This window comes from Burkholderia sp. AU4i (genome assembly GCF_000466765.1).
In the GTDB taxonomy this organism is placed as follows: domain Bacteria; phylum Pseudomonadota; class Gammaproteobacteria; order Burkholderiales; family Burkholderiaceae; genus Burkholderia; species Burkholderia cepacia.
Map to the genome: position 1 here is coordinate 55,275 of NZ_ASSI01000035.1, position 51,120 is coordinate 106,394.

42 protein-coding genes and 3 pseudogenes (1 of these 45 cut by a window edge) are annotated in these 51,120 nt (G+C 65.7%); 23 read left to right on the forward strand and 22 right to left on the reverse strand.

The window, feature by feature from the left end; translation table 11 throughout:
- Positions 1–1,032 carry the 5' portion of a DNA-3-methyladenine glycosylase 2 family protein gene (locus L810_RS06510; RefSeq protein ID WP_021157556.1) on the reverse strand. The gene continues 480 nt to the left of window position 1, outside the view, so 1,032 of the gene's 1,512 nt are visible here — the first part of the coding sequence; it begins with the start codon at positions 1,030–1,032; its stop codon lies beyond the left edge, outside the window.
- A gap of 1,080 nt (positions 1,033–2,112) precedes the next feature.
- On the opposite strand from L810_RS06510, the gene L810_RS06515 reads away from it, so the two are divergent.
- The 3 genes and pseudogenes from L810_RS06515 (at position 2,113) to ansP (ending at position 7,890) form a co-directional block, all read left to right on the forward strand.
- Positions 2,113–3,114 carry an FHA domain-containing protein gene (locus L810_RS06515; protein WP_042973533.1) on the forward strand — a complete coding sequence of 334 codons (1,002 nt, stop codon included), beginning with the start codon at positions 2,113–2,115 and terminating at the stop codon, positions 3,112–3,114.
- Positions 3,111–5,963 (forward strand): annotated as a pseudogene (locus tag L810_RS06520) (TOMM system kinase/cyclase fusion protein); the annotation flags it as partial. The gene L810_RS06515 and the pseudogene L810_RS06520, both read left to right, overlap by 4 nt.
- Positions 5,964–6,399: 436 nt before the next feature.
- A complete protein-coding gene (gene ansP, locus L810_RS06525) occupies positions 6,400–7,890 on the forward strand; it encodes an L-asparagine permease (RefSeq protein WP_021157561.1) in 1,491 nt (496 codons plus the stop codon).
- A gap of 49 nt (positions 7,891–7,939) precedes the next feature.
- Here the strand turns inward: ansP and L810_RS06530 are convergent, their stop codons facing one another.
- The 6 genes from L810_RS06530 to L810_RS06560 form a co-directional block, all read right to left on the reverse strand.
- Complete coding sequence (locus tag L810_RS06530) at positions 7,940–8,479, reverse strand: cytochrome b (RefSeq protein ID WP_021157562.1); 540 nt, start codon at positions 8,477–8,479, stop codon at positions 7,940–7,942.
- 387 nt (positions 8,480–8,866) lie between these two features.
- Positions 8,867–9,958: a porin gene (locus tag L810_RS06540; protein WP_021157564.1), complete on the reverse strand. Its 1,092-nt coding sequence runs from the start codon at positions 9,956–9,958 to the stop codon at positions 8,867–8,869.
- Positions 9,959–10,142: 184 nt separating this feature from the next.
- The gene (locus L810_RS06545) at positions 10,143–10,865 is read right to left on the reverse strand and encodes an SDR family NAD(P)-dependent oxidoreductase (protein ID WP_021157565.1); all 723 of its coding nucleotides are present in this window, start codon (positions 10,863–10,865) and stop codon (positions 10,143–10,145) included.
- Complete coding sequence (locus L810_RS06550; RefSeq protein WP_021157566.1) at positions 10,843–11,964, reverse strand: 2,3-butanediol dehydrogenase; 1,122 nt, start codon at positions 11,962–11,964, stop codon at positions 10,843–10,845. Before L810_RS06550 ends, L810_RS06545 begins: the two co-directional genes overlap by 23 nt.
- A 1-nt stretch (position 11,965) precedes the next feature.
- The gene (locus tag L810_RS06555; protein ID WP_021157567.1) at positions 11,966–13,270 is read right to left on the reverse strand and encodes an MFS transporter; all 1,305 of its coding nucleotides are present in this window, start codon (positions 13,268–13,270) and stop codon (positions 11,966–11,968) included.
- A gap of 18 nt (positions 13,271–13,288) precedes the next feature.
- Positions 13,289–13,822, reverse strand: coding sequence for a 2,4'-dihydroxyacetophenone dioxygenase family protein (locus L810_RS06560; protein ID WP_021157568.1), 534 nt, complete (start codon positions 13,820–13,822; stop codon positions 13,289–13,291).
- 184 nt (positions 13,823–14,006) lie between these two features.
- On the opposite strand from L810_RS06560, the gene L810_RS06565 reads away from it, so the two are divergent.
- Complete coding sequence (locus L810_RS06565) at positions 14,007–14,987, forward strand: helix-turn-helix domain-containing protein (protein ID WP_021157569.1); 981 nt, start codon at positions 14,007–14,009, stop codon at positions 14,985–14,987.
- A 93-nt stretch (positions 14,988–15,080) separates the two neighbouring features.
- On the opposite strand, the gene L810_RS06570 is transcribed toward L810_RS06565, so the two are convergent.
- The 4 genes from L810_RS06570 to L810_RS06585 form a co-directional block, all read right to left on the reverse strand.
- A complete protein-coding gene (locus L810_RS06570) occupies positions 15,081–16,646 on the reverse strand; it encodes a GMC family oxidoreductase (RefSeq protein ID WP_042973538.1) in 1,566 nt (521 codons plus the stop codon).
- A gap of 145 nt (positions 16,647–16,791) precedes the next feature.
- Positions 16,792–17,772, reverse strand: a complete 981-nt coding sequence (locus L810_RS06575) for a helix-turn-helix domain-containing protein (RefSeq protein WP_042973540.1) — start codon at positions 17,770–17,772, stop codon at positions 16,792–16,794.
- A 203-nt stretch (positions 17,773–17,975) separates the two neighbouring features.
- Positions 17,976–18,764, reverse strand: a complete 789-nt coding sequence (locus tag L810_RS06580) for a hypothetical protein (RefSeq protein ID WP_042973544.1) — start codon at positions 18,762–18,764, stop codon at positions 17,976–17,978.
- A 220-nt stretch (positions 18,765–18,984) separates the two neighbouring features.
- Positions 18,985–19,932 (reverse strand): aldo/keto reductase, encoded by a 948-nt coding sequence (locus tag L810_RS06585; protein ID WP_021157571.1) that lies wholly within the window; start codon positions 19,930–19,932, stop codon positions 18,985–18,987.
- Between the two features lie 355 nt (positions 19,933–20,287).
- On the opposite strand from L810_RS06585, the gene L810_RS06590 reads away from it, so the two are divergent.
- Genes L810_RS06590 through L810_RS06605 form a run of 4 tightly spaced genes read left to right on the forward strand, consistent with a single transcriptional unit; the run spans position 20,288 to position 26,206 of the window.
- Positions 20,288–22,792, forward strand: a complete 2,505-nt coding sequence (locus L810_RS06590) for a type VI secretion system Vgr family protein (protein ID WP_021157573.1) — start codon at positions 20,288–20,290, stop codon at positions 22,790–22,792.
- Between the two features lie 13 nt (positions 22,793–22,805).
- A complete protein-coding gene (locus tag L810_RS06595; RefSeq protein WP_021157574.1) occupies positions 22,806–23,711 on the forward strand; it encodes a DUF4123 domain-containing protein in 906 nt (301 codons plus the stop codon).
- A gap of 56 nt (positions 23,712–23,767) precedes the next feature.
- On the forward strand, positions 23,768–24,445 hold the full coding sequence (locus L810_RS06600; RefSeq protein WP_042973547.1) for a DUF3304 domain-containing protein: 678 nt from the start codon (positions 23,768–23,770) through the stop codon (positions 24,443–24,445).
- Positions 24,446–24,481: 36 nt separating this feature from the next.
- Positions 24,482–26,206 carry a T6SS phospholipase effector Tle1-like catalytic domain-containing protein gene (locus L810_RS06605; protein WP_021157576.1) on the forward strand — a complete coding sequence of 575 codons (1,725 nt, stop codon included), beginning with the start codon at positions 24,482–24,484 and terminating at the stop codon, positions 26,204–26,206.
- A gap of 63 nt (positions 26,207–26,269) precedes the next feature.
- Here the strand turns inward: L810_RS06605 and L810_RS06610 are convergent, their stop codons facing one another.
- The gene (locus tag L810_RS06610; RefSeq protein WP_021157577.1) at positions 26,270–26,890 is read right to left on the reverse strand and encodes a LysE/ArgO family amino acid transporter; all 621 of its coding nucleotides are present in this window, start codon (positions 26,888–26,890) and stop codon (positions 26,270–26,272) included.
- A 110-nt stretch (positions 26,891–27,000) separates the two neighbouring features.
- On the opposite strand from L810_RS06610, the gene L810_RS06615 reads away from it, so the two are divergent.
- Positions 27,001–27,894 (forward strand): LysR family transcriptional regulator ArgP, encoded by an 894-nt coding sequence (locus L810_RS06615; protein ID WP_039344521.1) that lies wholly within the window; start codon positions 27,001–27,003, stop codon positions 27,892–27,894.
- Between the two features lie 56 nt (positions 27,895–27,950).
- Here L810_RS06615 and fnr read toward each other — a convergent pair whose 3' ends face one another.
- The 3 genes and pseudogenes from fnr to L810_RS06630 form a co-directional block, all read right to left on the reverse strand.
- Entirely contained in the window at positions 27,951–28,697 is a 747-nt protein-coding gene (gene fnr, locus L810_RS06620; protein ID WP_042973551.1) for a fumarate/nitrate reduction transcriptional regulator Fnr, read from the reverse strand.
- Positions 28,698–28,800: 103 nt separating this feature from the next.
- Positions 28,801–29,268, reverse strand: a complete 468-nt coding sequence (locus L810_RS06625) for a universal stress protein (protein ID WP_021157579.1) — start codon at positions 29,266–29,268, stop codon at positions 28,801–28,803.
- A 583-nt stretch (positions 29,269–29,851) separates the two neighbouring features.
- A pseudogene (locus L810_RS06630) lies at positions 29,852–30,261 on the reverse strand (DUF3005 domain-containing protein).
- Positions 30,262–30,539: 278 nt separating this feature from the next.
- Here L810_RS06630 and L810_RS06635 point away from each other — a divergent pair.
- Positions 30,540–30,773, forward strand: a complete 234-nt coding sequence (locus L810_RS06635) for a hypothetical protein (RefSeq protein ID WP_011356723.1) — start codon at positions 30,540–30,542, stop codon at positions 30,771–30,773.
- 137 nt (positions 30,774–30,910) lie between these two features.
- A complete protein-coding gene (epsC, locus tag L810_RS06640) occupies positions 30,911–31,831 on the forward strand; it encodes a serine O-acetyltransferase EpsC (protein WP_021157582.1) in 921 nt (306 codons plus the stop codon).
- Between the two features lie 41 nt (positions 31,832–31,872).
- Here the strand turns inward: epsC and L810_RS06645 are convergent, their stop codons facing one another.
- The 3 genes from L810_RS06645 to L810_RS06655 all read right to left on the reverse strand — a co-directional run bounded on the left by L810_RS06645 (position 31,873) and on the right by L810_RS06655 (position 34,324).
- On the reverse strand, positions 31,873–32,676 hold the full coding sequence (locus L810_RS06645; RefSeq protein WP_021157583.1) for an SDR family oxidoreductase: 804 nt from the start codon (positions 32,674–32,676) through the stop codon (positions 31,873–31,875).
- A complete protein-coding gene (folE, locus tag L810_RS06650) occupies positions 32,676–33,308 on the reverse strand; it encodes a GTP cyclohydrolase I FolE (protein ID WP_021157584.1) in 633 nt (210 codons plus the stop codon). The genes L810_RS06645 and folE overlap by 1 nt, the downstream gene beginning before the upstream one ends.
- An 89-nt stretch (positions 33,309–33,397) precedes the next feature.
- Positions 33,398–34,324: a LysR family transcriptional regulator gene (locus L810_RS06655; RefSeq protein WP_021157585.1), complete on the reverse strand. Its 927-nt coding sequence runs from the start codon at positions 34,322–34,324 to the stop codon at positions 33,398–33,400.
- 116 nt (positions 34,325–34,440) lie between these two features.
- On the opposite strand from L810_RS06655, the gene pobA reads away from it, so the two are divergent.
- The 7 genes from pobA to L810_RS06690 all read left to right on the forward strand — a co-directional run bounded on the left by pobA (position 34,441) and on the right by L810_RS06690 (position 41,507).
- Positions 34,441–35,673 carry a 4-hydroxybenzoate 3-monooxygenase gene (pobA, locus tag L810_RS06660; protein WP_021157586.1) on the forward strand — a complete coding sequence of 411 codons (1,233 nt, stop codon included), beginning with the start codon at positions 34,441–34,443 and terminating at the stop codon, positions 35,671–35,673.
- 143 nt (positions 35,674–35,816) lie between these two features.
- Positions 35,817–36,533 carry a 3-oxoacid CoA-transferase subunit A gene (locus L810_RS06665; protein ID WP_021157587.1) on the forward strand — a complete coding sequence of 239 codons (717 nt, stop codon included), beginning with the start codon at positions 35,817–35,819 and terminating at the stop codon, positions 36,531–36,533.
- 13 nt (positions 36,534–36,546) lie between these two features.
- Entirely contained in the window at positions 36,547–37,203 is a 657-nt protein-coding gene (locus tag L810_RS06670; RefSeq protein ID WP_006482308.1) for a CoA transferase subunit B, read from the forward strand.
- Positions 37,204–37,291: 88 nt separating this feature from the next.
- A complete protein-coding gene (locus tag L810_RS06675; protein ID WP_021157588.1) occupies positions 37,292–38,650 on the forward strand; it encodes a 3-carboxy-cis,cis-muconate cycloisomerase in 1,359 nt (452 codons plus the stop codon).
- A gap of 16 nt (positions 38,651–38,666) precedes the next feature.
- Positions 38,667–39,452 (forward strand): 3-oxoadipate enol-lactonase, encoded by a 786-nt coding sequence (gene pcaD / locus L810_RS06680; RefSeq protein ID WP_021157589.1) that lies wholly within the window; start codon positions 38,667–38,669, stop codon positions 39,450–39,452.
- 10 nt (positions 39,453–39,462) lie between these two features.
- A complete protein-coding gene (gene pcaC, locus L810_RS06685; RefSeq protein ID WP_021157590.1) occupies positions 39,463–39,849 on the forward strand; it encodes a 4-carboxymuconolactone decarboxylase in 387 nt (128 codons plus the stop codon).
- A gap of 299 nt (positions 39,850–40,148) precedes the next feature.
- Complete coding sequence (locus L810_RS06690) at positions 40,149–41,507, forward strand: MFS transporter (protein ID WP_021157591.1); 1,359 nt, start codon at positions 40,149–40,151, stop codon at positions 41,505–41,507.
- A 60-nt stretch (positions 41,508–41,567) separates the two neighbouring features.
- Here L810_RS06690 and L810_RS06695 read toward each other — a convergent pair whose 3' ends face one another.
- The 3 genes and pseudogenes from L810_RS06695 to L810_RS06705 form a co-directional block, all read right to left on the reverse strand.
- On the reverse strand, positions 41,568–41,816 hold the full coding sequence (locus L810_RS06695) for a hypothetical protein (RefSeq protein ID WP_027790093.1): 249 nt from the start codon (positions 41,814–41,816) through the stop codon (positions 41,568–41,570).
- 107 nt (positions 41,817–41,923) lie between these two features.
- On the reverse strand, positions 41,924–42,541 hold the full coding sequence (locus L810_RS06700) for a LysE family translocator (protein ID WP_021157593.1): 618 nt from the start codon (positions 42,539–42,541) through the stop codon (positions 41,924–41,926).
- Between the two features lie 163 nt (positions 42,542–42,704).
- Positions 42,705–43,616, reverse strand: a pseudogene (locus L810_RS06705) (IS256 family transposase); the annotation flags it as partial.
- A gap of 21 nt (positions 43,617–43,637) precedes the next feature.
- Between L810_RS06705 and L810_RS48910 the strand changes: the two are divergent.
- The 5 genes from L810_RS48910 to L810_RS06725 all read left to right on the forward strand — a co-directional run bounded on the left by L810_RS48910 (position 43,638) and on the right by L810_RS06725 (position 50,076).
- Positions 43,638–44,243: a BPSL0761 family protein gene (locus L810_RS48910; RefSeq protein ID WP_257008805.1), complete on the forward strand. Its 606-nt coding sequence runs from the start codon at positions 43,638–43,640 to the stop codon at positions 44,241–44,243.
- A 565-nt stretch (positions 44,244–44,808) separates the two neighbouring features.
- Positions 44,809–45,930 (forward strand): hypothetical protein, encoded by a 1,122-nt coding sequence (locus L810_RS06715; RefSeq protein WP_021157596.1) that lies wholly within the window; start codon positions 44,809–44,811, stop codon positions 45,928–45,930.
- A 2-nt stretch (positions 45,931–45,932) separates the two neighbouring features.
- Positions 45,933–46,289, forward strand: coding sequence for a hypothetical protein (locus L810_RS46920; protein WP_155836128.1), 357 nt, complete (start codon positions 45,933–45,935; stop codon positions 46,287–46,289).
- 92 nt (positions 46,290–46,381) lie between these two features.
- Positions 46,382–46,801, forward strand: coding sequence for a hypothetical protein (locus L810_RS06720; RefSeq protein WP_042973556.1), 420 nt, complete (start codon positions 46,382–46,384; stop codon positions 46,799–46,801).
- Between the two features lie 650 nt (positions 46,802–47,451).
- Positions 47,452–50,076 (forward strand): ATP-binding protein, encoded by a 2,625-nt coding sequence (locus L810_RS06725; protein ID WP_021157598.1) that lies wholly within the window; start codon positions 47,452–47,454, stop codon positions 50,074–50,076.
- Between the two features lie 13 nt (positions 50,077–50,089).
- On the opposite strand, the gene L810_RS48060 is transcribed toward L810_RS06725, so the two are convergent.
- A partial coding sequence (locus L810_RS48060; RefSeq protein WP_441294012.1) for a PIN domain-containing protein occupies positions 50,090–51,120 on the reverse strand: 1,031 nt, incomplete at its 5' end.

Below are 51,120 nucleotides of genomic sequence, written 5' to 3' on the forward strand. Positions count from 1 at the left end.
CTGGCCCAGCACGGCGCGCACCGCCAGCTCGAAGCCGTCGAGTGTGCCCGGCACGCGCAAGCCTTCGCCCGACGGGAACGCGGCGTGCAGAGCCGCGTGGATGGCGATCGGGTCGGCGTCCAGATCGAACGCGGCGCGCACACGGTTGATCAGCGCCGGCAGGGCGGCGGCCAATGAATCGCTGATCGTCAGCACGGCCTGCGCGCGATCTTCGTCGAAGCGAGCGCGCAACCAGCCGCTACGCGCCTGCGCACCTTGCACAAGCCGCAGCGTTCGCGTGTATTCCAGGCCCGCGACCTGCTCCACGCCGGGCAACGCGCGCAGGCGCAAGAAGCCCACCATTGCCTGTACGTCATAGGGCGGTCGCCAGCCGAGTCGCACGGTCACGCCTTGTCCATCGGACGTGGATCTGGCCCGGCGCAAGGCGCTGGGATTCAGGCCGTAGTGGCGCGAGAAGGCATCGTTGAAGCGTCGGACGCTGGAAAAGCCGCTGGACGCCGCGACCTGGCTCATCGGCAATCGGGTGTCGGCAATCAGCTGCTTGGCTGCCAACAGCCGGCGTGTTTGAAGGTACTGAAGCGGCGATACGCCGAAGTGTGCGTCGAAAATGCGGCGCAGATGGCGGTCGGTCACGCCCAGCCGTTGCGCAATGCGCGGCATCAAGCCGCCGCTCGACTGCCCGAAGATCGGGCGCGCGGAGGTCATGTGCCGCCATGCGTCGGGTTCATCCATCAATCTTGCGGCCTGCAGGGCCAGGATGCGCGAAGCGTCCTCCGTGCTCCAGGATGCTGCGCGCGGGGCCAATTCGGGGCGGCAACGCAAGCAGGGCCTGAAACCGGCCGCTTCTGCTTCTGCCGCGTGACGGTAGAAGCGGAGGTTCTCGCGACGTGGCGTTTTCACGCGACACACCGGACGGCAGTAGATGCCGGTGCTGGTGACGGCCGCGAAAAAGGAGCCGTCGAAGCGCGCGTCGTGCGCCTTCAGCGCCAGGTAGCAGGCGTCGCTGTCGGGGGTGTCGATGGGGGTAGGCATGGGTGACATCGTATATCCCGGGCGCCCGCGACGTGCGCCATTTTCGGACATGTGGTCTGTCGGCTTTGCGCCGCCGAACACCGGGCATCTCGAGCATCCGGGACGGCGGGGAATGATTGCGCGGTTCGGCCCCGCCAACCTTCACGGAACGCGGTATGCGCTTGACTTCAAGGTGATCGGGAAGCTGGATCGTGCGTGAGGCAGTGCGGTGCGCTCATAAAACGGACCGGCCCTCACGATGGCGCATTCCCGTTCCATCGCAAGATTCGGAGTTGCCGCGCGACTTCTTCCCGACAAAGTGTCGCTACGCGCAGGCCGGATGATCAACCCGTGAGTTGCATGGGCGATAGCGGCCCCGTTTTTTGCGAGCCTGCCGCTTGCAGCGTTGGTTGTTGCCGATGCGTTCCATCGACCTCCTGGCGGGGCGATCACGGCGATCGAATCGTCGACGTCTTGCCTGCTTCCAGCCGTTGCCGGCAATCGATCGTGACGCGGCGGCGTGCCGGTACCCGCTTGCCCGCCGACACCCTCCGAAATATCGGATGCGACACCTTAACCCCGCAGTAACTCTTTTAATGCAATCCGCCAAAACATCGGATGGAATTATTTAAATGGAAGAAACTATTTAATTTATTTCCTTTTAATCAAACAAAACATCCGCGCCGGCAAAGGTATTTTAGTTAGCCTCGTCATTCAATGTGACTGCTTCCGCTCCGCATAAGCCTGGCGGGGCTATGCGGGTGATTCAAATTTACGACCCTTTATATGCGACCTGAAAATCGGTCGAAAATGTAAAGCATTGCAATATCAAGGAATAATTTGAGTGTTTTGATTGCGATGCATGATTTTATTTGGCAGGATTTTCATCAGGTTGCTCGATTTCAAGACAACAATACAGCCGGCCATTCAATCAGTCGAAACAACGCGTGCCGGATGAGCAACGATCCGAAAAGAAGCTGACGAAGAAACGGATAACGAGGCGGCGAACGGGCGACATCGTTCGCGTTCATTGAAGCAATCGTTTGCCTGGGCGTCGATGCGTCACTCGAGCGACCCGGGCGGATTCGATACGGGGCAGCCATGGCGATACTCATGAACGATTCTTCCGGGGAAGCGTGCCTGCTCCGCGCGTATCACGTGTTCGGCCGGGATGCCGCGCGTTGCGATACGGTCATCCGGGATGCGTCGGTGTCCCGTGTTCACGCCCATATCCGCTGGGTGGGCGGGCTGTGGGAACTCCACGATCACAGCAGCAACGGCACGTCGCTGTCCGGCGTGCCGTTGCGCCACGGCGATCACGCGGTGCTGCAGCCGGGTGACGTGATCCGGTTCGGCAGGGCCGGCGTCGCGCCGTGGCGCGTTGAAGCGCTCGACGATCCGGCCGATACGCTGTGGCCGATACGAGGCGCTGCGCATCCGATCGTGCTCGCGCCGCGCCAGATCCTGGCCGCACGCGCCGCGCAGCCGGTCACGATCGTCCGGTCGCCGGCCGGCGAATGGTTGTGCGACGACACGTTGCCGCCGCGCGCGCTCCATGACGGCGACGAAGTATCGACCGGCGACGCCACGTGGCGCCTGGCACTCGCGCGCAATGGTTCGACGATGAGGCTCGCCGCGCCCGCCGATCCGGCCGTGCCGGCGCAACTGCTCGAATTCCTCGTCAGCCGGGACGAAGAGCATGTGCGCATGCTGCTGCATGTTCGCGGCGGCGTGGTCGATCTCGGCGAGCGCGCGCATCACTACAGTCTCGTCACGCTTGCCCGCGCACGTTCGGCCGACATGCAGGCCGGCTACGACGCCGCCACGCAAGGCTGGATCGAACTCGACCGGCTGGCGCGCATGCTCGGCATCGATACGTCCCATGTCAACGTGCAGATTCACCGCGCGCGGAGCCAGTTCGCGGCCCTGCCGGGACTGGGCGCGAGCCAGCTCGTCGAGCGCCGGCGCGGCAGCGTCAGGTTCGGCGATTTCCCGTTCCGCGTCATGCGCGGCGCGCATCTCGAATGCGAGTCGGTGCCGCCCGCTCAGCCGCGTATCGGCGTGCATCGTCCGGCGCCTGCCCCGGCAGTCCATTGCTCATGAACTCGAGGGAACCGGTCTCGGCGCCGGCGGTGCCCCGTGCGCCCCTCGCGCCGTTTGCGGAACTGGCCGGCAAGCGGCGTTACCGGCTCGGTTCGTTGCTCGGTGAAGGCGGCAATGGCGTGGTGTTTCGTGCGACCTGCTGCGAAACGGGACAAGCCGTCGCGATCAAGCTGATGCGGGATCACGCCGCGCGGACCGCGACGGAGCGCGCACGCCAGCGTGCGCGTTTCCAGCGCGAGACGAGCCTGTGCGAGGCGCTGCGGCACCCGAACATCGTGGCATTGCTGGACAAGGGGGAAGCGCCCGACGGCCGGCTGTTCGCCGTATTCGAGCTGGTGCAGGGCCGGACCTTGCGCGACCGGCTCGCGGCACAGGGGCCGCTGTCGGCCGTCGACACGGGCCGGCTGATGGCGGAGGTGCTCGACGCGCTCGCGGCCGCGCATCGCCGGGGCATCGTGCATCGGGACCTGAAGCCGCAGAACATCGTGATCGCGATGGCCGACGACGGGCCGCACGCGAAGCTCCTCGATTTCGGCATCGGTGCGTTGCTGCCCGGCGCGGAAGACATCGGGCGCCAGACCCTGACGCTGGCGACCGAGGTGCTTGGCTCGGCGTCCTATTGCGCGCCCGAGCAATTGCGCAACGAGCCGCCGACGCCAGGAAGCGACCTGTATGCGTGGGGCCTGGTCGTGATCGAATGCCTGACGGGCGAGGTCGTCATGCGCGGTGCGAGCGTGGCCGACATTCTCTATCAGCAGCTCAGCCCGGTGAATGTCGTGTTCCCTCCGCCGATCGCGTCGCATCCGCTCGGCGCGGTATTGCGGCGCGCGTTGAGCAAGAATCCGGAGCAGCGCGCCGCGTCGGCCGACGAACTCGCGGAACCGTTTCGCGCGCTCAACTTCGCGGCGCTCGTCGGCCAGTTCGATGCCGGCCGCGCAAGCGGACCGACGCATCCGCGCCCGTTCGCGCCGGACGGCGAGCCGATCGCAACGGCGGGCGGGTACCGTCAGATCACCACGCTGTGCTGTTGTGTGACGATCACCGGGGAAGGCCGGCGACGCCGCGCCGAAGTCGATCACGACGCCTTGCTCGACGGCTACGAGGCGCAATGGCAGACGAAGTGTGTGGATATCGCGGTCGGTTACGGCGCGCAGGTCGATGCACAGCTCGGCGACACGCTGCTGTTCCACTTCGGCTTGCAAGGCGACATCGATCGGCCGGCGCGTCGCGCGGCGCGCGCGGCACTCGACATGGTGCGGGTGGCCGGGCGCGCCCGGCTGCCGGTGCCCGCGGTGGCCGGCGGCGACGCCGATGGCGCGAGCTGGCGCGTCGAAGTGGCCGCCGCGATTCACGTCGGGCAGGTTCTCGCCCACGCGTCGCATATGTCGGGCGTATCGACGCCTGCCGCGGCCGCGCGGCTGCTGCGGCTTGCCGGGCCCGGACAGATTCTGATCAGCGACGATGCGCGGCTGGTGCTCGAACGGCATGCGGACTGTCGGCCGACGCCGTTGCGGCTCGCGCGGGCGGGCCTCGTGCCGCAGCCGGTTCACGAATTGCTCGGCGAGCGGCGCGCCGATACGCCGTTCGATTCGCTCGACGCCGGCATGCGGGCACCGATGATCGGCCGCGCGCGCGAACTCGACGTGCTGTTGCGCGCATGGCATGAAACGCTCGCACGACATCGTCGCGTGGTGCGCGGCGAGCCTGTGCCGAGCGGTGTGCCGCGGCTGGTCGTAGGCGACGCGGGGCTCGGCAAATCGCGCCTCGTACACGAGTTGTGCGAGGCCGTCCGGGGCGAGGGTTCTGCGTGCGCGTATTGCGGGTGCCTGCCCGAGCGGGAGAACCACGCACTGTTTCCGGTCCTGCGATTCATCGCCGCGCATTGGCATATCGACGCCGACGACCCGGCGGGTCTCGCGCTCGCGGCGATCGACCCCATGATCGCGCCGCTCGAATGCGATCACGCGGCGGCCCGTGTCGCGCTCGCGACCTGGCTGGGGGTGCCCTGCGACGGGACGAGGGCCCCATGGTCGAGTGCGCGCGAACAACACGCATTGTTCGACGTCCTCGAGCAGCTGATCGTGTCGCTCGGCAATGGCGCGCCGGTGTTGTTCGTCGTCGAGGATGTCCAGTGGATCGACCGCACGACCGAGGATTTTCTTGCGTACCTGCGGCGCTCGCCGCGCGCGGTGGCGCTCGGCATCGTGCTCACGTCGCGCCCCGACAAGCTCGCGCGCTGGCGCGGCGCGACGAAGCGCATGGTGTTGCGCCGCCTGCCGCGCGACGACGCGCAGCGCCTGATGTCGGCATGCCTGGGCCCGGGCGAGCTCGATCCGCTCTGGCTCGACCCGCTCGCCCGGCGCACGGCGGGCATTCCGCTGTTCATCGAGGCCGTCGCGCGCGAGCTGACGATGGGCGGCGCGGACGACACGCTCGCCGGGCTGCTGACGACGGAACCCCGCCCGCTTCCGCTCAGTCTCGGCGCGATGCTCGGTCGAGCGTTCGACCGGATCGACGACGCGCGCGACACCGCGCAGCTCGCCGCGACGATCGGGCTCGAGGTCGATGCGCAACTGCTCGTCGCGGCTTCGCCGCATGATCGCGCGACGCTCGACGCGCACCTGCAGTTGCTGCTCGAGGAACGGATCCTGTACGCGCAACATCGGCGCGATCGCGTGGTCTATTCGTTCCGCCATGCGTTGATTCGTGATGCGGTGTATGCGTCGATGCCGCCCGACCTGCGGCGCGGCAATCATGCGCGCGTCGGCCGCGCGCTGGTTGCATGAGCCGCTCGCGGCGCCGGTGCACATGCGTTTGGCGTCGCTCATTTCTGGCTGCGTTTTGGTGCACGACGGCTTTACCCGGTGCCGGTGGAACCTGGGTGGTGCACCCGGCCACGCAGCGAAGCGAAGTTGAATCCGGCACGGCTGTTTCCGTGACCTGACCGGTCGTCCGCCAGTGGCGCCGGGTTCCGGGCGCGACGTCGGGCGTGGCGTAGTTTCATCTCGTGCTCCCGCTTTCGTCTTTCGAAATCCTGACGTATTTCAAAATGCTTTCCATCCATGCCGCATGCGCGATTCGATGCCGGGACAGTCGAAATTTGCATAGCGTTTGTGAACGGAATTACGGCTGCATACGTTCGCGGTTGACGGTGCCGCGCGCCATGTCCGGCGCGCAGCGGCCTCGATGCGCGGCGTGATGGCGCGTCGCACGGCTGCGGGCGCCGACGGGCCCGGATCGCGGTACGGTCCGAACGAGATCACGCAAGCACATGAGGATGCAGTCATGGCATCGATTCCCGAACCCGCGCCGACCGGCGACACCAGCAAACGGAACTGGCTCGAATCCCACGAGGCCGGCTATCACAAGACCCTCGGCAATCGACAGGTGCAGATGATCGCGATCGGCGGCGCAATCGGTACCGGCCTGTTCCTCGGCGCGGGCGCGCGCCTGCAGGCTGCCGGGCCGTCGCTCGCGATCGTCTATCTGGTGTGCGGCGTGTTTTCCTTCCTGATCCTGCGCGCGCTCGGCGAGCTCGTGATGCATCGCCCGAGCAGCGGCAGCTTCGTGTCGTATGCGCGCGAATTCCTGGGCGAGAAAGCGTCGTTCGTCGCCGGATGGATGTATTTCCTGAACTGGGCGATGACCGGCATCGTCGACATCACCGCGGTCGCGCTCTACATGCATTACTGGGCGCCGTTTTCGGGCGTGCCGCAGTGGATCTTCGCGCTCGCCGCACTGTGCATCGTCGCGACGATGAACCTGATCGGCGTGAAGTGGTTCGCCGAGATGGAATTCTGGTTTGCGTTGATCAAGGTCGCCGCGATCGTGCTGTTTCTCGTGATCGGCAGCGCGATCCTCGGCACCGGCGGGCATGTCGCAGGCCATGACACGGGCATGCACCTGATCACCGACAACGGCGGGCTCTTCCCGCACGGGCTGATGCCGGCGCTGGTGCTGGTGCAGGGCGTGGTGTTCGCGTTCGCGGGCGTCGAACTGGTCGGCACCGCCGCCGGCGAATGCAAGGACGCGCGCAAGGTGCTGCCGCGCGCGATCAACAACGTGATCTGGCGCATCGCGATCTTCTACGTCGCGTCGGTCGTCCTGCTGGTCTGCCTGCTGCCATGGAGTGCGTACAAGGCGGGCCAGAGCCCGTTTGTCACGTTTTTCGGCGCGCTCGGCGTGCCCGGCATCGGCTCGGTGATGAACCTGGTGGTGTTGACCGCGGCACTGTCGAGTCTCAACTCGGGACTGTATTCGACCGGGCGCGTGCTGCGTTCGCTCGCAATGGGCGGCTCGGCCCCGGCGTTCCTCGGGAAGATGAGCGGGCAATCCGTGCCGTACGCGGGCATTCTCGTGACGGTCGCGATCTACGTGGTCGGCGTGCTGCTCAACTACCTGGTGCCGTCGAGCGTGTTCGAGATCGTACTGAACATCGCGTCGCTCGGCATCATCAGTACGTGGGCATTCATCGTCGTGTGCCAGATGAAGTTCCGCGCGGCGGTCGCGCGCGGCGAGGTGGACGACGTGTCGTTCAGGATGCCCGGTGCGCCCGTGACGTCATGGCTGACGCTGCTGTTCCTGCTCGGCGTGCTGGTCCTGATGGCATTCGACTACCCGAACGGCACGTGGACGATCGCGTCGATCCCGCTCGTCGCGCTGCTGCTCGTGGCCGGCTGGAAGTGGCTGAGCGGCCGTGCGCACCGCGCGTCGCTCAAGCCGACGATTCCATCGGTCGCGCTCACGCAGAACGTGCTCGAGAAGGACGGCGACTGACGGGGTGCGCGACAAGGGGCGGGCGCCGGCTCGATTGCGGCGCGCCCGCTCAAATACCCATTCGCGCGGCAACACCGTCGCGATCGACGAACTTGTGTTTCAGCGCGGCCGCGACGTGCACGGCCAGCAGCAAGCCGAGCGTGAGCACCAGTGCACGATGCAGCGCGTCGGTCAGGAGTCGCAACGGTTCGTCGCGGCCGACAAGCATCGGCAGGTCCGCGATGCCGAAGAAGCTGACCGGATGCGCCCCGGCGAGGCGGTGCACGTAGCCGGTCAGCGGCACGAGAAACAGCAGCAGGTACAGCACGCCGTGCAGCGCGCCGGCGATCCGCGCCTGCCACGCAGGAACGCTGCCAGGCAGCGGCGGCGGCGTGTGCGTCGCGCGCCACACGAGGCGCGGCACGGTCAGCATGAAGATCAGGCTGCCGATCGATGCGTGATAGAACAGGATGCCGTTGAACTGCGGCGAGCTGTGCGGGAACGTATCCATGTAGAGCCCGATCGACAGGTTCGACAGGATCAGGATCGCGATCGACCAGTGCAGGGCGATCGCGAAGCGTGCGTAGGTGGGGTGGTTGGGCTGTGACATGAGCGGTCTCGCTGTTTCGGGTGGGGTTCGCCCGACCGCACGTCCGGGGCGCGAACGGCGTGGCGACCTCCGATATACCGGAGCCGGCCCGGATTTATTCCCGTTGCATGTGTCGACCGCCGTGTCTGGCTTGCAGCCGGTATTCCCGGATCCGGTTCTGTGGCGTATGGTCGGTTGCGGCGAGTGCGCAGTAGCGCGTGCGCGTCGATGCGTTCGATGCGCTTGCCAGCCGGTCGGGCGACAGGCGCCGGGGGCGCGGTTGCGATGCGCGCGATGGCTTCTGCGTGAAGCCGACCCTCGTCGTACCGAAGTCGTTGCAGTCGAGCATGTGCCGCAACGAAAGCTTCGGGCCGGCCACGCGGGTCGAGCGGCCGGCCGCCGTGCGTGTCAGAACCGCGTACTGAATCCGACCCGCGCGATCGACTGCAGTGCGCCGCTCGACGCACCGTTCGCGTCCATCACGCCGTTGATCTGCGCGTTGCTGCCGTGGTTCGCGCGCTGATGCACGCCCGCCACGTACACCATCGTGCGCTTCGACAGCCAGTACTGGACGGCCGCCAGGAACTGGTGCGCGTGCGCATTGTCGAGTGTGTCGTTGCCTTTCATGTAGGTGTAGCTCGCGCCGACCACCCACGCAGGCGATGGATGCCACGACGCGCCGGCTTCCGCCGACCACGCGCCCGCGCCGTTCGCCGAGTTCCGTACGGTCGTCACGAGCGCTTTCCCCGTGACTGTGCCGAGCGTGTAGTGCACCCCTGCGCCCCAGTTGCGCACGCTGGTCGGCGGGAGCCCCGCCGACGCGCCGTATTTCTGGTTCGTATAGGCCGCGCCCGCGCCGAACGGGCCGTTGTCGTAGCTCGCGCCGACGCTGACCGTGTTGTTCGCACCGACCGACCCCGCGACGTTCCCGAAGCCGTACAACGCGCCGAAGGTCAGGCCCGACAGCGACGGGCTCGTGTACTTGACGGAATTCGCGACGCGATTGCTGCCTGCGACGCGATCCCAGTCGAACGCGCCGGTGGGGTTGTTCGGCAACGCGAGCCTGTCGAACGGCCCATTGCGAAAGCCGTACAGGCCGACGAGATCCTGCGCGATCTCGTTGCCGCTGGCGGCGAGCGCATCGACCATGAACTCGTACTGGTTGCCGAGCGTGAGCTTGCCGTAACGGTCGTTCTCCAGCCCGACGTAGGCCTGCCGAGCGAACAGCCCGCCGCCGATGATCGAGCCGTTGCCGAGCGAATACTGGTTCACGAGCCGGAAGATCGCGCGCGTGCCCGCGCCGAGATCCTCCTTGCCTTCGAAACCGAGCAGGTTCGGAAAGAAGATGTTGTCGTCGAACTTCGCGTTGCCGTGGCCGCCTTCGTTGCTGACGTAGCTGATGCCGGCATCCATCAGCCCGAACATCGTCACGCTGCTCTGCGCGAACGACACGGCGGGAAGGGCGCATGCCGCGAGCGCCACAAGGGTCTTTTTCGTCATCTCCAATGTGCTCCTCACATGTTTCCGGTCGGGCCGGATATTTTTGATTGGACTACTGATTGATATGAACAAACCCGAGCCGGGCGATTCCCGGTTCGGTGACAACCGGAGCGAGCCGGTGTGCGGCCGGCATCGGCTGGAACCGCGTGGCCGCCAATGCCTGCCGATGCCTGTCGAGCGCGCGCTAGACCGTCGAATACCCGCCGTCGACCGGCACGACCGCACCTGTCACGAACGACGCAGCGGGCGAGCACAGGAACAGGATCACGTCCGCGACTTCGTTGGCCGTGCCCCAGCGCCCGAGTGGCGTGCGTTCGAGGATGCGTCGTGACGCCTGCGTGTCGGCCATCAGGCTGCTGCTGAGCGGCGTGTCGATCCAGCCGGGCGCGACCGCGTTCACGCGGATGCCGCGATCGGCCCACGCCTGCGCGAGCGAGCGCGTGAGCTGTGCGATGCCGCCCTTGCTCGCGCTGTACGCGGGGCGGTCCTTGCTGCCGAAGTACGTGTACATCGATGCGACGTTGACGATGCTGCCGCCCTGTACGGACAGCGCCGGCAATGCGGCGTCGGAGGCGCGCATCACCGACGTCAGGTTCACGTTCAGCACGAGTTCGAACTGGTCCATCCGGTATTCGTCGGCGTGCCGGCTGATGCCGACGCCGTTGACGAGCACGTCGAGCCGCGGCAATGCGGCGATCGTGCGCGTCAGCTCAGCGCTGTCGGTCACGTCGAGCTCGACGCACCGGACACGTGGATGCACCGGCGCATGCGGGCCGGTAGCGTCGAGCCCGAGCGCAACGACCGATGCGCCGGCTTCCGCGAAACGCCACGCCGTGCTTGCGCCGATGCCCGATGTGCCGCCGGTTACAACGACGGTTTTCCCCTCAAATAACCACTGGCGACTCATGTTCGACACTCTCGACGGCGTGGGTGGCGCGCGCATGCCGCTGCGCGGGGGAAACCAGGATCTTGATCTGCGTACGATCGGCGAGCAGCGCGTCGAAGCCGTCGGTGACGGCGTCCTCCAGCGACACGGTGCGCGTGACGATCGACGTGAGATCGAGCGCGCCCGACGCGACGATGCGCAGCAGGTCCTCGTACGCATGCCGGTAGCCGACGCTCGCCGTGAAGGTCAGTTCGTCGTTGACCGCGCGGAACGCGTCGAAGCCCGCCTGCGGCATCAGGCCGACCATCACGACGCGGCCGCCCTTGCGCAGCGCCTGCATCGCCGCTTCGAACGTGGCCGGCAAGCCGGCCGCCTCGAAGCTCGCGTCGACGCCGAGCCCGCCCGATGCCTCGTGGATCGCATCGCGCAGCACGGACGCGTCGAGCGTGCGTGCATTGAACGTGTGCGTCGCGCCGAAGCGCGCGGCGGCCGCGAGGCGCTCGGTCGACACGTCGACCGCGACGAGGGTCGTCGCACCCTGCAGCTTTGCGAGCTGGATCAGCAGCAGGCCGATCGGCCCGAGCCCGAATACCGCGCACGTGTCGCCGAGCCGGAGCTCGGCGCGGCGCAGCGCGTGCAGCGCGACGGCCGCGGGTTCCATCACGGCGGCCTGCTCGAGACTCACGCCGTCGGGCAGCCGGTGCAGCATGTAGGCGGGCACGACCGCGAAGTCGGCCATCCCGCCGTCGCCCATCAGCCCGGCAAAGCCCATCGACACGCACAGGTTGTACGCCCCCGAGCGGCAGTACGCGCACTGGTGGCAGCGATATTCGGGCTCGACGGCGACACAATCGCCCGGATTCAGCGTCGTCACGCCTTCGCCGACTTCGACGACGGTGCCGCAGAATTCGTGGCCGAGCGTCAGCGGCGCGGTACGGCGCGACAGCGGATGCGGCGTGTCGACCGGAATCGCGTGCGGGCCGTCCGCGTATTCGTGCAGGTCGCTGCCGCAGATGCCGCAATACGCGACCGCAATGCGCACCTCGCCCGGCCCGGCGCGCGGCGTATCGATTTCCACGAGACGGACGTCGCGCGGGCCATGCCATTGAAGTGCACGCATGTCAGCGTCCTCCGAGGTTCTGTGTATCGAGACGGTTCGCGGCCGTGCCGGCGAGCGCGCGCTTGCGCAGCACGGCGGGCGCGGTTTCGACGAGGCCGAACGACAGCACGCACGCGAGGATCGCGCCGGTGGCCGATGTCCACATCGCGAACTGCAGGCCGTACTTGTCCGCGGCGAAGCCGGCGACGGTCGGCGCGACGAAGCCGCCGATCAGCTCGCCGGCGCCCATGATCAGCCCGAGCGCGCTCGCGATCGCCCGCGGCGGCACCGTTTCCGCCGGGATCGTCGCCATGAACAGCGTGAAACAGCCGAGGCCCGTGTAGGTCGCGAGCACGAGCGTGCAGAGCGCCCACAGCGAATTCGCGTGAATCATCGCGACGGGGCACGCGGCGGCGATCAGCGCGAACACGATCATCGTCGGCTTGCGGCCGATCCGGTCGGAGATCGCGGGCACCGCGAAACCCCAGAACACCCACGCGGCGCCGAGGCAGGTCATCACGACGCCCATGTCGGCTGGGGACAGGTGGCGGCTGTCGACGAGGAACACCGGCGCGAACGAGATGATCACGACGAACCACGTGAGGAAGAAGCAGCTGATCAGCACGCAAAGCAGGATGTTGCGTTCCTTCAGCAGCGCCCAGCGGCTGATCGCCGCGCCGCCCGCGGCTGGTGCGCCGACGGTGTCGGCCTGCGCATGCCGTGCGCCGCCGGGCGGCACCTCGCGCACCCAGCGCCAGATGCAGAACGCGATCAGGAAGCCGGGAATGCACGATACGAAGAACGCGTGGCGCCAGCCGTGCGCGGTCGCGATGCCGATCACGACCGGCGGGCCGATCATCGCGCCGAGCAGGCCGGCGGCGGAGCCTTGCAGCAGGCCCATGTTCAGCCCGCGGCGGCCCGGCGTCGAACTCTCGACCATCAGCGACTGCGAGAGCGGCAGCACCGGGCCTTCGGCGATGCCCATCAGCGCGCGGAACGCGATCAGGCTCGCGAAACCGCCGACGAGCCCCGACAGCGCCGAGCACACGGAAAAGCCGATCACGGCGGCGATCAGCAGCGGCTTGCGGGTGCCGCGCGCGTCGGACCATGCGCCGGTCGCGGCGCCCGACAGCGCCCACGTGAGCGCGAGTGCGGACGACACCATGCCGAGCTGCGCATTCGTCAGGTGCAGCTCGGCGGACATGAACGGGAACAGGAACGACAGCGCGAGGCGGTCGAAGAACACGAAGCCGAACGTCATGAACAGGATCAGCAGCAGCCTGTTCTCGTACGTCCAGGCGGGCCTGGAGGAGGAGGGGGATGTCATGGTGAGCCTCGCCGCGCGTCAGCGGAACAGCTTCTCGATCGCTTGCGCGCCGAGGCCGACCTTCTCGTAGTGCGCCTTGCACATCGCGATGTACGAGTGCACGTCGAAGTAGCCGTCGGGTTGGCCTTCGTCGTCGAGCCAGATCAGCGGCCCCTTGACGATGAAGAACGCGCGCATCGGCTCGGGGTGATCGAATGCGACGAGCGTGTGGCCCTCGCCCGGCGTCTCGTATACGAAATCGCCGCGCGTCGCGGTCCATTCGTGCTCCAGGTAACCCCACTTGCCCGACAGCGTGTAAGCGAACACCTCGTGCGGGTGATAGTGCCGGTTCACGAGCCCGGCTTCCTTCGCCATCAGGATGTCGCACCATTTGTTCTGCGACGGCGAGATCCACAGCGGCCGCGACGAAACCGTTTCGGTGAACGGAACGTAATAGCGCTCGTCGTCGGTGGCCGCGTTCGCGATGTAGGCTTCCGGAAGCGCATCGGGCTTGAACGGATTGGCAATCGGCGGGATGTTTTGCCAGAATTCGGCTACGGCTTGGTCGACCACGGTTCGTCTCCTTGTGTATGAGTGTCGTGGGCTCGACTTTAGCCAGCAGGTGCGCGCCGCTCTTGACTGGGCTGGACGAATTGCTTGATCGGGCCGGACATCGCACCGCACGACGTTTAAACGATCCATCCCCCAATTTCGCAATGCATGGCGCTCCGCACGACGGGCGCCAGCAGGAGGCGACGTGACGAATTCGACCGTTTTTTCACGCACGCGAGGCTCGACGGCCGACGTGCCGGTGCGCGACCGGATGGCGTACTGGGACGCGTTCAATGCAGAGACGCTGGTCGGCCTGCGCTGCTCGTCGCTGTCGCCGGCCGGGCTCGAGGTCGAGAAGACCGACATCGCGCTGCCGGGCCTCGGCATCGCCGACATCAGCGGCCAGGATCACGTGATCGAACGCAGCCCCGCGCTGGTGCGCCAGTTGCCGAAGGAGTCGTTGTTCGCGTGCCAGATCCTGAGCGGGCGTGCGTATTTCATCCAGCACGACCGGTGCCTGCTCGCGGAAGCCGGCGATGTCGTCGTCTACGACACGCGTGTGCCTTATCTATTCGGATTCCTGACACCGATGCGGCAGTTGCTGATCGATATCCCGGTCACGACGCTCGACGACCGGCTCGATGCGGAACTGGCGGCGCTGCCGCTGCGGATCGCGCCGAAGCCGGGCGCGGGCGCGATGCTCGGCGCAACGTTGCGCGCGAGCGTCGAGCGGTTCATGAAGGACCCGGTCGAGCGCGATGCCGCGCGATTCGCCGAGCACACGCGCACGCTGATCGCGGAACTCGTCGATGCGGAAGTGAACGGCGCGGGCGCGTCGCGTGCGTCGTTGTCGTACCTGCTGACCGCGAAGCAGTACGTCGCGACGCACCTGGGCGACCCGGAGCTCGGGCCGCAGGCGGTTGCCGACGCGGTCGGGCTGTCGCTGCGCCATCTGAGCCGGCTGTTTGCGGCCGAAGGCGAGTCGATCACGCAGCACATCTGGTCGGAGCGGCTGGCGCACGCGCATCGCGAGCTGACTGACGCGCGGCTGCGCAAGACGAGCATCGGCGAGATCGCGTTTCGCTGGGGTTTCTCGAGCCAGGCGCACTTCAGCCGGGCGATTCGCGAGCGCTACGGCGCGTCGCCGATGGCGTTGCGCGATGCGGCGCACGCGGCCGGCCGTTGATACCGGCGGTCGATGCGGATGGAGCGGCGGCGCGTGTCCCACGCGCCGCTTTTTTTCGTGCAGTGAACGACGGCGCAGATGCGCCGCGCCGCGTCATTCCGCCAGCATGAATTCGGCGCAGCGCTCCGCGATCATGATCGTCGGCGCGTTCGTGTTGCCGGACACGATTCGCGGCATCACCGACGCATCGCAGATCCGCAAGCCGTCGACGCCCTGCACCGAGAGGCGCGGCGTCACGACCGCGTGTTCGTCGTTGCCCATGCGGCAGGTGCCGGCCGGGTGATAGACGGTTTTCGCGCGGCGCCGCACGTAGTCGGCGAGTGCCGACTCGGTCAGCGTCTCGGCTTCGCGCACGATGCGCGCGAGCGACGGCGCGCGGATGATCCGCCGCGCGAGCGCGACGCCGCGCACGAGACCGTCGACATCGGCCGGGTCGGACAGCGCGCCGCTGTCGAACAGGATCGGCGCGGCCGGATCGTTGCCGCGCAGTTGCACCGAGCCGCGCGAGCGCGGCCTGAGCAGGCACGGATTGATCGACAGGCCGTGGCCGGGCAGCGGCTCGCGATCGACGTCGCCGACGAGCGTCGGCAGCACGTGGAACTGGATGTCCGGGCGGCCGCTGCCGGTCGTGTCGACGAACGCGCCGGATTCGACGACGTTCGACGTCAGCAGGCCCGTGCGGCACAGCATCCACTGCAGCCCGTGCCGCAATGCCTTCAGCCCGCGATCCTCGCCCAGCAGGCTCACGGGCGCGTGGCTGCGGCCGTAGATCGAGACTTCGAGATGATCCTGGTAATTCGCGCCGACGTCGCGGCTGTCGTGCCGCACGTCGATGCCGTGCGCGTGCAGGTGCGCGCCGGGCCCGATGCCCGACAGCATTAGCAGCTTCGGTGTGCTAAGCGCACCGGCTGCGAGCACGACGTCGGCGCGCGCGGCGGCCGAACCCGTCGCGCCGCTTGCCGTCCGCCATTCGACGCCGGTCGCACGCCGGCCGTCGAACAGGATGCGCGTCGCGCGGCAGCCGGTCAGCACGCGCAGGTTCGGATGCCGCTGCGCGTCGGCGAGATAGGTGGCCGCGGTACTGCCGCGCCGGCCGTCGAAGATCGTCGTGTGGTAGAACCCGACGCCATGTTGCGCGGCGCCGTTGAAATCGTCGTTGTAGGCGATGCCGGTTTCCTGAGCGGCTTTCACGAACGCGAGGCTCAGCGGATGCCTGAAGCGCGTGTCGCCGACCTTCAGCGGCCCGTCGGTGCCGTGAAACGGCTCGGAGAGCCGCAGGTGCGATTCGGCGCGCCTGAACACGGGCAGCACGTCGTCCCAGCCCCAGCCCGTGCAGCCGAGCGCGGCCCAGTCGTCGTAGTCGTCGCGCGTGCCGCGCACGTACAGCATCGCGTTGACCGAACTGCCGCCCCCGAGCGTGCGGCCCTGCGGCACGTAGGTCCTGCGTCCCGCCGCACCGGCTTGCGGCTCGCTCTCGAACGTGACCGTGCGGCGCGTGCCGAGTACGCGGATGAACGTCGCCGGTATCCGGATGAACAGGCTGTCGTCCTTCGGGCCGTCCTCGAGCAGCAGCACGCGCCTGCCGGCCTTCACCAGCCGGTGCGCGACCGTGCAGCCGGCCGAGCCGCCGCCGACGACGATATGGTCGTACGTCTCCATCCCGCTTCTTCTCCTTGCTGTCGGGCGGCGAAACGAGTGCCGCCGCGCAGGAAGCCAGCTTAGCGACCGCCATGCGGCCCCGTTTGACCGGGACGGACGGGGTGTTTGCCTCGCCGGGACACGGCGGCGGGTGGACGGTGGCGGGCTAGCGCGCGTCGGCCGGCGCCGGCGCCGACGCGCGCGACTCGCTCGGCGTCTCGCCGAAGCGCGCGCGATAGCTGCGGCTGAAGTGCGCGCTGTTGTTGAAGCCCCAGCGGAACGCGATTTCGCTGACCGTCAGGTGCTTCAGCGACCGGTCGCGCAAGTCGGCGCGGCAGCGTTCGAGCCGCCGCGCAAGGATATAGCGCGTGAGCGGCGTTCCTTCGAGCTCGAAGACGCGCGCGAGCTGGCGCGGCGACAGGTTGATCGCGCGGCTCACCGACCGGCTGTCGAGATCGTCGTCGGCGAGATGGCTGTCGATGAACGCTTTTGCGCGCGACAGCGTGTGGACGGTCGACCTGGTCGGCGACGCGTCGCCGTCGCGCAGCCGCAGCATCGACTGCACGAGATCGAGGATCGCGGCGGCGCGCCGTTCGCGCGCACCGGTCGTCGGCTCCTGCGGCGCGGCGAGCAGCGCATACACCTGCCGCACGGCCCACGATGCGACGCCGTCGTCACGGTCGATCTTGACGAGGCTGCGGTAGCGCCACGGGCCGACGCGCGCCTCGAACACGTCGCGCGGCACGTCGAGCACGGTCATCGCCATGTCGGCGGGAAAACCGTGGCCGTACGGCATCGACGTGTCGTAGAGCACGAGGTCGCCGGGCCCGTGCTGCATGCAGTCGACGTCCTGGAACGTGTAGCCTTGCCCTGCGTGCATCAGGCAGATGAACACGGCATCGCGCTGGTCCGCATGGATGTTGTGCGACGTGCGCACGACTGCGTGCCGGTTCGCGACGATGTCGCACGCGCGGAACAGCCCGAGATCGCGTTTGCGCAGCGACGCATCGATCCCTTCGGACGACTTGCCGCTGCATTCGATCCGCACGAGCGTGCGAGCGACATGGTCGACCCAGTAGTCGACGCGTTCGTGGCCGCGCACGGCGCGCGTCGAGATCGTGGCGATCTCCGTGCTGGTGTCCGGCATGACGTTCTCCCGATGACCGCCTGAGCGGCGCAGTCTCGGGCACGCCGGAGCGCGTGGTCAATCCGTGAAAGACCCGGGGCACGCGCGTGACACGCTTGCAGCGGGGCGCGGCGGGCGATTGCGCGATCGATGTCCGTTCGGATCAACGAAAGCGGCCGTGCGAGTCAAGACACGGATGCGGCTTTGGGCTAAGCGTGGCCGGCTTACTTCGACGAAGACGACGGCAGCCCGAGCGACACGTCCTGCTCGTAGCCCATCTTGCCGCCTCGGTACTCGACGCTCACGTGGCCGGCCCGCCGCGCGTCGGTGACGTTCGCGTAGATCGATGTCATCACCATCCCCGCGTCGCAGTCGAGCGCGATCGTGCGGTCGACGCGGCCCGTCGCGATGTTCACGGCCCGCAGCGACTGCATCGCCACGCCGCACTTGTCGGACAGCGCGTAGACGCCGACCAGCATCTGCGTCTTCGTGCGATACCACATCGGGATATCGACGTTGCCGTCCAGCTGCGGGTGCTGGTCGTCGGTGTCGTTCAGCCGGCCGACTTCGTCCAGCGTGATCGGCAGCGTCTTGCGGCCGTCGTCCCACGTGCCGGTTGCCGTTTTCCCGGTGACGTTCAGCGCGATCGGGCAGGGCTTCGGCCGTGACGGCGAGGCGGCCGGTACGACCGGCGAGTCGGCGTTCGATGCGGGCGACGACGCTTCGCACAGCGTCAGGCGGCCGTCGGGCTCGCGCTGGCCCCGCAACGGGATCGGCTTGCGATGCGCGTCGTAGTAATAGCTGCCGTCGACGCGCCAGCGGCCCGCGTCGTTGTGGTTGATCGCGTCGTAAGTCTGCAGCGACACGTGTACCGGCGCGTTGCCGATCGTGCCGGTGTAGTTCGCGATTTCGTACCAGCCCGCGTAAGACGCGGCCGGCGCGCAGGCGAACGGCACGGCGAGCATGGCGGCGAACGGGGAGGCGTAGCGGGCGCGGCGGGTGTTCCGGGGCATGGGCGTTTTTTGTGCGAGGTGTGGGTCCGGGCGTCACGGATATCGGTCCGGCCGTGTCGAGCCGTGCGGCGGGCCGCCCGTGCGCCGCCATTGTATCCATCCGCCCCACCCGAATGCCCCGCCTCCGCGCATGCGGTGACAAGAGCGCGCACGCGACACGGGCCGGTCGCGGAACCGCGCAGGCCGCGCGATCCGGTCGGCCGGCCCGCTGCCGATGACTTCAGGTCGCGCTGGCCTCGTCGATCCGGCGGATGTCGTCCTGATCGAGCGTGACGCGGATCGCGTCGCCGAGCGATTCCAGCTGCGCCAGCGACGTCGCGCTCGCGATCGGTGCGGTAATCGTCGGCCGCGCGATCTGCCAGGCGAGCGCGATCGCGGCCGGCTGCGTGCCGTGTTTCGCCGCCACCGCATCGAGTGCCGCGAGGATGCGCAGCCCGCGTTCATTCAGGTAGCCGGCGACGCGGTCGCCGCGCACGCTCTTCTTCAGGTCGGCCTCGCTGCGGTACTTGCCCGACAGGAATCCGCTCGCGAGCGCGTAGTAGTTGACGACGCCGAGTTTCAGGTCGCGCACGACCGGCTCGAGATCGCGTTCGTAGTCGGCGCGGTCGAGCAGGTTGTATTCGGGCTGGATGACCTGGTACGCGGGCAGCCCGTCGCGCGCGCTGATCGCGGCGGCTTCGCGCAGGCGTGCGCCGCTGTAGTTCGACGCGCCGATGATCCGCACCTTGCCCGCATCGATCAGCGTCTGATACGCGCCGAGCGTTTCCTCGAGCGGGGCCGTGTCGGCGAGATCGCGGTGCGAGAAATACAGGTCGATGTAGTCGGTCTGCAGGCGGCGCAGCGAATCGTCGACGGCTTTCAGGATATTGCCTTTTGACAGCCCCGCGCGCGCGTCGAGCAGGCCGACCTTGGTCGCGATCACGACCTGCTCGCGCTTGCCCGAGCGCTTCAGCCACTTGCCGATGATCGTTTCCGATTCGCCGCCGTGGTTGCCGGGAACCCAGGCCGAATAAACGTCGGCCGTGTCGATGAAGTTGATGCCGGTGTCGGCGAGCGCGTCGAGCAGCGCAAACGACGTGTTCTCGTCGACGGTCCAGCCGAAGACGTTGCCGCCGAACGCGAGCGGCGAAACCTGGATGTTCGATGTGCCGAGGGGGCGGTGTGCCATGTTTCTCTCCGGGTGGTGCGGGATCAGGGGATTGGACTGCGGGAGATGAAGCCGGTCGCGTTGAGACGGCGAAGCGCAGCACGAGGTTCCTCCTGCAGCACACAAACCGACGTGTTCGGAGGCCGTGTGTCGGGATGCCGGATCAAGCGGCATCATCATGGATGCGCCATCCGTTCGAGCGTCGCCCGGCACGCCGCAAGACATTGCATTTGTTACCGATTTCTCGCGGGAGGCGAAGAAATTACCGGGTCGTGTCAGCGTTGTCGCTGGTCGCGCTCTACGATATCCTTTCATCCCAAAAATAGGGAGGCAGCGCGCCGCTGCCATTCGAACGAAAGATTATTCTGAGGCGGTCATGGCTGACCTTGCAGCATTTATTCGCCCTCCGTTTTTCCTGCAAGACAAGCGCTTGCTCACGCTGTCTTTCCCCCACGACGACGCACCCTCGGTCACCGACTCGTACGGGCGGCACCGTCCGGCGCGGCTGGTCGCCGAGCGGCTCGTCGCGCACGAAGGGCTCGGGATCGACTTCACGTTCGAACTGACGCTGTTGTCCGGCGAGGCGGGCGTCACGCTGGACGACATGCTGGGCAAGCTGCTCGCGGTGTCGATGGTGCGCCCCGATGGCGGCCTGCGTTATTTCACCGGTTACTGCACCGAGTTTTCGCTGGTCCGCAACGACGATTCGATTGCGGAATATCGCGCGGTGCTGCGCCCGTGGAGCCATTTCCTGCGGACCCGCGTGAACAACCGCCTGTTCCTCGGCCAATCGCTTCAGCAGCAGATCGGCACGCTGCTCGCCGATTACCAGGGGCTCGCGCCGTCGTGGGAGTGGCGCGTGCGCGGCGACGATCCCGCGCGCACGATGAACGTCCAGGGCGGCGGGCTCGGCGAAAGCGACTGGAACTACATCGTCCGCCATCTGGAAGCCGTCGGGTGCCTGTACTGGTGGGAGCACGACGAGAAAGGCCTGAAGCTGATCGTCGGCGACGACAGCACGGTGCAGTGCCCGGCCGTCGACGGTCGCTCGCCCGTGATCCGTTTCCGGACGCACGACGGTCCGATGGCCGCCGACGCCATTTCGCAATGGTCCGCGGTGCGGTTGCTGTCCGCCGGCAGTTACAGCGCGACCGCGTTCGATTTCAAGGCGCCGCATGCGGCCAATGCGCAGATTCCCACGCTGCATCCGCCGGGCGTCGCGCCGCAGGTCGAGCATCACGAATACGTGGGGCACTACGGTTTCGCGAAACAGACGCGCGCCGGCGATGCGCTCGCACGCGTGCGAATGGAGGAGATCGAGGCGGCCGCGACGCGTTTCGACGCGGCCGGCAACCATCACGGCATCCTGCCCGGACGCTGGTTCCAGCTGGCCGATCACTTCAGCGCGGCGTCGGGCAGCCCGCAGGATCACGAGTACCTGATTCTCGAAGCCCGTCACGAAGCAGCGAACAACTACCTGCAGGCGGACGGCAAGCCCGAGTATCGCAACCGCTTCGTCGCGGGCCGTCGGCATACGCCCTGGCGCCCGGGCCGTGGCTTCAACAGCGAGCCCGTGCGCGTGCTGGCGCCGCAAACCGCGACCGTCGCCGGCGCGAAGGGGGCCGGCAGCGTCGACGTCGACGAATACGGTCGCGTCTGCATCGTCTATCACTGGGACCGTGCGGCGCAGGTCAGCGCGCGGATTCGCGTGGCCGCCGGCTGGGCGGGCGGCGAGAAGGGCATGATCGCGCATCCGCGCGTGGGCAGCGAGGTGCTCGTGATGTGCCTCGACGGCAATCCCGACCGGCCCGTCGTGTCGGGCACCACGTACAACGCGGAACGGATGCCGCCGTGGGCGCTACCCGACCAGCACGTGCTGACCGGCCTGCGCAGCCGCGAACTGTCGGGCGACAGCGGCAACGCGGCGGGCGGACGCTCGAACCATGTGCTGCTCGACGACACGCCGCAGCAGCTCCAGCTGAAGCTGCGCAGCGATACCGACGCGAGCGAACTGACGCTCGGGCACAACGTCCGCATCGACGCGACACAGGGGCGCACCGACCAGCGCGCCCGCGGTTTCGAGTTGCGGACCGACGCGCACGGCGCGGTGCGGGCGGCCAAGGGCCTGCTCGTCACCAGCGAGGCGCGCTACGACGCGCGTGCGCACGCGACCGATATCGGCGAGACCGTCGCGCGCCTCGACAAGGCGCATGACCTGCACGAATCGTTGTCGGGTTCCGCGCACGACGTGAAGGCGCAGGAGTCCGGCGACCAGGATGCCGTCCATCAGGCGCTCCGCACGCAGAACGACGGCCTGAGAGGCAGCGGCGGCAATCCTCAGCAAGGCGAGTTTCCGGAGTTCGCGCAGCCGTTTCTCGCGCTCGCCAGTCCGGCCGGGATCCTGGCCACGACGACGGGGTCGACCCATGTCGCGAGCGACCAGCACGTCGCGTTGACGAGCGGCGCCCATACGAGCATCGGCGCGGGCAAGAGCATGCTGGTCAGCGCGCAGGAGGCGGTGCGCGTCGCCGCGTTCGAGAAGGGCATTCGGCTCGTGGCCGCCGCCGCCGACATCGACATCCAGGCGCTGAAGGACAGCATCAACGTGCTGGCCAAGCTGGACGTGAAGGTCGATGCGAACCGCATCACCATCACCGCGAAGGAAGAAGTCCTGATCAACGGCGGCACCAGCTACACGCGCTGGAACGGTAGCGGCATCGTGCACGGGACCAAGGGCGAATTCACCGCGCATGCCGCGTCGCATACGTTCACGGGGCCGGACAGCCTGCCGGTGCCCGCGCGCGCGTTCCCGGGCACGGCGTGCGCGCCGTGCATGGTCAACGCGGCATCGATGGCGTCGCCGTTCGCGGCCAAGGCGTGAGGCAGGGCAGCGCATGACGAATGACCTGATTGCCGCGCAGGCGGCCGACGCGCTGCAGGCGGCGCTGTCGTCGCAGGACGGGCTGCGCGCTTACGTCCTGATCGACGGCGCATTGCTCGATACCTTGCCGGACGATGACAAGGCGTCGTGGCCCGCGTTCGTCGCGGCCTCACTGCTCGACGACGCCGCCGACGACGAGGCGAGAATCGTCGGGCCGCTGCTGTTCGAATGGCAGCCCGGCGCCGACGGTGCCGATGCCGCGGACGCGATCGAGCCGCGCAGCATTCCGTGGCCGGCGGCGAGCGTGCTCGTGTCGCCGCTGTCGCTCGAGCGACTGGCCGCGCATCTGGCGCCGATGGTGGACGTCCAGCTCGAGCAGATGGAGAGCGTGATGCTGATGCGCTTCTTCGATCCGCGCGTGCTGCCGTTCTGGCTCGACATGCTGCCCGCCGCGCATCGCGCGTATCTGGCGCAGGGCGTGCGGCACTGGATTCACCGCGATACCTCGCTGCAGCTCCGGACGGCGGACATCGCCGCGCCCGCCAACGTCAGGCAGGCCGCCGAATTTCCGCTGCAGTTGACCCAGGCTCAGGAAGACGATCTGCTCGCCGCCTGCTATCCGTACACGATGCTCGAGCGGCTGCGTACCGAAAAGCCCGCGCTGCTCGCGTCGCTGCCGCCCGCACAGCACTACGGCTTCGTGCGCGATCAACTGGCACGCTGCCGCGCGCACGGCACCGACAGCGCGGCGTCGTTGCTGATCTATTGCGAACTGGCATTGCGGTACGGCGCGCGCTTCGACGAGGATCCGGCGATGGCCGCCGTGTTCGACGCGGTGGCGCAGGGGCAGGCATTTCCGGAGGCGCTGGCGATGGTGCCGGCGGAAGACTGGCGGCGCATGCAGGAAGCGGCCGCGTGATGGCGCGTGCGCGACGCGACTCGAATGAAATCGACTGGAAGAGAAGGAAGTTCAATATGAACCGCTGCTGGATCACCTTGCTGTCCGTGATGGTTTTTTCCACGGCCGCATGCAGCAAGACCTCGGGCGATGCCGAAAAGGAAAGCCTGGCCCCCGGCGACGCGAGCAAGTGGAATGACCCGAATTACGACGTCATAACGGCGGGGTCGTTCAACTATACGGATTACGATATCTACGGCGTTTACCTCCTGCCGCCGGACAAGAACAGCCTCGACGATGCGGCGAGCGCCGATGGGAAGAGCGCCACGCCGCGGAGCGCGACACACTGGACGGGCGGCGGCGGGCAGAGACCGAGCCTCGCATGGGATTTGCGATGGACCACGCCCCGCAAGTTCAAGGTGTGGTGGGAGCGCGTGGTCGACAAGCGCGCATTGGAAGCCTCGTCCCCCGATTACGACGAGTACACGCATCGAGAAACCCGACCCGGGATGGCATGGTGTGAAGGCGAGATTACGATCACGCGCCCGCCCGTGAAGGGCAAGAGCGGCGGTATCGTGTTGCACTTCTTCCCCGATGGCCGTGTGGAAGGCGATATGGACTTCCACGTCGATGGCGCAGTCCCGAAGGTGGCGCTTTCAATGCGCGACGAGCAGCGCAAGCTGACCGGTCGTGCCTGCCTGAAGGAAATTCCCAATCCGTTCTATGGCCGCAAGAAGCCGGCCCAATGGAACTGACGCCGGGCGCATTGCCGAAACAGGAGCGAAACTGCCATGAGCAATCCCCCCATTGTCAGACGCATCTCGGATCTCACCCCCGCCGAGGACGCCATCCGCAGTGCCCAGCGAGAAATTCTTGATCCGCTGCTGATCGAGCAATGCAAGGAGTGCCCGAAGCCCGTGTGGTTCACGGCATTCTTCGACGGAACGGGCAACAACTTCGACCTGGACGGCCGTGGTTTGAAGGATGTCAAGCTGACCAAGTACAGCAACATCGCGAAGCTATGGCGGTTTGCGCATGCTGAAGACAACGCGTTCCCCCGGACTGTTGCACGCTATGTCGAAGGTGTCGGCACGCCGTGCGACAAAGTAGGAGATACCGGAAAGGGTCTCGACAATGCACTCGGTATGGCTGCCGCGAGAAAAGGCGAGTTGCGCATCCGATGGATGCTCAACGAACTCGACCGGCATGTCACCGGTCACATGCCCGCTGTGAGCCAGATCAACCTGGCCGTATTCGGTTTCTCGCGGGGCGCGACGGAAGCGCGTGCCTTCGTTCGCATGCTGACCGAGCAACTCGCCGAGAATATCGGCGGGAGGCTTTGGTGGAACAGGAAGAACATGAAGGGGCATCGCCCCGAAGTGGTCGTTTATTTCCTTGGAATTCTTGATACGGTTTCGTCAACGGGCTTCGGCGGCAGCCGCGTCGAGGCTGCGGGACCGGCCATCGCGACCATTTTTTTCGGACCGCTCGCCGGCGGTTACCTGTACTCCATCGACAAAGGCGGTCACGCGGAATGGGCGAACGATATTCGCATTCCGGGCTACGTGCGGCAATGCGTTCACTATGTGGCGTCGCAGGAGGTGCGGGAAAAATTCCCCGGTGACTCGGTGCGGGAAGACCAGAAGATTCCCGCGAACTGCCGCGAGGTGTACTACCCTGGCATGCACTCGGACGTGGGCGGTGGTTACGAGCACAACTACCAGGAAGGTCGAACCAACGAGCTGGCCAACGTTGCGCTGAACAATCTCTATATCGAAGCATGGAAGGCCGGCGTTCCGTTTCGTTCACCAAAGGAACTGCTTGCGGACGCCGGGCAACAGTTCGAGATTTCCAGGGAGCTGGAGGCCGCATGGAATGTCTACATGGGTCAGGGGGGCAGCAAAAGTGCGGGCGTGGCGCCGAATAGCGACAGGCTCGAGACGCAGGTCATTTGGCACATGAACCGCTATTATCAGTGGCGCGCCAGCAGAAGCCGACGCCTGAAGGACGGCCGTCTGAAGCCACCCGGTGGCGTGGACGATCATATGGTCATTACCGATCGCGAGTGGAATGAAGATACGGATCGCTTGCGTCATGCAAACGGCGGATACCTGACTGTCTCTGTTTCGGAACAGGAAAAGGCCATCGACGCGGCCGTCCGGGTTGCCGGCAACTGGCTGGGTAGTCTCGATCCGGCGACGCGCGCGACGTTCGACAAGTTCTTCGACCACTATGTGCACGATTCGATTGCAGGTTTCAAGAAGCAGATGGAAGACGGCTACGTCGGCCCTGCGGAATTGAGCCGCTGGACGGTCAACCGCCAGTACTTCATGGGCAAGCGCGGCAAGAAGTTCCTGTACTGGCGCTACGAGGGCGACAAGGCCGAGCAGGCCGCCACGCAAATCGCCAAGGCCGATCCGGCCAGGCAGCAGGATCCGATGGCCGCCGACGAACCCCAACTGGCCAGCAACCAGCCCGTCGGCGGCACGCTGCCCGACACGACATCGACGGCCTGACGCCGGTCGCGACCGGCTGACCTCACGTCGCGGCAGACCGCATCTGCCGCGACGCTCCCCTCCCTACCGCAACTGCACGGCCGCGAGAAACAGCACCATGCTGCCGATCGCGCCGTCCAGCACGCGCCACGCGACTGCCTTGCGGAACCACGGCGCGAGCAATCGCGCGCCATAGCCGAGCCCGAGGAACCACACGACGCTGACCGACATCGCGCCGATCGCGAACGCGAGCCGCGCGCCTTCCGGTTCACGCGCGCCGGCCGTGCCGATCAGCAGGAACGTGTCGAGATACACGTGCGGGTTGAGCCACGTGAACGCGAGCGTCATCAGCACGATCGCGAGCCCGCTCTGCGGCGGCGGGGCGACCGCATCGCCGCGCACGTCGAGCGTTTCGTGGCCCGGCTTGAACGCGCGGCGCAGCGCGTTGATGCCGAACCACGCGAGATAGGCGAGGCCCACGTACAGCACCGCATGGACGAAGGTCGGATAGCGTTCGACGAGCGCCGATGCGCCGCCGACGCCTGCGCCGATCAGGATCATGTCGGACAGTGCGCACAGCAGCACGATCTTGCCGACATGCGAGCGCATGATGCCCTGCCGCAGCACGAATGCGTTCTGCGCGCCGATGGTGACGATGAGCGACCCGCAGAGCGCGGCGCCGTGGGAAAAAGCGAGCCAGTTCATGATGGATGACAGCAGGAGAAGCAGTAGACGGATGAATCGGGTAGCGCTAGTCTGCGGTCAGCATGAAAATAAGAGAAGCTAAATCACCTAATGCAGATTAAGGAAATCTAATGCTCGACTACGCGTTGCTCGATGCCCTCGCGGCGGTGATCCGGCACGGTTCGTTCGAGCGTGCGGCCAAGGAGCTGAATGTCACGCCGTCGGCCGTGTCGCAGCGCGTGAAATTGCTGGAGGAGCGGGTCGGCAGCGTGCTCGTCAAGCGCGGGCAGCCGTGCGTCGCGACGACGTCGGGTGCGCTGCTGTGCCGTCACACCGAGCGCGTGCAGCTGCTCGAGGCCGAGCTGGGCGGGCGGATGCCGGCACTGCCCGGCCAGATCGCGAGCGCGTGGCCGACGTTGCGCGTGGCCGTCAACGACGACAGCGTCGCGACGTGGTTCATCGACGCGGTCGGGCCGTTCTGCACGGAGCGCGAAACGTTGCTCGATCTCGTGATCGACGATCAGGATTACACGGCTTCGCGTATCCGCGACGGCAGCGTGCAGGGCGCCGTGACCGCGCAGGCCGAGCCGATCCAGGGATGCCGGTCGGAGCGGCTCGGGCGGATCCGCTATCGCGCGGTATGCTCGCCGGCGTTTTACGAACGCTACTTCGGCGCGGGCATTACGCGCGATGCGCTGCGTCGTGCGCCGTGTGTGATGTTCAATCCGAAGGACGGGTTGCAGGCGCGTTTCATCCGGCGCGTGACGCGCGCGGATCTCGATCCGCCGCAGCACTGGATACCGCACGTCGCGGGCTATCTGCGCGCATGCGAGACGGGATTGGGATGGGGGATGTGTCCGGACCGGATGGTCGATCGCCAGCTGGCGGCGGGTGAACTGGTCGACATGTCGCGCGGGCGAACGATCGATATCGACCTTTACTGGCAGAGCTGGCGTTTGTCGATCGGCTGGCTCGACGATTTCAGCGCGGCGCTGAAGGCGCGCGCCGCGCTGTTCCTCGATTGACCGGTCGCGTGACGCAGGTAGCGCGGCGCGCCAGATGTGCGCCGTGCGGCATCACGTCAGACGTGGTGCAGGCCGTCGAAATCGATGATCTGCACGTGGCGGCCCTGCATTTCGATCAGGCCGCGCTTCTGGAATTTCGACAACGTGCGGCTGACCGTTTCGAGCGTCATGCCGAGGTAGCTGCCGATGTCTTCGCGCGTCATCCGCAGGTTGAATTCCGACGGCGAGTAGCCGCGCTTCAGGTAACGCGACGATACGTCGAGCAGGAACGCGGCGACGCGCTCTTCGGCATTCAGCGAACCGAGCAGCATCGTTTGCGACGTTTCGCGCACGATCTGTTCGCTCATCAGCTTGTGCATGCGCAACTGCATCGAACCGGCTTCCGAGCACAATGCCTTGAGCGCACTGTACGGAATCACGCAGACCGAGCTGTCTTCCAGCGCGACCGCGGTGCGCGGATGCGTGTCGTCGCAGATGCCGTCGAGGCCGAGCGCTTCGCCGGCGAGATGCAGGCCGGTGACCTGCTCGCGGCCGTCGTGGCGCGTCGCGACGGTTTTCAGCGAACCCGAGCGCACCGCGTACAGGTTGTCGAATGCGTCGCCTTCGCGGAACAGCGCTTCGCCGCGCTTGACGGGGCGCGCCGCGCAGATCACCGATTCGAGGCGGCTGAGCGCTTCGGGCGCCAGCCCCTGCGGCATGCACAGGTGCCGCATCGCGCACGTCGAGCAGTGGGCGGCCTGGCGAGGCGCCCAGCTACCGGCATGAGGCGTGGCGGCGGGACGTGTGGCGACGGGCGTCAGCATGATCGTTTACTCCGGCATTGAATCGACGGAATCATTGTCCCACCGCAACTTGCCGCTGTCGGGTGACAAAACGTCGCGACCGGCCGCGTATGCCGAACGCCGTTCACGCGGCCGGCTCGTCGGCGTTGGCGGCCGCCGGGATCAGCAGCACGGGCAGCGTCGCGTGGCGCACGCATTGCTCGGCGATGCTGCCGAGCACGAGACGGCGGAACCCGCGGCGGCCGTGCGTGCCGAGCACCAGCAGATCGGCGCCGAACGCTTTCGCGCCGTCCAGGATCAGCGACGATACGTCGTTGAGCGACGTCGCTTCGCTCCGCCGCGTCTCGCCCTTCACGCCCGCTGCCTGCATCAGCGCCGTGAAATCCTTCGCGAGCGCATCGCCCTGCGCGACGAGCTGGTCGCGCAGCACGGACGGATCGTAGCCGGGCACGTTGTAGTAGATCGCGGCGTTCTCGACGACGTAGAACGGTTGCAGCTCGGCGCCGTGCGATTTCGCGAGCGCCAGCGCCGCATCGAACGCATGGCGGGACGTGTCGCTGCCGTCGACGGCAACCAGAATACGCTTGTACATAGTGTCTCCGAGTGGCGGGTTGAAACGAAGTCGGCCGAATGGCCGATCGGGCTGGGTGATGCGCGATGCTGCGAGGCAGGGTAAACCAATGGCCGGGACTTTGCAGCGAGGTGCCGGTCGTGCCGCGCGGCGGTGCCGCCTCCGATTGCGCGGCGCACGCCATGCACAGGGTGCATGCAGTGACGTGCGAGGCGTGTCGTGCGGCGTGGCCCCCGCCGTCGTCCGCATCGTCGGTGGAAATGCATGCGCAGGCAGCGTTGTCGCGCGCGGCACATGCGCATGCATGTGCATCGCCACGCGCGCCGATCGAGGCGACACCGCGCGACGGTCACGCGGATGCATCGCCCCCGTCGCCATTCAATCGCAATCGCGCCGTTTCGACATGACCTCGATCAACGCATCTGCATCGGTGCGATTCACGGCGTGCATGAGACCGCCGGCGCCGTCGCGCGGAATCGTTCGTTCCTGCATCGCGCGGTTGACGGCACACGGTCGGCGCACTGTCGCGTGCGCCGATCCTCGGCCATCGGCTGTCGGCCGATACCGGTTGGCAAACGAACGATCGATTCAAACGCCGCGCCGGCTATCTCGGGACGGCGGTCAGCTCGAATACGCGCTCCGGCCGCCGCTGGTGGCCGGGCCAGTACGTGCTGCCGTACATCCGGTGGACGGGGCGAACGGCGCATCGCTCATCGCCGGCGGCGCGTCGAAGCCTTTCTCGATCACCATGTATCCGGCACGCAGCGCGAACGCCGGATGGTTGCCGCCGGGGCGGCTGTCGAACCCGGCGAAGCCGTCGCCGGCTTCCGGCATCGCATTGACGAGCGACGCGTTGCTGCGCGTGATCTGGTCGGGCGAGATCGGCCCGCCGCCGGCGAGACGCGACGCCTCGCGGTTCTTGCCGTCGGTGTCGACCGTGCTGTCGTGCGTGTCGTCGTTGTCGAGCTCGATGCTGCGTGGGCGCGAGCGCTCGGTTTGACCGGATGATTCCATCGCGGCTCTCCTCGCGGCGAAGCGTTCCGGATCGAAGCAAATCCCGTTCCGGGCATGACGGGAAAAGGCGCGCGGGCGATCGCCGCGGTCGCGCGACGCGCACTGATTTGTCGTGATTTATTTCAGCTAGAAGACGCGTTTTCTACAGAGTATGATTCTTTTCCTGCGAAGCGGCGACAGGGGATTGAGTCGCGCCGCCTCTGCCCGCGCCGGGGCGCCGCAGCACCCTTAAAGACGGGCAGTGAACAACAAAGCAAGGGACTAGAGGTGGCGGATTCATGCAAGCGACTACTGCCTTCACGCACCGCGGTTATCTGTTGAACTGCGCGCCCGCGCGTGCCAGCGACGGTTCATTCAAGCCCTACGTCGTGATCTCCCGATCGAGCGACGGGGAGCTCGTTGCGAACCGCTTTTTCCCGATCGAGCTCCAGTTCAACGACGAAGGCGACGCGATCGCGCACGCGCGCGACTGGGCCGTGCGATGGATCGACGCCAGCAGCATCACGATCTGACGCTGCCGCGATTCGGTGCCCTCGGCCGTCCGGCCGATCCCCGGCGTGCCGCTGGCGGGCACAAAACGCGGTAATCTTGCGGAACCCGTCACTTTATTAGCGGCCGTGCGACCGAGCGCGGCCGCCTGCATTGATATATGTCGACATCACCCGCCCGTCAGTGGGGCCTGGAAGAAATCGTCGCCGGCTTGCGTGAGTCGCGCGAGGAACTCCATCGCACGCGCCATCCGCGCGGCATCCGCGAACTGCCGTCACGCGATGCGATCTGCAAGATTGTGACCGGCCTGCGCGCGTCGATGTTTCCGACGCACTACGGCGCACCGGACCTGACCGACGAAAGCGTCGATTTCTACGTCGGCCACACGCTCGAAAGCACGCTGCGCATCCTGTCCGAACAGATTCGCCGCGCGCTGCCGTTCCTGCCCGAACATGCCGATACGCCGTTCGCCGAGCTCGACGAACGCGCGTTCGAGATCGCGCGCGAATTCGGCCGGCAGTTGCCGGCGGTCCGCGCGCTGCTCGTCAGCGATATCCAGGCCGCCTATGCGGGCGATCCGGCCGCGCAGCACATCACCGAGATCCTGCTGTGCTACCCCGGCGTGCTGGCGATGATGCACCACCGGCTCGCGCACGCGCTGCACCAGCTTGGCGTACCGCTGCTTGCGCGCTTCATCAATGAAATCGCCCACTCGGCCACCGGCATCGACATCCACCCGGGTGCGCAGATCGGCCCGAGCTTCTTCATCGACCACGGCACGGGTGTCGTGATCGGCGAGACGGCGATCATCGGCGAGCGCGTGCGCGTGTACCAGGCCGTCACGCTCGGCGCGAAAAGCTTCCCGGCCGATGGCGACGGTGCGCTGGTCAAGGGCAACGCACGGCACCCGATCGTCGAGGACGACGTGGTGATCTACGCGGGCGCGACGATTCTCGGCCGCGTGACGATCGGGCGCGGTTCGGTGATCGGCGGCAATGTGTGGCTCACGCACAGCGTGCCGCCCGGCACGAGCGTCGCGCAGGGCAAGGTTCGCGAAGGCGGGAGCACCGAGAAGCCGTAACGCGGCGCCGGGCGCCGGGCGCCCGCCGCCGCGCGCGTCGGTCAGTGCTTGCTGTCGGGCGCGCGGTGCTTGTACAGCACGTCCTGGTCGACGCGGATCAGGTTCTGCCCCGCATCGACGACGAAATCCACGCCGTTGTACGCGTTGCCCGTCAGCATCAGGATCGCGCTCGCGACGTCGTCGGGGCCCGCGATGCGCGCGAGCGGCGTCGATGCGCGGCTCGCGTGTTCGAAGTCGGCCGGCGTCTGGTCGTCGCTCGGCAGCATCAGCCCCGGGAACACCGCGTTCACGCGCAGCACCGGCGCGGACGACAGCGCGAGCATCTGCGTGAGGTTGCCGAGCGCGGCCTTCGCGACCGTATAGCTGAAATGGTCGCGGTGAAAGTTTTCCTTGATCTTCTGGTCGACCACGTTCACGACGACACCCTGCGTGCCGGCCGCGCGGGCCCGTTCGTAGAACGCGCGCGTGAGCAGGATCGGCGCGCGGCAGTTGACGGCCCACGCCTGGTCGAACGCCGCGAGGTCGAAGCTCGGGAAATGATCCTGCCAGAATACCGACGCGTTGTTGACGAGCACGTCGAGGCGCCCGAAGCGCGCATACACCTGGTCGATCAGCGCGGTGATCTGTTCGGCATCCGACAGGTCGGCCCGCAACGCAACCGAATCGTGCCCACGTTCGGCGATCGCGCGGGCCGCGGCCTGCGCCGCATCGGCCGAACGGTCGTAGTGCACCGCGGTGCGATAGCCGTGCGCGGCGAAATACTCGGCGAACGCGCGCCCGGCCCGGCGCGCGGCGCCGGTCACGAGCACGACGGGCGCGTGCGCCGTTTGCTTCGTCGACTCCATTACGTATTCGTCAGGTTGACTGAAGAAGGATTCGCGACGATCGACAGGAATTCGCGACGCGTCGACGGATCGGTGCGGAACGTGCCGAGCATGCGCGACGTCACCATCTCGACGCCCGGCTTGTGCACGCCGCGCGTCGAGATGCACTGGTGCGCGGCTTCGAGGATCACGCCGACGCCCTTCGGCTGCAGCACGTCGAACAGCGTGTCGGCGATCTGCACGGTCATCTTTTCCTGGATCTGCAGGCGCTTCGCGAACGCGTCGACGAGGCGCGCGAGTTTCGAGATGCCGACGACGCGATGGTTCGGCAGATACGCGACGTGCGCGCGGCCGATGATCGGCACCATGTGGTGCTCGCAGTAGCTCTCGAAGCGGATGTCCTTCAGCACGATCATTTCGTCGTAGCCGTCGACTTCGCTGAACGTGCGAGCGAGGATGTCGCGCGGCTCCAGCGCGTAACCGGCGAAGAACTGCTCGTAGGCGCGCACGACGCGCGCGGGCGTGTCGATCAGGCCTTCGCGTGCGGGATCGTCGCCGGCCCAGCGCAACAGCACGCGAACGGCGTCTTCCGCTTCTTCGCGGCTCGGACGGGATGCGGCGGGTTCGGGCCGCGCGGACTTCTTTTTAGCCATCTATCTGCTCCATCGAATGCCGCCGCCGGGGCGGCGCGGAATCCGGGCATTGTTTCATGCTTTCGCAGGTCGCGTGCGAGGCCCGGCGCTCACTTCGGCCACTCGTCCTGCTCGTCGTTGAACAGCGACGCGACGACGCCGCGCAGCCACGCGGTGCGCGGATCGTTGTGGTACTTGCGATGCCAGTGCTGCTTCAGGTCGAAGCGCGGCAGGGCGAGCGGCGGCTCGACGGGCACGATGAACGCGTGCTCGGCTGCATACGCATAGCCGATCGCATGCGGCACCGTCGCGATCAGGTCGGTGCGGCTCAGGATGAACGGCAGGCTCATGAAATGCGGCGTCTCGAGCACCGCGCGGCGCTGCATGCGCTGCTTCGCGAGATATTTCTCGAGCACCTCCTGGCTGCGCCCTTCGGCGCGCACCACCGCGTGCCCGCAGGTGAGGAACTGTTCGACCGTGAACGGCGGCGCCTGTTCGAACGGGTGGCCGCGCCGCATCAGGCAGACGAACCGGTGGGTGAACAACCGCTGCTGGAAGAAGTTGTTGCCGTCGAGATCGGGGAAGTAGCCGACGGCGAGATCGATCGACCCGGCTTCGAGGCCGCGGCCGACTTCGTCGTGCGCGAGCGAGACCGAGCGCAGGTTCGCGTGCGGCGCACGCATCGCGAACGCCTGCAGCAGCTTCGGCAGGAACACGATCTCGCCCACGTCCGACAGCGCGATCGAGAACGTATGCGTGCTCGCGGCCGGGTCGAAGTCGTGCGGTGCGACGAGGCCGCGCTCGATCTGCGCGAGCGCGTCGCGGGCGGCCGGCAGCAGCGCGAGCGCGCGCGGCGTCGGTTCCATCCCGCGCGACGTGCGCACGAACAGCGGATCGCCGAAGTACTCGCGCAGCCGGCCGAGCGCCGTGCTCACGCGCGGCTGGCTTACGCCGAGCAGGTCGCCGGCACGGCTCACGTTGCGCGTGTCGTCGAGCGCGACGAGGTAGGGAATGAGGTTCAGATCGAGCGTTTCCATCGCCAGGCCAGTATCTTGAAAACGTATACAACATATCTCCTGAATCGCGTTGCCGCATAGTCGGGAAAGCGCTCAAATGTGTTCGACGATTCGAATTAATGTTCAGGAGACGAACAATGCGCACCCAGGTCGCCATCATCGGCGCCGGCCCGTCCGGCCTTTTGCTTTCCCATCTGCTGCGCCTGCAAGGCGTCGATTCCATCCTCGTCGAAGCGCGTTCGCGCGAATACTGCGAGAACCGCATCCGCGCCGGCGTGCTGGAGCAGGGCACGGTCGATACGCTGAACGACGCCGGCCTCGGCGACCGGATGCGCCGCGAGGGGCTCGAGCATCACGGCATCGAGCTGCTGTTCTCCGGGCAGCGCCATCGCATCGACCTGTCCGAATTGACCGGCGGGCGCGCGATCACCGTCTACAGCCAGCATGAAGTCGTGCGCGACCTGATCGCGGCGGGCGTCGAGCATGGCCACCAGATGCATTTCGAAGTCAGCGACGTCGCGCTGCACGACGTCGAAGGCGAACACCCGTTCGTCACGTTCAAGCATGCCGACGGCCGCGAAGACCGCATCGACTGCGACTACATCGCCGGCTGCGACGGCTTCCACGGCATCGCGCGCCAGACGATCCCGGCCGAGCGGCTGAACACGTTCGAGCGCGTGTATCCGTTCGCGTGGCTCGGCATCCTCGCCGACGCGGCGCCGTCGCTCGACGAGCTCGTCTACGCGCATCACGACAACGGTTTCGCCCTCTTCTCGATGCGCTCGCCGACGGTCACGCGCCTGTACCTGCAGTGCAAGCCCGACGAGGACCTCACCGAATGGTCCGATGCGCGGATCTGGGACGAACTGCACACGCGCTTCTCGAACGACACGGGCTGGACGCCGACCGAGGGCCGGATCACGCAGAAAAGCGTGACGCCGATGCGCAGCTTCGTGTCGGAGACGATGCAGCACGGGCGCCTCTTCCTCGCCGGCGACGCCGCGCACATCGTGCCGCCGACCGGCGCGAAGGGGATGAACCTCGCGGTGGCCGACGTCCGCGCGCTGTCCCGCGCGCTCGGCGCGCGCTACCGCAACGGCGACGCGACGCTGCTCGACACGTATTCGGCGACCTGCCTCGAGCGCGTATGGCGGGCCGAGCACTTCTCGTACTTCATGACGAACATGCTGCACTCGTCGCCGGAGGATTCGCCGTTCGTCAATCGCCTGAAGTTTGCCGAGCTGAAATACGTGACGCGCTCGCGGGCCGCCGCGCAGTCGCTCGCCGAAAACTACGTCGGGCTGCCGTTCGACGACGCGACGGCCCCCGAGGGAACCCGCCTTGACAACGCGCTGTGCGCGACTCTATGATCGGCCCATCGTTCGCTAATCGAATCTAGGTTCGATTAGCGAACAAATGCCGGGATCGAGATCGGCCCCGGCGCGACACGCGGCACGCGCGTGTCCCCTCGACAGGCCGCGCATCGAGCCGCGGGTTCGTATCAGGAAGAGACATGGTCAACAAGATTTTCGAATCGCTTCAGTCGGCGGTGGCCGACATTCACGACGGCGCGACAATCATGATCGGCGGCTTCGGCACGGCCGGCATGCCGTCCGAGCTGATCGACGCGCTGATCGAACAGGGCGCGCGCGACCTGACGATCGTCAACAACAACGCGGGCAACGGTGAGACGGGCCTCGCGGCGCTGCTGAAGGCGAAGCAGGTGCGCAAGATCATCTGCTCGTTCCCGCGCCAGAGCGATTCGCAGGTGTTCGACGGGTTGTACCGCGCCGGCGAGATCGAGCTGGAACTCGTGCCGCAGGGCAACCTCGCGGAGCGTATCCGCGCGGCGGGCGCCGGCATCGGCGGCTTCTTCACGCCGACGGGTTACGGCACCAAGCTCGCGGAAGGCAAGGAAACGCGCGTGATCGACGGCAAGCCGTATGTGTTCGAGACGCCGATCCACGCCGATTTCGCGCTCGTGAAGGCGTACAAGGGCGATCGCTGGGGCAATCTCGTATATCGCAAGACCGCGCGCAACTTCGGGCCGATCATGGCCAGCGCCGCGAAGGTCGCGATCGTGCAGGTGTCGGAAGTCGTGCCGCTCGGCGCGCTGAACCCGGAACACATCGTGACGCCGGGCATTTTCGTCCAGCGCGTCGTCGAGGTGCCGCAGGCCGCGCATGCGGCCGAGCTGGCTGCCGAACATGCTGCATCGCAAGCCGCTTGAGGGAGATATTCAGATGAAACGACTGACCCGCGATGAAATGGCCAAGCGCGTCGCCCAGGACATCCCCGAAGGCGCGTACGTGAACCTCGGCATCGGCGTGCCGACGCTGGTGGCGAACCACCTCGACCCGAGCAAGGAGATCTTCCTGCACAGCGAGAACGGCCTGCTCGGCATGGGCCCCGCGCCCGCGCCCGGCGAGGAAGACGACGAACTGATCAACGCCGGCAAGCAGCACGTGACGCTGCTCACCGGCGGCGCGTATTTCCACCATTCGGATTCGTTCGCGATGATGCGCGGCGGCCACCTCGATTACTGCGTGCTCGGCGCGTTCCAGGTATCGGCGAACGGTGACCTCGCGAACTGGCATACGGGCGCACCCGATGCGATTCCGGCGGTCGGCGGCGCGATGGACCTCGCGATCGGCGCGAAGCAGGTGTTCGTGATGATGGAGCACCTGACGAAGCAGGGCGAAAGCAAGATCGTCGCGCAGTGCTCGTATCCGGTCACCGGCGTGCAATGCGTGAGCCGTATCTATACGGATCTCGCCGTGCTCGACGTGACGGCCGACGGGCTGGCCGTGAGCGAGATCTTCACCGACCTGTCGTTCGACGAACTGCAGAAGCTGACCGGCGTGCCGCTGATCGACGCGACGCAAAAGGCGGCTGCCTGAACCACCGACGTGCCGGCGCGTGCGTTTGCGCGCATGCCGGCGCGCTTGGGTGGACAATAGGCGCACGCCGTTTCCCCAATCTGATGCCATGCTCGAAGACAGCGCCCGCCTGACCTCCCTCATCTGCGGCACCGAGCCGCTCAACCGGATCTGGTCGCCCCGCGCGACGATCCAGCGGATGCTCGACGTCGAGGCCGCGCTCGCGCGTGCGCTCGCCGCGCAGCAGGTGATTCCCGCCGCCGCGGTCGCGCCGATCGAACGCGCGTGCGACGCAAGCCGGCTCGACGCCGACGCGCTCGCGCACGGCGCGGCGCTCGGCGGCAATCTCGCGATTCCGCTCGTCAAGCAGCTCACCGCGCAAGTGAAGGCCGACGACCCCGAGGCCGCGAAGTTCGTGCACTGGGGCGCGACGAGCCAGGACATCATCGATACCGCGACCGTTCTTCAGCTGCGCGACACGCTCGACGTGCTCGAGCCGATGCTCGACGAAACGTGTGCGTCGCTCGCGGCGCTCGCGCGCACGCATCGCGCGACGCCGATGATCGGCCGCACGTGGCTGCAGCAGGCGCTGCCGATCACGCTCGGCCTGAAATTCGCGCAATGGCTCGACGCGCTGCTGCGCCATCGCGCGCGTTTCGCCGAATTGCGCGAACGCGCGCTCGTGCTGCAGTTCGGCGGCGCGGCCGGCACGCTCGCGAGCCTGCGCGAGCACGCGGCCGGCGTCACGGCCGCGCTGGCGGCGGACCTGAAGCTCGCCGCACCGGCCGTGCCGTGGCACACGCAGCGCGACCGCATCGCGGAAGCCGCGTCCTGCTTCGGGATGCTGACGGGTACGCTCGGCAAGATCGCGCGCGACGTGTCGCTGCAGATGCAGACCGAAGTCGGCGAGCTTGGCGAACCGGCCGCCGCCGGCAAGGGCGGCTCGTCGACGATGCCGCACAAGCGCAACCCGGTCGGTTGCGCGGCGGTGCTCACCGCCGCGGTGCGCGCACCGAACCTCGTCGCGACGGTGTTCGCGGGCATGGTTCAGGAACATGAACGTGCGCTCGGCGGCTGGCAGGCCGAATGGGACGCGCTGCCCGATCTCGCGCGCCTGACCGGCGGCGCGCTTGCGCAGATCGCGCAGATCGTCGCGGGCCTCGACGTGAACACCGAACGCCTTGCCGCGAATCTCGAACTGACACGCGGGCTGATTCTCGGCGAAGCGGTGATGCTCGCGCTCGGCGACAAGATCGGCCGGCTCGACGCGCATCACGTCGTCGAGCATGCGTCGAAGGAAGCCGTGCGCACGGGCTCGACGCTGTTCGATGTGCTCGCCGCCGATGCGACCGTGTCGGCGCACCTGTCGCGCGACGCGCTCGCGCGGCTGCTCGATCCCGCACATTACGTCGGCGAGGCGCAGGCCTATGTCGACGCCGTGCTCGCGCTGCACGCGGGCGCGAAATAACCAGGAGAACCTTGAGATGCCTTTCGCCACTGTCAACGGCGTGAAACTGCATTACCGGATCGACCGTGCCGCGCGCGCCGACGCGCCGTGGCTCGTCTTCTCGAATTCGCTCGGCGCCGACCTGCAGATGTGGGCACCGCAGATCCGTCCGCTCACGCAGCACTTCAACATCCTGCGCTACGACACGCGCGGCCACGGCCACTCCGAAGCACCGGCCGGCTCGTACACGATCGAGCAGCTCGCCGGCGACGTGATCGGCCTGCTCGACCACGTCGGCATCGATCGCGCGCATTTCTGCGGGATCTCGATGGGCGGGCTGACGGGCGCGGCGCTGGCCGCGCGCTTCCCGTCGCGCATCGTGCGTGCGGTACTGTCGAACACCGCGGCAAAGATCGGTTCGCCGGAAGTGTGGGCGCCGCGCGCGCAGAAGGCACGCGCCGAAGGGATGGCCGCGCTCGCCGACGCCGTGCTGCCGCGCTGGTTCACCGACGCCTTCGTCGAGCGTGAGCCGCGCCTGTTCGATGCGATCCGCGACACCTTCGTGCATACCGACAAGGACGGTTATGCGGCGAACTGCGACGCGCTGAATGCCGCCGACCTGCGCGAAGAGGTGAAAGGCATCGCGCTGCCGGTGCTCGTCGTGACCGGCGCGAAAGACATGTCGACGCCACCCGACCAGGGACGCGCGCTCGCCGCCGCGGTTCCGGGTGCGCAGCACGTCGAATTCGACGCCGCGCATATTTCGAACATCGAGTGCACCGACGGCTTCAACCGCGCGCTGCTCGATTTCCTGACCGCGTGAGGTACCGGCGATGAACGACCAGGAACGTTACGAAGCAGGGATGACGGTGCGTCGCGCGGTGCTCGGCGACGCGCACGTCGATCGTTCGATCGAGAACCGCACCGAGGTGACCGACGAATTCCAGAACCTGATCACGCGTTATGCATGGGGTGAGATCTGGACGCGCGACGGCCTGCCGCGCCACACGCGCAGCCTGCTGACCATCGCGATGATGGTGGCGCTCAATCGCGGCGAGGAGCTTGCGCTCCATCTGCGCGCCGCGCGCAACAACGGCGTGACCCGCGACGAGATCAAGGAAGTGCTGCTGCAGACCGCGATTTATTGCGGCGTGCCGGCCGCGAATTCCGCGTTCCATCTCGCGGACAAGATCTTCAAGGAACAGGACGCGGCCGCGTAAGACGGTCGGTCAGGCGCGGCCGGCTGAGGGCGGCCGCAACCCATCGCATGGCCCGCTGTCGCAAGCGGGCCGTCGACGACGGGATCGATGAACGCGCCGGCAGAGCATCGGCGCACGGCACACCGGATGATTGGTGGACGAACAAAGGAAGGGCGCGGCTGCCATGCCGTATTGCTCATACATTATTAGCGTTGCTGGGGACCGGAGTAAGCGCTGACGCGCCAACGCCGGTCGACCACGACGCATGGGATCCAGGTAGACGCCAAGGCGCGAACCTGGATCGACACAGGAGACTAGCGATGAATCGCGCACCCGTGGTCGATGTCCAGACCTTCATCAACGAGCAGCCGTTCGGCGGCTTTCAATGGCTCGTGTTCCTCATGTGTTTCGTGATCGTGCTGCTCGACGGCTTCGATACGGCCGCGATCGGCTTCATCGCGCCGTCGCTGCTCGGTGAATGGAACCTCACCAAGCCCGATCTTGCACCGGTACTCAGCGCCGCGCTGTTCGGCCTCGCGTGCGGCGCGCTCGTGTCGGGCCCGCTGTCCGACCGGCTCGGCCGCCGTTCGCTGCTGCTCGGCTCGGTATTCCTGTTCGGCGTCGCATGCCTGATGTCCGCTTTCTCGAATACGATCGGGCACCTGACGATCCTGCGTTTCATCACCGGCGTCGGGCTGGGCGCGGCGATGCCGAACGCGGTCACGATGATGGGCGAGTTCTGCCCGGACAAGCGCCGCGCGACCGTGATCAACCTGATGTTCTGCGGTTTCCCGCTCGGCGCCGCGTTCGGCGGTTTCCTCGCCGCGTGGATGATTCCGCATTTCGGCTGGCGCAGCGTGCTGATCCTCGGCGGCGTGACGCCGCTGCTGCTCGGCGTGCTGTTGCTGCTGAAGATGCCGGAATCGGTGCGCTTCATGGTCGCGAGCGGCCAGCATGTCGACAAGGTCCGCGCCACGCTCGCGCGGATCTCGCGCGACGCGCTGAACGCCGGTTCGTTCGCGATGACCGAAGCCGCGCCGCAGACCGGCAGCAAGGGCCTCGGCGTCGTGCTGTCGCGCTCGTACATCGTCGGCTCGGTGATGCTGTGGCTCGCGTACTTCATGGGGCTCGTGATCTTCTACGCGTCGATCAACTGGATGCCGATCCTGCTGAAGGATGCCGGGCTGACGCCGAAGAGCGCGACGCTGATCTCCGCGCTGTTCCCGCTCGGCGGTGTGGGTGCCGTGCTGTGCGGTGTGCTGATGGACCGCTTCAACGCGAACCGCGTGATCGCCGTGTGCTACGCGCTGACGGCCGTCAGCGTGTATGCGATCGGGCAGGCGGCCGGCAACGTCGGGCTGCTCGTGCTGGTCGTGTTCGTGGCCGGCGTGCTGATGAACACCGCGCAATCGTCGATGCCGGCGCTCGCCGCCGCGTTCTATCCGACCGAGGGGCGCGGCACGGGTGTCGCGTGGATGCTCGGCGTCGGCCGCTTCGGCGGGATTGCGGGATCGTTCCTCGTCGCCGAGCTGACGCGCCGGCATTTTTCGTTCGCGGGCGTGTTCGCGACGATCGCCGTCGCGGGCTTGCTCGCGTGTGTCGCGCTGCTGATCAAGCAGATGGCGCGGCCGCATGGCGTGACGCAGCCGGCAGGCAAGATCGAATCGCTCGGGCATTGAGCGAAGTGCGGGCCGGTGCGATGCGCTGGCCCGCCGATACGGCGGCCGTCGGGCCGCCGGTTATTCTTCCGCGTCGTGTTCCTTCACGAAATTGCGCAGATACGCGCGCAGCGCAGCCTCCCGGCTGCGATGATCGGAGAGGTTCGCGGCGCCCATGTCTTCCTCTTCGCCGAACATCGTCGGCGGCGCGCAATAGATGCCGATCTCGATGTCTTCGCGCAACACACGAATCTCGTGCGTGAGCGGGCGATACTCGGCGATCCAGTGCATCCCCTCGATGTGTTCACCCGCCCTCAGCAGTGGCTTCATCGGCACTCTCCCGGCAGCAGCGGCGCAACCGGCGAAGCGGTTGCGCGCGCCCGTACCAAAAGGGTACGCCTGCCTGGCACGAATCTCAACGGGCACGCTGTGAGCGCTCACTGCGGCAGCAGGTGCGCGATCAGCGGGTAGAGCGACAGGATCAGCAGCACGGCCATCGTCACGTTGAAGAGGCGCAGCGCGCGGGGATTCGACAGGAAGCGGCGCAGGCCGAGCCCGAACGCGGCCCACAGGCTGATGCACGGAAAGCCGATCAGAATGAATACGACGGCCATCCACGCGGCGTTCATCCCGTAGTCGCCGGACAGGCGGACCGTCGTCGCGGCGGTCAGCACCATCATCCATGCCTTCGGATTGATCCACTGGAAAGCGGCGGCTTCGATGAACGTCATCGGCCGCGGCTTGCCGCCGTGTGCCTTCACTTCGCCCGACGTGCCGATGCGCCACGCGAGGTACAGCAGGTACGCGACGCTCGCGACTTCGAGGATCGTATAGAGCAGCGGCAGGCGCTTGAATGCTTCGCCGAGGCCGAAGCCGACACAGAGCATCAGGATCGCGACGCCGGTGCTGATGCCGAACAGGTGCGGCATGGTGCGGCGGAAACCGAAATTGACGCCGGATGCGAGCAGCATCGTGTTGTTCGGGCCGGGCGTGATCGACGTGACGAGCGCAAACAGCATGCCGGCGGGCAGCGCGCTCAGGGTGAGGAATTCCATCGCGGATTCTCCATTCTGTTCTGGACTGGGATGGAGGTCAGTTTAGCGACGGTTTTCTGTACAGTACCGGTACAGTTTGATTGACGATTGCCGGTACGGGGGGAGGGTGTTGCTGTGGGGTGGACCTGTCAGGAATTTCGTGTGCTGAGGTCGGTTAAAAATCTCAGCTGATTGCGGCAGTGAATCGCTCGCCGAACAGAATGGCGAACTGATTGACTGCTTGCCGCCAAGTGATAGGCGGCATCTTCCAATCCTTTTCGATGTTGCGCAAGGCGAGAAGCAGCAGTTTGCTGGCAGCTTCGTCACTCGGGAAGTGGCCGCGATTCTTCACGATCTTGCGCAACTGTATGTGCATGCTCTCGATGGCATTTGTCGTATATACGATTCGACGGACCTCGGGCGGATAGGCGAAGAAGGGAATCACCTGCTCCCATTGGCGCTGCCACATGGCCGCGACGGTAGGGAATTTGCGACCCCACTCGCTCTGTGCAAAGGTATCGAGCGCTGCTGCTGCTGCCTCGGCCGTGGCGGCCTGGTAGATCGGCTTGATCGCGGCCGCCAGCGGCTTGCGGTCCTTCCAGCTCGCCAGATTCAGCGAATTGCGGATCAGATGCACGATGCAGGTCTGGATTTGCGCGGCCGGGTAGACCGCCTCGATCGCTTCGGGGAAGCCGCGCAAGCCGTCGACCACCGCGATCAGGATGTCGTGCAAGCCGCGATTCTTCAGCTCGTTGAAGACCTTCAGCCAGAACTTGGCGCCTTCGGTTTGCTCGATCCACAGACCCAGCACTTCCTTGCGGCCGTCGGCGCGAATACCCAGTGCCAGATAGACCGCCTTGTTCTTGACCGTGCCTTCGTCGCGAATCTTTAGCCGCAGCGCGTCGAAGTACACGATCGGATACATGGCCTCGAGCGGGCGTTGCTGCCACTGCTCGACGTCGGCCAGCACCTCGTCGGTGACCGTCGAAATCAGATCGGGCGATACCTGCAGTCCGTACAGTTCCAGCAGATGGCCCTGAATCTCGCGAACGCTCATGCCGCGCGCATACATGCTGATGACATGATCGTCGAAGCCGGGCATCGGAGCCGACAGCATATGACCACGGCACATGAACGTACCAAGGCAGTTGTCGAGACGCGCAATTATTTGCAGATACTCGCTTCGGACATCAACTGCGCGAAAAAGTGCGACCTCGGAGCGGAGGCAGTGCGGCTCCTTCGACACTGTCCACTGGACGTTGACCTTGATGTGTCAGCAGCGGCGCTTCCCAACGTCTGGTCCCCTGCTGCGCGCCATGGTCGCCGCGTGGAAGATGGACATCGTGAAAATCTGCCTGCCGCACTTCAACATCCTACGCGACGCTCATCCAAGGAGAGATTGCTCGGCATGCCCGATGTCGGTAACGATGGCGATTTCAATTGCCGAGACTTGAAACAGGTTACTGTCAGCCCGGCGAGGCAAGCTAACGAGGCGCACAAAATGCATTCAGACAACCAAGTTAACCTAGAAGTCGCCCTTCGAAGAATTCGTGAGCTGGCACTCGCCGATGGGGATTTAGGCTACGCGTACTGGTACGAAGTAGGACGGCTTCTGCAGCAAGCAGGGAACATGCAATCCCAAATAGACACGCTCAACAAGGAGTTGGAATGCTGTCGCACGCGGCTCGCCAAGACTGAACTCGTGCGCAATCGGCGGACGTAAACCCTGATATTTCTGCTTGTCTGTGGTTATTCACACAGGCGCACGCCCAGTCAAGGTCCATCTGCTATGGTGCGCGCAATCATCCCGAAGGCGGCGCACTCAGCCGCCGAGATTGAATCAGTTCTCGGCATCCTGTTTCGCGCCATCGAGAACCTGGCTCCAACGGTCGTCGCCGTCGCAAACAGAATTGGGGGCGGATTCTTGATGAGTGCCGCCGCACCGTCAAGTCCGCCCTGCGCCCCAGGCATTTCGCACTGAAGCGTGATTGAGCGGCCGCATCTATATCGGGCGCGACTCCTGTTGACCTGTCGGGGGCTTGTCTCGTATATTTGTCGCCGAGACCAGACACTCGGAAGCGTCCGACGCTGACCCCAGTCGGAATGTTCGGTCTCTTTTGGGTGGCGCGGAAGGTAGTTGGGAGTTCCGCCGCCGTGCGTCCCATTCGGCCCTACGGGCAACGCAACAGCTACGAGAAACTCGAGTCAGTAGAAAAACTGGCACGAATTCCTCCGGTTCCCACGCGAAAGCGTCGGAGCTTAACTGTTGACGTCCGTTTGAGGTCGCTATGATGTACTTCAAGAATTCAAGAGTTCCCATTCGAGCAGCCGAGCGCTGCGACGAACTCCTGTTCAAGCATTTCCCGGGCGCCGCTGCGCAAATCGCATCGAAAGACCTGACCGCCTTTGTCCTGTGCGCGTTCGATTCGTGGCGCGAGATGAAAACGTCGTGGGCAAACGCTGAATCCCCATCACCACTTGACGAAGACGACGAGCAATGCTTCGTCAGTCGTCGCATAGAGCAAAACGCTCGCGCGCTGCAGTTCCTCACTGCGCGAAATATCTCGTCGAACACGGAGCTCGTGGCTCAGTTCGTTCGCGAGTGGCAGCCTTCGGCGCGCTATCCCGAGCTGGACGTCGAAAACTACTTCGCGGCTCAAAAGCGCGGCAGCACGGGCAGTGAGCGGTATTGCGACTATATGATGGCCTTCTGCCGCACGACCCTCACTCTTCCGACCGAGGCGGAGGTGCGCCTCATAATCGAAAATGTGCATTGGGCCGCGCCCGCATGGGCCGAGCGAATTCGCATGCGAGCCGGCGACCTTGCGTGCGACATCATTGCAAAGCTCAAAGAAGACGAAAAAGCGGAGGTTGGCTTTCGCATTCTTCGCGCAGTCTCACTCTTTAATCCCTACGCAAAGGCCCGGCTTGCCCGGTTCCTCACAGTTGGCTGGAACCGCAAAAATCGCCAGCAAGCGCGGAACCTGGTCGTGCAGGCAAGCGAAGAGGATTTTGATGCGGACCCCTGCGCGAGTTTAATTTACGCGGAACTGGCAGACGCAGCGGCCAGCCTCGCCGACTCCGAAGCTACGCCCAAAGAAATCAGCGCGGTCATTCGCATCCTGGAACGCGCCGCCGACCACGGTCACTGGAAGGCGGCCCTCTACCTGTTCCACTATTATTCCGACCCGTCGGAAGTGCGCGATGGCGACGACCCCGAGGGGTTCTATTCCCACAAGGTCGCACCCGACAAAGAAAAAGCGCTGTACTACCGCCGCATCGCCGAAGCGTATCCGTACGCAGAGCTCGAGCTCCGTGCGGCTATGGCCGACGCGACGCTCGCCGATGAAAAGGTACGCATGCAAGCGGCCGCGTCACGTGACGGCGACGCCTGCAAGGAGGGCACGTAGCCATGAACCAGCAATCCAACGCAGCGAAATCGCTGGTCGACGTCGGCTTCCAGGCCGGCCTCGACGCGGCTGAAGCACCTGGCACATGTGAAATGTCGCGCTACAAGGAAGACTATGTGCTCGGGTTGTCTCGGGCCGTTGTATCTCGGAATCGTTGCAACGCTCGAGCCGTATTGCCGGTGCGGCTGTTGCCGGCCAACTTGGCGCGCGCTACGCCCTTCCGCTGGACCGTGTGCTTGTCGAGCTTGAGTTCTCTCGGGAACTGGTGGATGAGGTACGTCGCGCCTATGAAGAAGGCATTCGCAGCGCCGCCAGCGCTCGCAATTCCGACTAGCCGTTGCATGGGCGGGGCCGACTGAGTGCCGCCCTAAACGCTTTCTATATAGCTAATTTGTCGGACAGCCTGAGGGCTGTTCGACGATACGAGCTATGCACCCCAAGAATCCGTCTGATGGAGCAGAAAATGGCACATATGCCTGACGATGTAAAACTCCCCGCGTCGCAAGTGGGAACTGGCGACATGCAGAATATCGGCCTCACGCCTAGTGAATTTGCCAAGAGCTTCCAGTATCGCGAACGCGTGAACGACATCTGCAACATGCACCAAACCAACTGGCTGGCGACGGAGAACGAGCTTTCGCAAGAAGCCCAGCAAGCCGTGGCAGTCCTCGCTAAAGACAGCGGTCAGCCCGAGTCAAAGGTCATCGCTGACGTCTACGAGGCGGCGCCGGGGGTTGACGCTGCGAACATCGCCGATGACGAGGACCGCTACGGCAACCTCGACGAATATGGTGAGCCGCTGCCGCCGCTCGGCGACCGGAACAATGGCAGCGGCGACGACGATGATTGGGATGATAGCCACGTATCGTAAGTGGCACGTCGCACACACCGCCATCGATGTCTCGACGGATGCGTCCAACAATCTCCATCGTATCCCTAGTCGAAATGACAACAGCGCAGTTCCATCTGTGCGGTTTCGACGAAGGAGCGTTCCCGCTAGAATTATTCCCTGATTGAGCGGCATACATTCTCGGGCGCCGTCGAATCACTGACCGAGTCTTTGTACCGTTCGGTCCACCCCTCGTGATGCCCGTCATGTTTCGCTCCAGCTTGGGACAGCTGGAGCTTTTTTCATTTCACACATCGGCAAGTTGCGGGCGTATCGAAGTAGAGAGAACCATCTTCCCGGCTATCCATCCGGCAGCCGGCCTGCCGCGTCCTCTCGACTGAGCCAAATTCCGGCCGACACCATCGGCCTTCCTTCGTCAGGCTCTAAATCCGCCTCCCGCTACGCACCTATTCCGCTGCTACACCTGTTATTTTTGGCCGCGGAATTGTAGTATCTAGCGGGCAAATGCTACTGCCAAGAAACGCAAGCGGCCGAGCGAATGTTTCTTATCCTGAGCAGTTTCAATCCCAGATGGCAGGCAACGTTAGTGCTGATTTCGTGGCAACACGCGGAAGCACCGAACAACAAAGCCACAAACGCACCGCAGACGGTTTTCTTTACCGAGAGGCTGCATGACTAGCGTTCACTCAGAATACCACCGCTTTCTCGCTTACCTGGCTCAGCAACAGGTGCACGATGACGTCCGCCGCCTCGCCAATGTTGTCTTTGCCCATCTGCAACCACTCGCAGAGGTCGGCGCCGCGCGCCGCGGGCGTTCTACTCGCCTGGCGCCGCTGGCCGTGGCGCATCTAGCGCAAGCACAGGCTGCGTTCGAGGCAGACGTGCGTGCGCCAGAGGCGGCACCGGCGCTCGGGCGCCTACAGCAGCTAGAGGTTGGGCCCTTTCGAGGCTTCATGCAGCAGGAAACGTTCGACCTCAGCCGCGACATCACCCTGGTCTACGGCGCCAACGGCACCGGTAAGAGCAGTTTCTTTGAAGCTCTGGAAGTGGCAATGCTCGGTTCCATCAGCGAAGCGCGAGTCAAGCGCGTGGACCAGAGAATCTATTGCAACAATGCCCGCCTTCGCCGCCACGCCGCACCAGTTCTTTCGGCGAGAAACGGGGACCAAATCCAGGTCGTGAACCCAGACGAGTCCGAGTATCGCTTCTGCTTCATCGAAAAGAACCGACTCGACGACTTCGCTCGCATCGCGGCGCGAACGCCAGGCGACCAGCGACAGCTCATCGCGACGCTGTTCGGCGTGGATGAGTTCAGCGACTTCGTGCGCGGCTTCAACCCGTCGCTTGACCAGGATTTGATGCTTCAGGGCCCACAGGCGGCACAGCTCGCACAACGTCGACAGCAGTTGGCTAACTCCGAGCAGACGATTGCAGCCTACCCGCAAAAAATCGCAATGCTGGAGAATCTTGAGCGGGAGCAGGCTCAGCGTATGTTGCCAAACACGGCATATCAGGCCTGCGTGGACTGGCTGCTTGGCACCCCGCAACAACAGGGGCGTCTGGCCTACGTACAAGGCCAGCTCGACGCCGTCCCCCCAGCAATCCACGGGGTGACAAAAGCGAACCTGGAAGCGCTACTGACCAACGCCTATCGAATACATGCACTCTGGCAGGAGACATCCAAACAGCTCGCGGCGCGCGCAAACGAAGTGTCGTACGCCAAGCTCTACGAGGCGGTACTTGCACTTGCGGACGGGGCAGCAGCTTGTCCGGCATGTGGGACAGGGCTTGCCGCTGTCACCCAAAACCCGTTTGCAAGAGCTCGCGCGGGACTGGAACAGCTTGCGCAGTTGGCTGTCCTTCAGCAGCGCGACGCGACTCTTCGGACAGAGTTGAGCGACGCCATGCGAGCGCTGTGGAACGAAATGCGCCGGACAGTCACGGTCGCTGCAAACGTGTGCGCTGCAGACCTTCAGGCCGTAGCCCTTCCGCAGCTTCCCGCCGGGCATGAAGGCGAATGGCTAGGCGTGTGGGTCGATGGTGAAAGGCGCCCGTGGAACGCCCTGCTGCAGATAGTCGAAATCATCGAACGCCTCGACGCTCAAGCCAGTGAAGTGCATGCGCAGCGCGGCGCGTTAGCGCAAGAGCGCGACAGATTGAACCAGCATAACCTCGAGGTCGAACGTCTACGAACGTTGCGTGCGACGGCAGACCAGGAACTGGCCACAGCGCGCCAAACTGTAGCCCAATTCGCCGTTGTTAATCGGGAACTCATCGAGGCGGTCGCTGCAGAAGTACCTGTCGTAGCGCACAATCTCCGTGTCAAAGCGGCCTATGACGGTTTCCTTCCCGAGATACAAGCCTATCTCGCCGCGCTGCCCGGGATACTGCTCCAGGGGTTGGGCGAAGAAGCCCGCGCACTATACAACGCATTCAATCGCGGTGATTCACCTGGCGACCTGCTGCATCGGCTTTGGCTGCCCGTCGCGGAGAACGGAAAAATCGAAGTAGAGTTTGCCGCCGAACCCAATGTGCGCTACGACGCATTGATTGTCTTCAGTGAAGGTCACATCAAGTGCTTGGGTTTAGCGATTCTGCTTGCAAAGAACATCGCACAGGGCTGCCCTGTCGTTATCTTCGATGACGTGGTCAATGCAATCGATGATGAGCATCGCGACGGTATTTGGCGCACCTTCTTCGAAGATGACAACCTGGTCGGCAAGCAGGTTATTCTGACCTCCCATGCCGAGGAGTTTCTGCATCGCATCCAGCAGGAACTGGGAGCACGGCGCGCCGCGGACATCAGGCGCTACAAGTTCCTGCCGCACGATGGAGAGCATGAACTTCGTGTCGACAGCGACCCGCCGGTGAAAAACTACGTTCTGTTGGCCCAGCAGGCATTGGCAGGCGACGAAAAGCGCGAGGCGCTCCGCCAGGCTCGACCAGCACTGGAGAGTTTGACCGACCGCCTCTGGAGTTGGCTGGGCCGCCGTGGAGACGGGCGAATCGACATCAAGCTTGGCGGACCACGCTCACCATGGGAACTCAACAACAAATGTGCCAAGTTGAAGTCCGCCGTGGAGCGCATCGCAGCCCAGCATGCCGGCGCACCAGAAGCCGTCGCAGCCCTAACCCACCTGCTCGGAGTTGCCTCGGGAAGTATCGAATGGGGCTACCTCAACAGTGGCGTACACGACGCGCAGCGTGACCATGAATTCGACCGCGCCACCGTTCGAACTATTGTGGAATCGGTCACGGCATTGGATACGGCCGTCGCGGGGCTCCGCAACCGCTGAATGACGATGGTGGCTAGCCTGACTTGGCTGCCTCATTGACCCGATACATAGGCCGGGTGCAACAGTACACAGGGGCAACGTTGAGCGAACGCGAAGCAAGCTCATCCACGGTTTGCTCCTTTGCCAAACGGCGAGCTTTAAATATCGACGCGGAGAGAACTCGCCGCCAAAGGGCTTGAACTTCTGCAACCTTCGGTGCCTCCATCGGATGTGCTCGCGCGGGCTCAAACCCTGTATTCACAATCTGGGCGACGCCCAACTCCATTGAAACATGAACAAGGTCGGCGTCTGCGTCCCCGCGGGCGAACAGAAGAGGCGCTAAGGTTTCGATAATTCGACGTAAGGCAACGAGCGTCGCGCCAGCCACCGCCATGCGATTGAGCGACTCGCTGACGAACAGCACAGCGCTTCTCCACTCGACAGAGGGGTTAGCCATATATTTCAGCAACGCGCGCATCGCAAAATGTTGAAAGTCCGTCGGCTGTGATAGCAGCCAAACGAAATCCATCGCATTGATTGCAATGTGCGAACGACGCTTGATAAGGCTCGTAAATACAAACTGCGCATACTCGCCGGTTGAGCACAAGCCCGCGTCGACTGCAGCAGCGACGTATACCTGTGGCCAGACACCTTTGATGCCACCAACGACATTCGCGAGCTCCCGAAGACGGCCGTCCAGCGTAAGGAAGACGGCATTCTTCTCCAGGGCAAGAAGGAGCGCATCGTATGACTCTTCGTCGATTAATTCGCGGAATTTAAGAAGGTCGGGGGGCGGGTCCTCAACTCCGTAGACGGGAACAACTTGGCAGTATTTGTCAACGCACTCGCGCAGGCGATGAAGATACGCGCGCCGCCTCTCGTGATAGGCATCGTCGAGTTCAGTCAGAACGATACGGCCATCTTTCTCTGCCATATTCGCTCTGCTCTTGTTGCCTTCTTCCTCCGAGATAAGGTTGTCGAGAACGCCTGATGCCGAGGCGGCCAGATATACAGCGGGACTGTAGGCCAGTACCTTCTCAAGACCTGCGGATTTCGGCGATGGTG

Bases quoted from the DNA above. Each gene is read 5' to 3' on its own strand.
- L810_RS06515 (WP_042973533.1), top strand. From the start codon at position 2,113: ATGGCGATACTCATGAACGATTCTTCCGGGGAAGCGTGCCTGCTCCGC.
- ansP (WP_021157561.1), top strand. From the start codon at position 6,400: ATGGCATCGATTCCCGAACCCGCGCCGACCGGCGACACCAGCAAACGG.
- L810_RS06530 (WP_021157562.1), bottom strand. From the start codon at position 8,479: ATGTCACAGCCCAACCACCCCACCTACGCACGCTTCGCGATCGCCCTG.
- L810_RS06540 (WP_021157564.1), bottom strand. From the start codon at position 9,958: ATGACGAAAAAGACCCTTGTGGCGCTCGCGGCATGCGCCCTTCCCGCC.
- L810_RS06545 (WP_021157565.1), bottom strand. From the start codon at position 10,865: ATGAGTCGCCAGTGGTTATTTGAGGGGAAAACCGTCGTTGTAACCGGC.
- L810_RS06550 (WP_021157566.1), bottom strand. From the start codon at position 11,964: ATGCGTGCACTTCAATGGCATGGCCCGCGCGACGTCCGTCTCGTGGAA.
- L810_RS06555 (WP_021157567.1), bottom strand. From the start codon at position 13,270: ATGACATCCCCCTCCTCCTCCAGGCCCGCCTGGACGTACGAGAACAGG.
- L810_RS06570 (WP_042973538.1), bottom strand. From the start codon at position 16,646: ATGGAGACGTACGACCATATCGTCGTCGGCGGCGGCTCGGCCGGCTGC.
- L810_RS06575 (WP_042973540.1), bottom strand. From the start codon at position 17,772: ATGCCGGACACCAGCACGGAGATCGCCACGATCTCGACGCGCGCCGTG.
- L810_RS06580 (WP_042973544.1), bottom strand. From the start codon at position 18,764: ATGCCCCGGAACACCCGCCGCGCCCGCTACGCCTCCCCGTTCGCCGCC.
- L810_RS06585 (WP_021157571.1), bottom strand. From the start codon at position 19,932: ATGGCACACCGCCCCCTCGGCACATCGAACATCCAGGTTTCGCCGCTC.
- L810_RS06590 (WP_021157573.1), top strand. From the start codon at position 20,288: ATGGCTGACCTTGCAGCATTTATTCGCCCTCCGTTTTTCCTGCAAGAC.
- L810_RS06595 (WP_021157574.1), top strand. From the start codon at position 22,806: ATGACGAATGACCTGATTGCCGCGCAGGCGGCCGACGCGCTGCAGGCG.
- L810_RS06600 (WP_042973547.1), top strand. From the start codon at position 23,768: ATGAACCGCTGCTGGATCACCTTGCTGTCCGTGATGGTTTTTTCCACG.
- L810_RS06605 (WP_021157576.1), top strand. From the start codon at position 24,482: ATGAGCAATCCCCCCATTGTCAGACGCATCTCGGATCTCACCCCCGCC.
- L810_RS06610 (WP_021157577.1), bottom strand. From the start codon at position 26,890: ATGAACTGGCTCGCTTTTTCCCACGGCGCCGCGCTCTGCGGGTCGCTC.
- L810_RS06615 (WP_039344521.1), top strand. From the start codon at position 27,001: ATGCTCGACTACGCGTTGCTCGATGCCCTCGCGGCGGTGATCCGGCAC.
- fnr (WP_042973551.1), bottom strand. From the start codon at position 28,697: ATGCTGACGCCCGTCGCCACACGTCCCGCCGCCACGCCTCATGCCGGT.
- L810_RS06625 (WP_021157579.1), bottom strand. From the start codon at position 29,268: ATGTACAAGCGTATTCTGGTTGCCGTCGACGGCAGCGACACGTCCCGC.
- L810_RS06635 (WP_011356723.1), top strand. From the start codon at position 30,540: ATGCAAGCGACTACTGCCTTCACGCACCGCGGTTATCTGTTGAACTGC.
- epsC (WP_021157582.1), top strand. From the start codon at position 30,911: ATGTCGACATCACCCGCCCGTCAGTGGGGCCTGGAAGAAATCGTCGCC.
- L810_RS06645 (WP_021157583.1), bottom strand. From the start codon at position 32,676: ATGGAGTCGACGAAGCAAACGGCGCACGCGCCCGTCGTGCTCGTGACC.
- folE (WP_021157584.1), bottom strand. From the start codon at position 33,308: ATGGCTAAAAAGAAGTCCGCGCGGCCCGAACCCGCCGCATCCCGTCCG.
- L810_RS06655 (WP_021157585.1), bottom strand. From the start codon at position 34,324: ATGGAAACGCTCGATCTGAACCTCATTCCCTACCTCGTCGCGCTCGAC.
- pobA (WP_021157586.1), top strand. From the start codon at position 34,441: ATGCGCACCCAGGTCGCCATCATCGGCGCCGGCCCGTCCGGCCTTTTG.
- L810_RS06665 (WP_021157587.1), top strand. From the start codon at position 35,817: ATGGTCAACAAGATTTTCGAATCGCTTCAGTCGGCGGTGGCCGACATT.
- L810_RS06670 (WP_006482308.1), top strand. From the start codon at position 36,547: ATGAAACGACTGACCCGCGATGAAATGGCCAAGCGCGTCGCCCAGGAC.
- L810_RS06675 (WP_021157588.1), top strand. From the start codon at position 37,292: ATGCTCGAAGACAGCGCCCGCCTGACCTCCCTCATCTGCGGCACCGAG.
- pcaD (WP_021157589.1), top strand. From the start codon at position 38,667: ATGCCTTTCGCCACTGTCAACGGCGTGAAACTGCATTACCGGATCGAC.
- pcaC (WP_021157590.1), top strand. From the start codon at position 39,463: ATGAACGACCAGGAACGTTACGAAGCAGGGATGACGGTGCGTCGCGCG.
- L810_RS06690 (WP_021157591.1), top strand. From the start codon at position 40,149: ATGAATCGCGCACCCGTGGTCGATGTCCAGACCTTCATCAACGAGCAG.
- L810_RS06695 (WP_027790093.1), bottom strand. From the start codon at position 41,816: ATGAAGCCACTGCTGAGGGCGGGTGAACACATCGAGGGGATGCACTGG.
- L810_RS06700 (WP_021157593.1), bottom strand. From the start codon at position 42,541: ATGGAATTCCTCACCCTGAGCGCGCTGCCCGCCGGCATGCTGTTTGCG.
- L810_RS48910 (WP_257008805.1), top strand. From the start codon at position 43,638: ATGACCACGGCACATGAACGTACCAAGGCAGTTGTCGAGACGCGCAAT.
- L810_RS06715 (WP_021157596.1), top strand. From the start codon at position 44,809: ATGATGTACTTCAAGAATTCAAGAGTTCCCATTCGAGCAGCCGAGCGC.
- L810_RS46920 (WP_155836128.1), top strand. From the start codon at position 45,933: ATGAACCAGCAATCCAACGCAGCGAAATCGCTGGTCGACGTCGGCTTC.
- L810_RS06720 (WP_042973556.1), top strand. From the start codon at position 46,382: ATGGAGCAGAAAATGGCACATATGCCTGACGATGTAAAACTCCCCGCG.
- L810_RS06725 (WP_021157598.1), top strand. From the start codon at position 47,452: ATGACTAGCGTTCACTCAGAATACCACCGCTTTCTCGCTTACCTGGCT.